The sequence below is a fragment of the Heliomarina sp. genome (assembly GCF_052826185.1).
In genome coordinates this window covers 1-57,671 of the sequence record NZ_JBRBUI010000036.1, presented here as the reverse complement: position 1 = coordinate 57,671, position 57,671 = coordinate 1, and the positions used below count along the sequence as shown (strand labels likewise).

Sequence of the window (57,671 nt, the reverse complement as noted above, 5' to 3'; positions counted from 1 at the left end):
AGTCTTTCGTGCTCTTCCACGACTGTTTTTCCACGGAAAGGAAGCGCGAGCATGTGGTAGCGCGCAAGCCTGTCGTAGATCGAGGAATACGTGCGCATCAGAACTTTCTGACCGCAGGCAGACATCATCGCATAGTGAAAGCCCCAGTCGAATGAGACCCAATTCAGGTCACCAGGGGTCTTTCCCTCTATCAAATCGCGCTCGACGGAGGAAAGCTTGTACTGGGCTGCGACGATACCGGCTTCCCACTCGACGTCTCCGCTCACAATCGACTCTCTCAATGCGTGAGTTTCGAGCAACGTGCGCATCCGCGCGAGGTCGTGAAGCTCGGCCTCGTTGATCGGTGCCACACGAAAGCCGCGCTGCCCTTCCGCAGAGACTAGTTCTTCCACAGCCAGACGGTTCAATATCTCGCGCAAGGTGGTCACACTCGCGCGGTAGACCTCTTTCATGCGCTCCAGTTTAAGTTTTTCATCCGGAGCCAACCGGCCATGAATGATATCAGAGCGTATCCGGCGATAGGCCGTATCACCGATCGTATCACCCTGACGTTCGTCAGTATCGAAGCGAATTATTTTCATATCTAACAAGTACCTTCACCGCCGCGCCAAGGAAACTGGAAACAGCTGGTGCGCGGTTTGCAGTTTGACAGATCATCCTGCTTGATGATGGGTAACCTATGCACGTTGCGGCATCGGCTATGTAGCCTTTTGGACCCCGTCCATTTGATTTCCCGGTGCGCGACGCACCTGAACCAGTTCCGCAAGAATTGCCAGCGCGATCTCTCGTGCCGTGACAGCTCCGATGTCCAGCCCGGCCGGAGCGCGGACCGCGTCGATTTTTGCACGTTCGATACCCTGCGCTTCGAGGCGCGTGGCGAGCGATGCGAACTTGCGGTGACTGCCTACAAAGGAAATATGCTCGGATTGCGTGCCTAACGCCTGTTCCAATGCATGCATATCGCCCTGTCCTTGCGTAGCGATGACAATGGCGCGACGTTTGTTCGACGCGGAGGCCAGCGGCGCGTCGGGCGTGACTGCACGGACCGTCCAGTCGAACCCTCCGGCCAGATCGGCAAGCGCCGTTGCGACGGGCGAGGTTCCAAAGATCACGAGTTCGGGTTGCGGCATGCAGGGTTCGACGAATATCTCGATGAAGCCTTCCGAGGGACAGCCATTTCGGGCGTAGCTGATACCATCGGCGCTTTCCCCCGCGACACGCCCCTCGCTTTTCAAAACGGCCTCGGGCGCGATGGAAACAAGATGCGGTCGTCCCTCGCTCAGGGCGCGCAGCGCGGCGTCGCGCACCGCACCGCGAATGCACCCGCCTCCGAGAAATCCGTGCAGGATCGAACCGTCCTGACGCAGCAGCGCCCGGGCCCCGGGCTTGGCGGCGGCGGGGCCCGACGTCCGGACGATTGTGGCGATCACAAACGGTACATTATCCGTACACAAACCGTACATCGCTCGTGTCATTTCTTCGTCCATCACCGGTGTTGGGATCATATCCGTGCAAGGTCCCTTTCAAGGTTGACCAGATCGGCCAGCGTGTTTGCCGCGCGAAAGAGATCAAGAAACGGCAGGGCAGCGCGCATGCTTTGCGCGGTCGGCGCATAGCTCTCCCAGCCTTTGAGCGGGTTCAGCCAGATCACGCTGCCGCCGCGCCTGCGCAGACGGGCGAGCGCTTCGCTCAGCATCTCGGGCGGTTCCGTGTCGTAGCCATCGGACAAAATCAGCACGACAGTTCGTCCGTCAACGATGCGCCTTGCTGGCCCCTTGGCAAACTCGCCAATACTCGCGCCTATGCGCGAGCCGCCCGCAAAGCCATCCGCCATCAGCGACATGCGCGCCAGCGCGCGCAGGGTATCCTTGTCTCGCAGGGCCTCGGTGATGCGAACCAGCCTTGTGTGGAACAGATAGGCGTCCGCTCGCGGGTCGGCGCGCATCAGACCGGCGAGAAAGGCGAGGTACACTTTCGAATAGACGCTCATCGAGCCGGAGACGTCACATAGCGCGATAATCCTGCGGCTGCGGTCAGGGCGGGCCTTGCGCGGCAGAACGACCGGCTCTCCGCCGGTGGCAAGGCTAAGGCGAATGAGCTTTCGGAAATGCAACCGGCTGCCACGGTTGGCTGCCTTGCGGCGACGCGACCGCCGGTCCCGCATCGCCGCGCCCAAGCGTTCGGCAACGCGGGTAGCTTCTTCGATCTCGGCCGGGGTCACAAGTTCACGCAGATCCTTGCGCATCCGATTGGTGACATCGCTGGCGATCAACTTGCCCGTTCCCTGCCCGGCGGTCTCATTTCCCTGATCCCCGGGCGCATCGGGTGTGCCTGTTCCGGCGCTTGATCCTGTTGAAGCCGGGCGAGAGGAATGCACATCCCTGTTCATGCGCCGCGACAAGGTTGGCGTGACCTTGCTCTTAACGCGGCCACCGTTCAGCCAATAGGCATCGAACAGATCGTCAAATCGCTCCGCCTCATCCTTACAACCAGTGCAGACCGCTTTCAGCGCCAGCCGGTTTTCATTCACATGCGCCGCGCGGACATGGGTCAAGGCCGTCAGGGCAAGTTCAGCCTCGGCAACACCAAGGCGCAATCCATTTTCGCGCAGATGCGCGATAAAGCCACCGACCCGCGCAACCGGGCCGGGGTCGCGGCCAGCAAAACGGGTGACCCGACTCATGCGGCGCGCCCAGCCAGACGCTGTGCGACCTCGGTCGTGATCGCTGCCTGATCGGATTGGGTTTTGAGCAAAGTTGTCAGAGTGTTCTGGAGAACCGCCGGATCATTGGTAAGATCCGCCACGCCGAGCCCCATCAGCGCAGCGGCGAAATCCAGCATCTCGGCAACGCCCGGTGTCTTTTCCAGCTCTTCCTCGCGCAGCTTGCGCACGAAACCGATGATCTGGTCTGCGAGATGGGCCTCGACCATGGGCAGACGACTGCGCAAGATTTCGAATTCTGCGACAGCGTCGGGATAGTCGACATAGGTGTAAAGACAGCGCCGACGCAGCGCGTCCGACAGGTCGCGCGTGCCATTCGACGTCAGGATCACAACGGGGCGCGTGATTGCAGTGATGGTGCCAAGTTCGGGAACGGTAATCTGGAAATCGGCCAGCACTTCAAGCAGGTATGCTTCGAATTCCTCGTCTGCCCGGTCAATTTCGTCGATCAGCAGAACCGGTGATTTTTCCTGCCGGATCGCCGCGAGCAGCGGGCGTTCCAGAAGGAATTCCTCGGTGAAAAGCCGGTCTTCGATCTGGGTGCCGCTTTCGCCCGACCCGGCGGCAGCACGTATCGACAGAAGCTGGCGTTGATAGTTCCACTCATAGATCGCCTGCGCGGCGTCCAAGCCTTCGTAGCATTGAAGACGGATCAGCCGGGTATCGAGCACCTCGGCCAGCACTTTGGCCACTTCGGTCTTTCCAACGCCCGCCGACCCTTCGAGCAGGATCGGGCGTTGCAGCGACAACGCCAGATGCAGGGCCACGGACAGATCATCAGCCGCGACATAGCCCTGCTGTGCCATCCTGTGCTGAAGCTCGCTCCAATCCATTCCTTTGCCTTTTGCAGCCGCGTTTCGTTTGATCGGGGGGCCGTGACCCTACCTGTATGCGCGACGGCCCCCCTGCGGTTTGCGCGATCCCCCATAACCGCGCGTCCCAACTTTACTTGTGCAGTCCCAGACCCTGCGCTGTCTGCCAGATGCGCCAGTGATCGTGCGGCATGTTGCTATGCCGCAGGCCAAAGGCGCGGAAGGCATCCATCACCGCATTCGAGAAGCACGGCACGCCGCCCACATGCGGGCTTTCGCCGACGCCCTTGGCCCCGATCGGGTGATGCGGGCTGGGGGTGACGGTGTGATCGGTTTCGTAGTTCGGCACTTCCCAGGCTGTGGGCAGGAAGAAATCCATCAGCGTGCCGGTTTTGACGTTGCCCATATCGTCATAGGCAATTTCCTGTCCCAGCGCGACGGCCAGCGCCTCGGTCAAGCCACCGTGGATCTGGCCTTCGATCACCATCGGGTTGATGCGAGTGCCGCAATCGTCCAGCGCATAGAAACGGCGGATCGTCGGCACGCCGGTATCGACGTCGATATCCATCACGCAGACATAAGCGCCGAAGGGATAGGTCATATTGGGCGGGTCGTAATAGCTGACCGCCTCGAGCCCCGGCTCGATGCCCGGAATGGCCTGATTATAGGCGGCATAGGCCACCTCGGCCATGGTTTTGAAGCGCTCGGGCGCGCCCTTGACCACGAAACGGTCAACATCGAATTCCACGTCATCGTCATGCACTTCGAGCAGGTAGGCCGCTATCATCTGCGCCTTGGCGCGGATCTTGCGCCCGGCCATCGCTGTGGCGGCCCCCGCGACCGGGGTCGAACGCGAGCCATAGGTGCCAAGGCCATAGGGCGCGGTGTCGGTGTCGCCTTCTTCAATCGTGATACTGTCGGCGGGGATGCCGATTTCCGAAGCGAGGATCTGGGCGAATGTCGTTGCGTGCCCCTGCCCCTGACTGATCGTGCCAAGCCGCGCAATGGCGCTGCCTGTGGGATGGATGCGGATTTCGCAACTGTCGAACATGCCCATGCCAAGAATGTCGCAGTTCTTGACGGGGCCGGCGCCGACGATCTCGGTAAAGAAGGCCAGACCGATTCCCATGAGCGAGCGGGTTTCGCCCTGTTTGAAGGCAGTGACCCGCTCCGCCTGTTCGCGGCGCAGGCCGTCGTAATCGACAGCTTTCAGCGCCTTGTCCCAAGCCGTGTGATAGTCGCCGCTGTCGTACTCCCAGCCCAGCGCAGATTGATAGGGGAACTGGTCCTTGCCGATAAAGTTGATGCGGCGGAGTTCGGCGGCGTCCATGTTCAGCTCGATTGCAAGCACTTCGATCATGCGTTCGATGAAATAGACCGCCTCGGTCACGCGGAAGGAACAGCGATAGGACACGCCGCCCGGAGCCTTGTTGGTATAGACGCCATCGACGCCAAGGTAGGCGACGGGAATGTCGTAGGAGCCGGTGCAGACGCTCATGAAACCGGCGGGGAATTTAGTCGGGTCAGCGCAGGCGTCGAAGGCACCGTGATCGGCGGTGACGTGGCAGTGTAAGCCGGTGATTTTGCCGTCCTTGGTTGCGCTGATCCGGCCCTTCATCCAGTAGTCGCGGGCGAAGGCGGTGGACATCAGGTTTTCCATGCGATCCTCGACCCATTTGACGGGCACGCCCGTCACGATGGAGGCGACGATAGAGCAGATATAGCCCGGATATACGCCGACCTTGTTGCCGAAACCACCGCCGATGTCGGGAGAGATCACGCGGATGTTGTGCTCTTCGATACCGGAAAGCAGCGAGGCGACGGTGCGCACGACATGTGGCGCCTGAAAGGTGCCGTAGACCGTGAGCTTGCCATTGACCTTGTCCATACTCGCGACCGAGCCGCAGGTTTCCAGCGGACAGGGATGGGTGCGGTGGTAGTACATGGTTTCCTCGGCCACGACCTCGGCCTCATCCATGACCTGATTGGTGGCCTCTTCGTCGCCGACCTCCCATGTGAAGATGTGGTTGTGATGCTTGCGGGGCCCATGCGCGCCCGAGGTTTGGCCCGCGAGATCCTCGCGCAGCACGACATCGGATTTCAGCGCCTCGAAGGGGTCGGTGATAACGGGGAGATCTTCGTATTCGACCTCGACCAGTTCCACGGCATCTGCCGCGATATAGCGATCAGTCGCGACGACAAAGGCGACCTCCTGTCCCTGGAACAGCACCTTGCCATCGGCCAGCACCATCTGCTTGTCGCCCGCAAGTGTCGGCATCCAGTGCAGGCTGAGCGGTTCCAGATCTTTTGCGGTCAGCACGGCGATCACACCGTCGAGCGCCATCGCGGCCTCGGTATTGATCGACACCACTTTGGCATGGGCATAAGGCGAACGGACGAAATCGCCGTGCAACATGCCGGGCAGGTTGATGTCGTCTATGTAATTGCCTTTGCCTTGGGTGAAACGCGCATCCTCGACACGTTTACGGGCGCACCCCATGCCCTTGAGATTGGCGACACGGTCTTCGCGGGTGAGTTCGACATCGTCTTTCATTCTGCGGCCTCCTTGGCTGCGTTCATCTCGGCCGCAGCGGCGAGAATGGATTTCACGATGTTCTGATACCCGGTGCAGCGACAGATATTGCCGGCCATGCCAAAACGGACTTCCTCCTCGCTCGGGCTAGGGTTTTCCTCGAGCAGCTTGGCGGCGCGGGTGATCATGCCCGGCGTGCAAAAGCCGCATTGCAGCCCGTGATGTTCTCGAAAGCTTTCCTGCAGCACATGCAGTGCGTCGGGTGTGCCCAGCCCCTCGATTGTTGTGATCTCGGCTCCGTTTGCCTGACCGACGAACATGGTGCAGGATTTCACCGACTTGCCGTTCAGCGTCACCGTGCAGGCACCGCAATGGGAACTGTCGCAGCCAATATGCGGGCCGGTGATGCGCAGCCGTTCGCGCAAGGTATGGATCAGCAATTCGCGCGGCTCGGCGAGGAATTCCTCGGCCTTTCCGTTCACGGTCAGCTTGATATGCAGTTTCTCTGGCATCCTGTTTCCTCCCCTATGCCCGCGACCAGGCGCGTTGGATTGCGCGGGTCAGGATCGCGCCGGCCACGTGACGCTTGAAGGCCACCGGGCCGCGGTTGTCTTCGGTCGGGTCGATTTCGTCCAGCATGTAGGCGATAGCGGCCTTGAGCGCGTCACTGCCGACCTCGGTGTCGACCAGCGCGGACCCGGCCGATTGAGACCAGACCGGAACGTCGCTGAGATTGGTCATCGCAATCGAGGCCGAAGCGCATCTGCCGCCGCTCTGCGTGATCTGGACGGCCGCCGCTGCGGTGGCATAATCGCCGATCTTACGTTTCTGCTTTTCATAGGCGTAGCCGCCGGTTGGCGCGGAGAGGGTGATTTCGGTGAGCACTTCGTGATCCGCGCGGGCAGTCATATAGGCGGCTTCGTAGAATTCACGTGCCGCCACGCTGCGTTCGCCGTCCGCCCCGACAAGGGTGAACTGCGCATCAAGGCACTGCATCAGGCCGGGCATGTCATTGCCCGGATCGCCATTGGCAAGGTTGCCGCCGATAGTGCCCATGTAGCGGACCTGCGGATCGGCGATCTGCATCGCGGCTTCGCGCAGGATCGGGGCCGATTGCGCCAGCCCTTGATGCGCGATGATGTCATGCTGAGTGACGAGTGCGCCGATACGGATCTTGCCATCGCCGATCGATATTTCCGACATGCCTGGCACATCCTGAAGGTCGATCAGGTGCGGCACCTCGGCCATGCGCAGTTTCATCATCGGAATGAGACTATGGCCGCCCGCCATCACCCGCGCATCGTCGCCATGTTCCTGTAACAGGGCCAGAACCCCTGCCATGTCCTTGGGACGATAGTAATCAAAAGCCGCTGGTATCATTGCCTTGCCTCCCCGCCTTGCAAATCATCTCGCATTCGGAAGGTGAGCGAAGCCGCAGCTCTTCGCTTGGGAAATTAAATGAAAAACAAGGTGTTTTTCACGAAATGCATCTGGCTGAGCGCGAAATGCGAATTCACCGGGTGGTCACAGACCCAGCGCTTCGCGAACGGCCTTGAGATTCGATCTGCTGACCGGCACCGGGGGCAGCCCCTTGCCCGCAAAGCGGCATTGACCGTTGTCCTTGAGGCGTTCGAAATTGAGAATATGGGACGGGTTGATGAGGTAGCTTCGGTGAACTTTCATGAACCCGAAGGGCTCAAGCCTGCGTGTCGCTTCGGTGATCGGCCATTGGCAGAAATGGTGCGCGCCGTCGGTGTAGACGTGAGTATAATGGCCTTCGGCGCGGACAAAGGCGATCTGTTTGGGGTCGATCAGCAGCGTGTTGCCGTCCTTCTTGCAGGGCACCCGGACGGGGACAGGTGCTTGTTCGGCAACGGGTTCCGCATCGTCGATAATGGCCTCGAGATCCTGCGGTTTCGACGCGGGTTGGGCGACAAGGAACGTGACGCTCATCCATAGGAAAGCGCCGAAGATCAGGAAGCTGGACAGGATCACGCCGAGCGCGAGCACCTCGTTGCTCATAATCGGGCCTAGTTCGCGAAATGTCGGGACCGGCGCAAAGCTTGTTCCGGCGATGGCGACGAAATGAACCGCAAAGACGGCCAGACCGAAACAGAGCGTGCCCAGAAGGATGTTGCGATTGGAGCGATGGCCATACGCGATCCAAAAGGCCGCGATGCAGAGGCCGAGCGCCGAGATGACGGCAAGGATGATACCGAGCGGTGTGTAGAGCGCCTGACATAATTGCAGCCCGGCCATGCCGAGGTAATGCATCGACAGTATTCCAATCGCGACGATGGCTCCGGCGAGCGTGACGGTGAGTGCGGACCGTTGCACGAAGTGCAGCAGGCAAAGGGCCGCGCCGACGATGAGAATAGCCAAAAGCGCAGAGGCGAGCGTGACGGCGGAATCGTAGAAAAACCGGATCGGCAGCTGCAGACCGAGCATTGCGACGAAATGCATGGACCAGATACCGCCGCCAAGCGCGACGGCCGCCATCGCGACAGAAACCTTGCGCTTTGAAAAAGACTGGCTGGACAGGTCCTTGGTCAGTGTAAGTCCGGTGAACCCCGAGACCAGTGCCACGAGGAAAGACGCAAAGACGAGGCCTGCGTTGTGATCAACCTCAAGCAACTCCATGCGCGGAGCCTACTGTAGGTTCATTCATTATTGCAACGCGCCTGCGAGGGCGCTTTGCCGATTTACCGTCAGGAGATCAACCGATTTCGCGACGCATGAAGGTCAGGAAACGGTCATCGTCCGTACGGGTGATGTTCAGCCGCAGACCCGCGGTTTTCTGGCCGGAATCCGCCGCGAAGAACGTCGATGGCGCGAGGAATATGCCGTCTCGTGCGGCCCGGTGAGCAAGATCCGTATCGCTGACCCCGTCGGGCAGGTCGAGCCAGGCGTAGTAACCGGGGCCGGGCGTCACCCGCAGTTTCAGGCCAAGCGCTCCCATGTCCGACTGAAGCTTGCCAGCGGCTTTTTGCAAGCGTTTGGAAAGTTTCTTGAGATGGCGGGCATAGCGTCGGCTCTGGATCATGTCGGCGACGATCATCTCGGCGAAACGCGAGGAATTGACCGTGGTGATCATCTTGAGTTCGGCCAGTTCCTCGGTGATCTCGCGCCGGGCAATGATATAGCCGATACGGAAACTGGCCGAGAGTGTCTTGGAGAAAGTGCCGACAAAGATGACCCGGTCGAACCCGCCGAGGGAGGCAAGCCGTACCCCGTCGGGGTCGGGCAGATCGACAAAGGGGTCGTCATCCACAACCATGAAATCCGACATTTCGGCCAGCGTCAGCACGCCATGCGCGGTGGGAAGGTCCATCGAGGAGCCGGTCGGGTTTTGAGAAAGCGACTGGGTGAAGTAGAGCTTGGGCCGGTGCAGCGCTGCCAGTTCGCGCAGATGATCGAGATCGGGGCCCTTCGGTCCGCGATTGACCCCGACATAGCGCACTTGTGAAAACCGCAGCTTTGCGAAGAGAGGGTAATACCCCGGATCATCAACCAGCACGGTGTCGCCGGGTTGCAGGTAGCGTCGGATGATCAGGTCGAGCCCGTGATTGCCGCCAAAAGTCGTCACGATCTGGTCCGCGCCGATAGCGATTCCGTCAAGCTGGTGCTGCGCGGCGATGAGGTCTCGCAGATGCTGATGACCCATGTGCGAGCCATAGCCGGACGCGTTCGAGCCGGCCTCGTTCAGCTTGTCGAGCGGGGTGCGGATGGCAAGGCCGACCATCCACGACGAGGGAGGACGTCCGTCGCCGATGCGCACCGCGTAATTCTGATCGAGCTGGGCGCGCAGCAGGGACACGCTGTCAACGGCCTCGACAAGGTGGCGAGGAGCTTCGTCGCTGCCGATGGGACGGGCGGGCATGGCCACGGTAAAGCCCGAGCCTTGCCGTGCTACGATCTGCCCGCGGGCAACAAGCCGGTCATAGGCGTCGATAACGGTGTTCTTGGAGACCTCGAACTCCTGTGCGGCGGCGCGGATCGACAGAAGCTTGTTACCGGGAGACAGCCTTCCGGTAGCGATGCTTCTGGCAATTCTATCTACCAGCTCGTCGGTTTTCGTCATCGCTAACACCCCTGATCTGTACCCTAAAGATGAGCAGTACAGTGAGCCACTGTTTTATTCAACTGTACCTGTGCTGTCCCGTCATCGGCGCGTTACAAGATCGCCGGGAGACTGAGGAAAGTTCATATCTATGTCTAAAGAAACACCGACGCGGGTAAACTCGCGGCTGGAAAGCCTGCGCAACCTTGAACCGGAGGCGCGGCTGGACGTGCTGGCGCAGGCGGTCGGTCTGGACGCCGACGACAAGACGGTTCTGGCAGGCCATGACGTGCTGCCGATGTCGCTTGCCAATGGCATGATCGAAAACGTTATCGGCAAGTTCGAACTGCCGCTTGCCGTGGCTTCGAACTTTACCATCAACGGCAAGGATTTTCTGATCCCGATGGCCGTGGAAGAGCCTTCGGTGGTCGCGGCGGCCTCTTACATGGCGAAGATTGCCCGCGATGTGGGTGGGTTCAAGACCTCGTCCGACCAGCCTGTCATGCGGGCGCAGATCCAGGTGGTGGGCCTCAGCGATCCGAACGGCGCGCGGCATCGATTGCTGGCAGCCGAAGCCGAGCTGAAAGAAATGTGCAACGCCCGCGACAAGGTGCTTGTTTCGCTGGGCGGCGGCTGCATCGGGATCGAGGTTCACGTGTTCGAGACCTCTCCGGCCGGTCCGATGGCCGTGCTGCATATCCTTGTCGATGTAAGGGACGCGATGGGCGCAAATACCGTCAACTCGATGGCCGAAACGATTGCGCCGCGCGTGGCCGAGATCACCGGCGGGCATACCCGCCTGCGGATCCTTTCGAACCTTGCGGATAAGCGGCTGGCGCGGGCGCATGTGACGCTGACGCCGGAATCGCTGACCACCAAGTCGATGGACGGGGCCGACGTGATCGACGGCATGGTCGAAGCCTGTGCGCTGGCGCTGATCGACCCCTATCGCGCCGCGACCCATAACAAGGGCGTAATGAACGGGATCGACCCGGTTGTTGTCGCCACGGGTAATGACTGGCGTGCGATTGAGGCGGGTGCACACGCCTGGGCTGCACGCTCGGGCCAGTATACCTCGTTGACGACGTGGGAAAAAAGCGCAGATGGCAGCCTGAACGGTACCATCGAAATGCCGATGGCGCTTGGGCTTGTCGGCGGTGCGACCAAGACGCACCCCGCGGCGCAGGCCGCGTTGCGTGTGCTGGGCGTGGAAACCGCGCAGGAACTGGCGGAAGTCACGGTTGCGGTCGGGCTTGCGCAGAACATGGCGGCGCTTCGCGCGCTGGCGACGGAAGGCATCCAGAAGGGCCACATGGCGCTTCATGCCCGCAACATCGCCATTCTGGCCGGAGCCACCGGCCCGCAGATCGAGATCGTTGCAAAGCAGATCGCGTCGAAAGGACACGTGAGTGTCGACGCGGCAAAGGAAATTCTGGCTGGTCTCTGACCGCCAGATGAATTTGAAGAAAGGGAGGAGTATCCATATGACCAAATCGACCAGAAGACATTTCATTCGCGCAGCAGGTGCAGCAGGGCTTGCCGCCCCGGCCGTGGTGGCCGCATCCAGCGTCCGCGCGCAGGGCACGATCCAATGGCGGATGCAGGCGCTCTGGGGCGGCGGCACAACGCCGATGCTCTACGAGGAAAAGTTTTGCGACCGTGTACGTGAGCTGACCGGCGGAAGCCTTGACATCACGCCCTTCGCGGGCGGTCAGATCGTGCCTTCGGCACAGGCATTCGACGCCGTGCGCGGCGGGGCGTTTCAACTGATGAAGACCTTTGACGGCTATACGGCGGGCAAGATCCCGGCTCATGGCTTTTCTTCCACTGTTCCCTTCGGCTTCCCCGAGGCGGACCAGTACGAGGCTTGGTTCTACGAACGCGGCGGTCTGGACATGGCGGCGCGGTCCTATGCACCGGCGGGTCTCACCTATGTCGCGCCGACGGTCTATGGCGAAGAGCCGATCCACTCCAAAGTGGAAATTCGCAAGATCGCCGATATGGACGGGCTCAAGGGTCGTTTCGTCGGACTGGCCTCGGCCGTGATGGCGGATTTCGGCGTTGCCGTTTCGCCGCTGCCAACCTCCGAAGTCTATTCGGCGCTCGACAAGGGGCTGATCGATTTCGCGGACCGCGGCGACATCAAGGCCAATTACGAAGAGGGCCTGCACGAAGTTGCCAAGTATCTGATCCTGCCGGGGGTTCACCAGCCGTCGACCGCGACTTGCTATGTGGCGAATACCGCCGCCTATGATCAGCTTGACGATCAGCAGCGCGCGGCGCTGGCCGTGGCAGCCCGTGAAGTTTCGGGTGCGCTGCGTCAGAATATCATCGTGGACAATGCCGAGTACCTCTCGAAATACGAGGAAGCCGGTGTCGAAGTCATCACGCTGGATGCGGACGATGTGATCGAGTCGCGCAAGAAGGCCGTCGAGTCCTGGGCCAAGGCGACCAAGGGCGATGAACTGGCCACCGAAATGATGGAAAGCCAGAAGCAGCTGATGCAGGAAATGCGTTTGCTGTAAGGCCATCGTCGATGCAATACGGCCGCGCGGCAGGAATGCTGCGCGGCCGGTTTATCTTGGGGAGGAAGGCACATGTTTCGTGTCGCGGAAGCGATTACCACTTGGAACCGCTGGACGTTCGAAGCCACCAAATGGCTGGTCTATATCATCGCCGGGCTGATGCTTTACGAGGTGATCTCGCGCTATTCCCTGCATAATCCGACAAGCTGGGGGCCGGAACTGGCGACGCTGCTGTTCGGGCCGTTTTTCCTGTTGGGCGGACCTTACCTTTTGCATCTTGGCGGGCATGTGGCCGTCGACATTGTTTCGTCCAAGGCAGAGGGCTGGCTGAAGACCGTTCTCGCCATTGTCGCGGCCCTGCTGGCATTGCTTTTCGGGGCGATCCTGCTGCGCTATAGCGCGCCACTGGCGATGCAGGCCTATCAATACGGCGAGACGAGCTATTCCGCGTGGAACCCGGTGGTCTGGCCCGCGAAAATGGTGCTGCCGCTGGCCGCCGTGCTGCTGATCCTTCAGGCACTGGCCGAGGTTGTCTTTGCGATGCGGGGGCGGACGGCCTGATGGAAAGTACATTCGTTCTGGTCGGGATGTTCGCCTCCCTGATGGTCTTGATGCTGAGCGGGTCCGGGCTGGCCTTTGTGCTCGGCGCCATCGCGTTTCTGGCGACGGCGACGCTCTGGGGGCCAAGCGCGCTGATCGTGGCGGTTCTCAACACCTTCGAGACGATGACCTCGGAATCCCTGATGGCGATCCCGCTTTACGTGTTGATGGCCGCGATCCTTCAGAAATCGCAGATCATCGACGATCTTTATAACGCGATGGAGAAATGGTTTGGCGGATTGTCCGGCGGGCTGGCCATTGGCACGGTGGTGATCTGCACCATCATGGCGGCGATGACCGGCGTTGTCGGCGCGGCCGTTGCGGCAATGGGCATCCTTGCCCTGCCCTCGATGCTGTCACGGGGGTATAACCCGCCGCTGGCGCTTGGGTCGATCTGCGCGGGCGGCACGCTGGGCATCCTGATCCCGCCGTCTGTCGTGACCATCGTCTATGCGATCACGGCGCAGATCTCGATCGGGCAGATGTTCATTGCCGGGATCGTTCCGGGCCTGATCCTTGCCGCCTCATACTGCATCTACATCTGGACGCGGGTAAAGCTGAACCCGGATCTTGCCCCGGCCCATCCGGACACCGCGACGTTCACCATGGGTGAAAAGCTCGCATCGCTGCGCAGCCTTGTCCTGCCCGCGCTGGTGATCCTGTCGGTTCTCGGGTCGATCTATGCAGGTATCGCAACCCCGACAGAAGCGGCCGCAGTTGGTGTCTTGGGCGCATTGTTGTCGGCGATTGTCGCCGGACGGCTGCGCTTTGCGAACCTTAATGCGGCGGCCACCGATACGCTGCGTGTGACGGCGATGATCCTTTGGATCACGTTGGGTGCCAAGGCGTTCATCTCGGTTTTCGTGGCGACAGGCGGCGCGGATAGCGTTCTGAACTTTGTCGAAGGGCTTGAAGCATCCCGTTATGTCGTGCTGTTCGCAATGCTGCTGGTACTGATCTTCCTGGGCCTGTTTCTGGACGAGATCGGGATCATCCTGCTTTGCGTGCCGGTCTTTGTGCCGATCATCCAGACGCTTGATTTCGACCCGCTCTGGTTTGGCGTGCTGTTCATGATCACGGCGCAGATGGCTTATATCACGCCGCCCTTCGGCTATACGCTGTTCTATCTCAAGGGGGTGCTGCCGGATCATATCGGCATCGGTCAGGTCTATCGCGGTGTCATCCCGTTCTTCCTGATCCAGGTGGTGATCCTGATCCTGTTCATCGCCTTCCCGGATCTGGTGACATGGCTGCCCGAGCAGACGGCGAACCGGGTGCAGTAAGCCCGGGCCGATAATATGAAAAAGGCCACGTCCTGAATTGGACGTGGCCTTTTTCGTTCTCGTGAGTGGTCATTCAGTCGGTGATCGAGCCTTCCTCGTCGCCGCGTTCATGCATGCGCGACTTGACCTTGCGGCCAAGGAAGACCGGCAGAAGGAATCCGATGATCGCGATGGCCCAGAGCGTGATAGAAAGCGGGCTGTCGATCAGGGTGAACCAGTTGCCATTGTCGATGGTGATGGCACGGCGCAGGTTGTTCTCCATCGAGTTGCCGAGCAACGTCCCGAGGATGATCGGCACCAGCGGCACGTCGAGCTTGCGCAGCACCCAGCCCATGACGCCGAAGCCGATCATGACCAACAGGTCAAAGGACGACCCGGAGATGCCGTAGATCCCGACAAAGCTGACCATGGCGACGATGGGCATCAGGATGCGCGGCGGCACCATCAGCAGACGCGTGAAGAGACCGACCATCGGGATGTTCATCGCCAGCAGCATGAGGTTCGCGATGAAGAGCGCGGCGATCAGCCCCCAGACCACATCCGGGTTCTGCGAGAACAGCAGCGGACCGGGCGTGATGTTGAGCGACAGCAGCACGGCAAGCAGGACGGCTGTTGTTCCCGAGCCCGGTACACCCAGCGCCAGCATCGGCACGAGCGCACCACCGGCGGCCGCGTTGTTCCCGGCCTCGGGGGCGGCAACGCCACGCGGATCGCCCTTGCCAAAAGTCTTGTCCTTGTCGACCAGACGTTTCTCGAAGGAGTAAGAGATGAAGGAGCCGAGCGAGGCCCCTGCCCCCGGCAGCACCCCGGCGATAAAGCCTAGCACGGTGGAACGCGCCATGGTCGGAGTCGTCTGCCTGAGCATCGAAAGCGGCGGTGTCAGGCGACCAATTTTCAGGTTTGGTTTTGTCCCGTCTGCTTCTCCATGGCGATTTTCGAGGAAGATGAAAACCTCGGAGAGCGCAAAAAGCCCGACGATGGCGACAAGGAAGTCGAGACCGTCATAGAGGTGAACTTCGCCAAAGGTAAAGCGTGGCACGCCGGTTTGCGTATCGACCCCGATCATCGCGAGGCCAAGGCCCAGCGCGGCGGCGAAGGCCGATTTCGCCTGATTGGTCGAGGAAACTCCGCCGAGCGTCATGAACGCGAGCGCGAAGAGCGCGAAATATTCGGCCGGACCAAAGAGCAGTGCGATTTTCACAAGCTGCGGCGCCAGAAAGATCAGACCCCATGTGGCGAAGAAAGCGCCGACGAACGAGGCGATGCCCGAAAGCGACAGCGCCTCGCCAGCCATGCCTTTTTTTGCCATCGGATAGCCGTCGAGACAGGTCATCATCGCCGGTTCGTCGCCGGGAATATTGAGCAGGATCGAGGAGATCCGCCCGCCATACATCGCGCCGTAATAGACCGAGGTCAGGAGGATGAGAGACGGCGTGGCCCCCAGACCGAGGGTAAAGGCAAGCGGTATCAGGATGGCGACACCGTTCGAGGGGCCGAGGCCCGGCAACGCGCCCATGATCGTGCCCAGAAAGCAGCCGAGCAGGGCAAGCAGGAGGTTCTGCCAGGTTAGCGCGATGGCGAAACCGTCCGCCAGAGAAGATAGGGTTTCCATGATGCGCCCTTAAAAGCCAAGCGGGCCACGGGCGAGAGACAGCCCGAGCACGAGGTGGAAGATGACGTAGATGCCGAGCGAGGTGCCGAGACCGGTGGCGAGCGAGGCCATCAGGCCCGAGCCCAACCGCCACGTCAGGTAGGCGGCGGCAAAGAAAGTCGCGATGACGAAACCGATCTCGGGGAGCAGTTCCGCGTAGAGGATCATCACAACCACCGCGGCGGCGATTTCTGCCAATCGGGCGAGCGTCGGCCATTCGGGTGCGGCGTCGGGGCGAAGTGCGATGACGATGGAACTCAGCCCGAGGACGGCAGCGATGATAAGCGGAAAGGCCTTGGGGCCGACAGCGTCCGAAAGGAAGCTTTCCTCGATGGCGAGGGCGGCAAAGGCAAAGCCGATGGCAAGCAGCAGCCCGAAGACGCCGAAGATGCGATCACTCATCGTAATCTCCTGTATTGGCGGGAAAGAAAGGGGAGACGCCCTGACGAACGAGGACGCCTCCCGGGGGTATCGGCCGAGGGAGGAGGCAGCCGATTACTTGATGATGCCGATCTCGCGCGAGATCTGCTGGATCTGGGCGACGGAATCCATCACAAAGGCTTGGAAGTCGGCGCCTTGAAGGTCGAGCGGGGCAAGGCCGTTGGCTTCCATCACCGCTTTCCATTCGTCGGAGGCGTAGAGATCGCCGATTTTCGAAACCCACGCGTCATAGGCCGCGTCGGACATGCCGCCCGGCGCATAGAAGCCGCGCCAGTTGGCGCCCAGCGCATCGACGCCCTGTTCGCGCGCGGTCGGGAAATCAGCGAATTCACCATCCAGACGTTCGGGCGCAAGGACCGCGATCACCTTGATGTCGCCGCTGTCGACAAAGCCCTTGGCTTCGGAAAGGTCACCGGTAAAGGCCTGCACCGAACCGGCGAGCAGCTGCGTGACCGCCTCTCCACCCCCGTCGAAAGCGATGTATTTGACTTTGCGCACGTCCTCGATGCCATAGGCGTTGGCGGCGATCAGAACCTTGAGGTGATCCCAGCCACCCACGGCGGAACCACCGGCCACGGAAACAGAAGTTGGGTCGGACTTGATCATGTCGAGAAGCGCGGGCAGCGTATCGACTTCGCTATCTGCGGCCACCGCGATGACACCGTAATCGGCGCCGATAGAGGCAAGCCAGCGGACCTGATCGGTGGTGTTGCCGGGATAGGCGCCCTGCGCCAGACGGGTGGCGGTAGCGGACGATGCCGCAACAATCAGGTCATTGTCATCGCCGCGCTTGTTCACGACCTCGGCAAAGGCCACACCGCCGCCGCCACCTGCGAGGTTGACGACCTGCATGGTCTTGTCGATCAGGCCCTGATCCTGAAGCGATTTGCCAACCTGCCGGCAAGTAAAGTCCCAGCCGCCACCCGGGTTGGCCGGAGCAATGCATTCGGGGTTTTCGGGGGTGAAATCCTGTGCCGGGGCAGCCATGGCGGACAGGCCAAGGATCGCCGCCGCGAGGGTTACGCGAGTTGCGTTGAATATCATGTGATAACTCCTCCAGAGTATTTTGAATCCGGGCTTTCTGGCCGCCCGGGGCCGGATGCCACCGCACTGCGCTTTGCAGTCTCCTCGCGAATGGCTATGACTGCTTGTTACAGGGCAAAGCTGTCACCAAGCTGTCATTCAGTGACGGTCAGGCGGTTTGGCCAAGCGGAAGGAAACCCAAAATGCGTGTCCTGATCGTTGAGGATGCCACCGACATGGTCGAAGCCATCGCCATCCGGCTGGGCAAGTCGGGGATGGCCTGCGATCTGGCCGATAGCTGCGACACGGCAGAAGATTTCCTTGCCGTACATAGCTATGATGCGATCGTGCTCGACATAAACCTGCCCGACCGCAACGGCACCGAGCTGCTGCAGGACCTACGCCAGAGGAACGACCGTACGCCGGTGCTGATGCTGACGGCGCTGTTCTCGGTCGATGACAGGGTGTCAGCGCTGGATCTTGGCGCGGACGACTACCTTGTGAAACCTTTCGATCAGCGCGAGCTGGAGGCGCGCTTGCGGGCGTTGATCCGACGGGAGGCAGATCAGAAATCTGAAGCGGTCACGCTTGGGCCGCTGGCTTTCCATCCGGCGACGCTCGCCGCCAGTTTGGCGGGCGATCAGCTTGTGCTGACCCGGCGCGAGGCGACGCTGCTGGGGCTTTTGCTGAGGAACCACACGCAGGTGCTGAGCAAGCAGCGTCTTTACGACGGCTTGTTCGCCTTTGACGATGCCGATGTGGGACTGAACGCAATCGAGCTTTATATCGCGCGCCTACGCAAGAAGCTGGCGGGATCGGGCGTGAGCATCGAAACCCAGCGCGGCCTTGGCTACAGGATCTGTCAGGATGGTTGATCGTAGCGGCGTGGCTCCGGTGACGACCTCACTCTTGTCGCGGGTGATGGTTGGGGTCCTGTCGCTCCTTGCCATCGGCGGCTGCGTGATCACGCTTGCGGCCTTTGCCTATGGAAGAAACGCGGCGCGACAGGCCTACGACCGTCTCTTACTGGGCGCGGCGCAGGACATTGCCGAGAGCGTGGATATCCGCAGCGGCGCGCCCGTGGTCGATATCCCGGTATCGGCATTCGGTTTGCTGGCGCTCGCGACAGATGACAGGATTGGCTATGCGGTGCACGGACCAAACGGCGCGCTGATCACCGGACATGATAGGGTGAGACAACCGGAACCGGCGGATGCCCGGAGTGCGGCGCCGGTCTATTTCGACGATAGGATGCAGGGGGAAAAGGCGCGGTTCGTCACCGTTCTGCGTCGGTTTACCGAACGCGATTTCTCGGGGACGGTGGCCGTAACCGTGGGTCAGACATTGAGGGCACGTCAGGCGATGGCCTATGAGCTAACACGTGGCGCAATGCTTGTGACCGGGCTTGGGGGTATTGCGCTGATCCTGAGCGCCTATCTGGTGATCCGCTCGGCCATGCGTCCACTGGAGCGGATGGCCGAAGAGCTTATCGCGCGCGATCCGTATGACCTGACCCCGATGACGGCCGATGGTCCGGCCGAAGTCGCTGTTGTCGCACATGCGATGAACCGGTTCATGCAGCGGCTCGACAGGCAGGTCGGCGCGATGAAAAACCTGATCTCGGACACGGCACACCAGTTGCGGACGCCGGTTGCAGCGATCCGCGCGCAAACGGAACTGGCGCTGGAGGACGACCCTGACCAGCAGCCTTTGCGGCTTGAACGGCTGGTGCGCAGAACACGGTCGCTGGGCGAGCTGCTCGACCAGATGCTGTCGCGGGCATTGGTGATCCACCGGGCTGACAATACGCCACCCGAGCCGATGGACCTGCGCGACATTGCCTTGCGGGTGATCGAGGAGCAGGACCATGAAGTGCTGGCTCCGGGTGTCGAGGTTGAACTGGTGATCGGCGACCGGGCCGTCATGGTCATGGGCGATGAAATCTCTTTGTGCGAGGCGGTCAAGAACATGCTGGCGAACGCGTTGCGCCATGGTCAGGCCCCGATACAAGTGGGCGTGGGTGTTGAGAATGGCGACGCAATGATCTGGGTGGAAGATGCCGGGGAAGGACCACCGGAAGAGGTGCTGTCACGGATCGGCCAGCGGTTCGAACGGTCCGCGGCCTCATCCGGGAACAGCGCCGGGCTTGGTCTGTCGATTGTCAAATCGGTGGCAGGTGCGCTGGATGGGTCGTTCCGGATGGAACGCGGCGCAAGCGGATTCCGGGCGACGCTGGCCCTGCCTTTGGACACCTCCGGGGAACAGGCGTGATGCGCCCGTGGCTTATCGCCGCTGTGCTTGTCATCCTGCGGGCAACCGGCCCGATGGCGCAGGAGGCCGTGGCGGAATTCAAAAGCGACACGGGGGCGCCGACGACGCAGTTACTCGTGCGTTCGACCACGGATATCGAGATCCTGGCCCCGCTGTTGCAGGCGTTTGTCACCGCGACCCCGACGATCCATCTGCAATACGAGCAATGGGGGTCGAACGCGCTTTACGACGATAGTCTGGCCGCTTGTGAGCGTGGTGCGGCACCGGCGGATGTCGTTTTTTCTTCAGGCGTTCACCAGATGGTCGATCTTGTGAACCGCGCCTGTGCCCATCCCTACCGCTCGGCCGCCACCGAGGCGTTACCCGTGTCACGCCGCTGGCGCGACGAGATATGGGGCATCACGCAGGAGCCGGCGGTGATCATCTACAACACGGCATTGGTCCCGGAAGACGAAGCGCCGGTGTCGCGTTTCGCCTTGCTCGACCTTATGCGCCAGCCCGAAAGCGCCTTTACCGGCAAGATCGCGACCTACGACGTCGAGGCCTCGGGGCTCGGGTTTCTGTTTGCCTTTATGGACAGCCTTGAGGCGACGACCTTTGGCAGTCTCCTCGAAGGCTTTTCGCGCCTGCAGGCCGTTGCTACCTGTTGTTCTGCCGAAATAATCGACGGGGTGGCCGAAGGCCGATACCTGATCGCGTATAATGTGCTGGGGTCCTACGTGGACGCACGGCCGCGCCGCGATGTCGGCGTGATCCTGCCCCGGGATTACACGCTGTTCCTGTCGCGGACTTACATGATCCCGAAGCAGGCGGTGCACAAACGTGAGGCTGCGCTGCTGCTTGAATTCCTGCTGTCACCGCAGGGGCAGACCATGCTTGCCGAGGTCAACCTGTTTCAACGAATCGACCGCGACGCCCGGCCCCTGTCCGACAGTGCAAGGCGGGCCATCCCCATCGACCCGAAACTGCTGGTCGCCATGGACCGGCACCGGCGGCAGTTGTTCGTCGAGCAATGGCGGACGACCTTTGCCACGGAGCGGTAGGACTAGAGCGTTTGGAATTGTCTTCGGCCCGACCTTGTCGGCGGCGTAACCGCCCGCCGGTAACGGCAGGCGGTTCCTGTAGCTAGCTCAACGCAGGATCAGGGGCGCAGCATCACCTTGCCCTGACGGCCCGGTGTGAGCGCGGCCTTGACCGCGCCGCCGATATCATCGAGCGGGAAGACACCGCCGTCTTCGAGAGTCAGCTGCCCCTTCATCGCAAGCGTGACCAGTTCGGTGATCAGACGTTCGCGTTCTCTCGGATCCATCTGCTGGCCAACACGCGACCCCCAGAAGCCACGGACTGAAATGTGTTTCATGATCAGCGTACCCGAAGACAGGGTCAGCGGCGCGCCGGTCGCGGTGCCGAAGACAACGAGTTCGCCATCCACACCGAGAAGATCGGTCAGGTCCATCGCAAGATCCCCGCCGACGGAGTCGATGGCCGAAACCGCCCCGGATGGCCCGACCAGCGCCTGCGCTTTCTTGCGCCAGCCCGTTTCGGAGGTGCTGATGACGTTTTCGATGCCCAGCGCTTCAAGCTCTGCGACGGCTTCGGGCCGGCGGACAAGGTTGAGCAGCTTGATGCCGCGCGACTTTGCGAGGATCGCCATGATCTTGCCGACGGCGCCATTCGCGGCAGTCTGGATCAGCCAATCACCGCTGGAAACTTTCAGCTGCTCGAGAAGCGAAATCGCGCTGAAGGGCATGGCGATCAGCTGAGCGCCGAGCGTGTCGGAAATGGCGTCTGGCAGGGGGAGGACACCTCCGGCGGGGGCAATGAAATATTCCGCCCACGACCCGTGTACACCGGCGACCGTTATACGCTGGCCGACAAGCGCCTCATCGACGCCCTCTCCGACAGCTTCAATCGTGCCCAGCGCTTCGGAGCCACCAATGGCGCCGGGAAGATCGGGTTTGTAGCCATAATTTCCGCGAACGGTCCATAGATCGTGGTTATGGATGGGTGAGAGGGTCGTTTTGACGAGAACCTCACCGGAGCCGGGGGTCGGTTTATCTGTCTCACGGCATTCGAGGACATCGGCGGGTTCGCCGAAACTGTCATGGATCGCTGCACGCATGGTGTTTTCCTTTTCAGATGGATGTTTCAGGGCACAGGCGGGATTTGGCATCGGCCAGAGCATCGCGCAGGGGCGCGTCATCCTGTGCAAGTTTCGATAGAATGGCCGCGCCCAGCAGTTGCGCGTAAAGCGTGCGGGCCGTTGAGGTTGGATTGGCGAGCGGTCGGACAGAGCCATCCGTGGCACCAGCCGTCAGCAGATCGGCAATCCGACCGGTCAGAAGCGCGACCCCATGGTCGAGAATGGCGCGCATATCCTCGGAGAGATCGGCGATTTCGGCTGCGAGTTTGACGACAAGGCAGCGGCTGGCGATGCCTTCGGAACGGCTTTGATCCAGCCAGGCGGCGAAGAAGGCCGAGAGCTTGTCGCCCGCTTTGTCCGGGCCATTTGCCAGCGCGTCGAAACGGGCGAGGTATTCGTCGACATAGTCTTGCAACAAGGCGCAGCCGAAGTCCTCTTTCGAGGTGAAGTAGTAATAAAACGAGCCTTTTGGCACCTCGCTATGCGCGAGGATACGGGAGAGTCCGACCCCGCCGAACCCGCCGGTAAGGACGAGTTCGCGACCCTTGGATAGGATCCTCTGGCGGGTCAGTTCTGATTTGGCCGGTGCGTTCATGAGAACCGGCTATCTAATAATAGACCGGTCGTCTAGTAGCGGATGGCGTGACGTCGCGTCGCTTTTCTGGAGAGGCAAGCAGCCAATAAAAAAGCCGGGCGCGATGATGCACCCGGCGTTGATGGCGTGAAATGCCTCAGGCGCGGCGGCGACGCAGGAAGGCGATGGCTGCAAAACCGGAAACCAGCAGCGGCAGCCCGGCGGGGAGCGGGACGTTGCTGACAGTGACCGGAGAGATGACCATCGTGGCCGTGCTATAGATGTCGGTCAGGCCGCCGAAGGGATCGGTGATGGTGTCGCCGAAGAGGAAGGAAAGGTTCAGGGAAGACCCGAATTGCGATGCTGCACTTCCCGTGATGTCGAAGACGAAACTGAGCGTCGCGTCGCCATCGAAGAGATAGCTGTCGGTCTCACCGTAGATGACCTCGCCGCTTGCATCTTCGAGCGACAGCACGAAAGCCGGATCGAAACCGAGGATGCCACCAGAGACGAGTGCATAGACCGGATCGAAACCGGCCGTATCGGAGACCGGCGCATAGGATTCAGCGATGATGTCACCGGCGTAGAGCATTACCTCGGACGAGGTATCTGTCACGGTGGTGGCCTGAGCGGGCATGAGACCCACCAGCAGAAGGGCGGCAGCCGCCAGAATGGTTGATTTAATCTTCATTTTACGTCTCTTGAGTTGGAGGGAGAAGGTGGCCAGCCGCACCCCGGCTGGCCATTGATCCGGCTCAGGCAAAGGTGAGCTGGTCGAAACTGTCGATACCGGAAATGATGATCTGGTCGTTGTCTTCGCCGATCCAGAGCATCACGCTACTGCCTGTTTCCTTAACGCGGTTGATGTCTGCCGCGCCGAGATCGAGCGCGTCGATACCTGCCTCGAAATCGGTGAGGCGCGTGGTTTCGCGCATCCCGTTCATGGTCTCGGCCCCGAAAACAAAGGTGTCCGCCCCTGCCCCGCCTTCGGCCCGGTCGAGCCGACCGGCGCCAAGGAAGATCAGGTCATCCGCATCGGTCCCGACCAGACGGTCGTTGCGGTCGGTGCCGTGAATTTCGCTTTGGAAGTCGGAGGACAAATCGACGATGGCGATATTGTCAAAGCTGGTCCCGGCAGCGCCCCAGGACCACACGCCCGCCGCGCCGCTTTCGATTTCGTGGTTTTCGAGATCGTAGGCGAAGATGTCATGGCCATCGACCTTGGCCGAGATCATGCCATCAACGATCTGCGCTTCGAGATTGAAGGTCTCGCCGGGCGTATAGGTCATTGCTCCGCGGGTCAGCATCGATTCATAGTTGTCAACGACCTCGACAAAGGTGAACAATCCCACCCGCTGGTCGATCTCGAGCTTGTAGTAATTGTTTTCGTCGACGTAGTTGAGCATCAGCCCGACGGAACCGGGCGTTGCCTCGACATCGGCGCTGATGACGTAATCGGTCAGTTCGGTGTTGCCTTCCCAGAGCGCATAGCTGCCCTTGTGCAGGGCGTAAGTGCCATCGCCGAGGGGTGACCAGCCTCGCTGCCAGACGTCCGAGGCGCTGGCCCCGGCCCAGGTCAGTTCGCGGCTGTAGGCGCCAGAGGTTTCCGTCAGTGCACCGTCGATCACCTCCCAGTTGGCCGGGCCGCCGATTTCCGTGGTATCGATGATCTTCCAGCCATCGTGGTTGCCGTCTTCGAACCGGTCCGCCGCGATCAGCCTGTCGCCGGTGGCGACATTCACGATCAGCTCGTCTGAGGACTGACCGTCGATATCGAGCGTGTAGGTGTTGCGACCGGCATTGGCCGTGGCCGTTGCAACCAGCCCTTTCTTGGTGACATCGGTGCCGGACCATTTGGCTTTTTCATCGCCTTCAGGGAGGACCGAGGAGGCCCCGTTCAGGCTCACCTGCTCGACCCCGTCGCGATCCCAGTCGATGACCAGCATCTCGGGCCCGGCTTCGGCGGTCAGTTCGGGCGCAGAGACGACAACATCGTCAAAGATCGAACTGTGCTGATAGGAGGAGTAGAGACCGATGGTGCCTCCCTTGAGCGGCACATCGTCCACGACCGCCCCGCCAAAGAGCGCGACACCATCAAGCGTGACGGTAATCCGGCCAGCGACATTGCTAAGCTTGAGATCCTGCTCGACGTTGAACGTATAGCCGCCAGCCTCCATTGCGATGACGGTTTCGGCACCGTCTTCGACCCGGATGATCTGACGCGTATTGGTCTGGTTATCCAGCGTCAGAAGGTAGTGGTTATCCTTGTCGGTAAAGTTGAAGGCCACGCCCATCGTGTCGTCATCCATCGAGCGCATGGTGACTTCCATGGTGATGTCGTCCCAGTCGCCTTCTTCCCAGAGCACGAGATTGTCGGCGTTGTTGGACATGTCAAAGAACGCGCCCTGGGGGTTATCGATGGTGCTGTCTTCGTCCCGCGCGCTGCCTTTGACAAAGAAGTCGCCGGTGCTGGAGTCGCCCGAGAGGTCGATTTCGCTGGCCTCGCCAGAGCCTGCGGTGATGTCGTCCAGCGCGCCGTCGAAGGACAACTGGATTGCGCCTGCAGTCTGTGTGCCGGTCAGGGCGCCTTGGGACGAAACACCGCCCAGCGCGGCGATGGTGGCGTCGTCCAGCACTTTGGGAGTGAAACCGAAGGAGGATACATAGAGATCGCTGGTTTCGTTGGTTTCGTCCGCGAAGATCAGAAAGCCGGTGTCCGCGTCGATGGTCCAGCGGGTGCCGGCGGAGGCGTCGGATTGCAGGGTCTGTTCGCCGACAAGAGTGCCGTTGACGAATTTGCGCATGATCTGCTGGTCGGCGTCGTTGATTTCGACCGTGACGATGACGCGGTTCCAGCTGTCATAGGTAATGCTGTCCGGGTAATTCCCCGAGATCCCGAGCCCGGCCGTATCGTTTGCGACGCGGTTGAAGAACAGTTCTCCATCCGAGCCATTGTTCACATCGGTTTGCAAAAGCGCCGCCCAGGACCCCTGCCCCGACGGCAGATACATGTCGTAGGCGAGCGTATAGTTGGCGACCTTGCCGGTCATGTCCGGCTTGATCAGGATGCCTTCGTCGGGGTTCAGCGCGTCAAGCTTCATGACCGGTGTGGCCCCCGAGCCGATCTGCGGAAGGCCGTAGCCGGCATCGGTGCCGAAATTCACCTTTTGCACTGGTTCTGCCACGTTCACGAGGCCCCAGCCAGCGGCATCGCCATCATTGAAGGTTTCCACGAGATAGGTCTTGTCCGTGGCGACGATGACGCGGAGATCATCCGAATGAACCACGCCTTCTGCCGTTTCGACCGTGAGCGTCAGATCGTTGATCCCGCCCGGCAGGTCTACCTCGACGTTTTCGCCGGTTGCGATGACTTTCCCGTCTTCATCTGTCCAAGTGTAGGAGACGACATCGTCCTGCGGGTTCGTCGTCTCATCGGCACTAAGGCTGACCTTGGCAGTGGAGTCGCCGGCGTCGGCGGTGACGACCTTGTCGGCACCTGCCTCAGCCTCGACCTGTGCTTTGCGTTCGCCCAGATCGACATTATAGAATTCTTCCTGATGGCCGACGTAATCGCCGGTCAGGCCATCGCGGCTTTGCTCGCTCGATCCGCGTGACGCGGTGAAGTATTCATCCAGCTCGGTGAAATAGGTCTCGGTATAGAAAGCGTCATTTTCCGGATCGACCGTGACCAGACGGACCGCGCCATTGCCGCCGTTGCCGCCATTTGTCGCCTCAAGCGCGACGCCGTTCTGATAGTTCAGCAGGAACTGGTACACCGGGTTGCCATAGTCGTTATAGGACACGACCGTCTCGGCGCCATCGCCAAAGATGTGACCGCCAAAGGCGAAGACAACATTGGCGTGCGAAGAAACCACATCGCGCCAGATCTCCTCGCCGTCCCATGTGCCCTGCGGATCGTCGCTGAGCCAGTAATCGTATCCGGCACCTTCACCTTCGAGCGGCCCGCCGAGCGGATCATGGCGGCCGTTGAAGTTGTTGTAGCTGTGCGTCATGATCATCGCCTTGCGATCACCATATTGCGTCAGCACGTCATCGGCCCAGCGCAGCACGTCGTCGCGCGGTCCGAATTCGAGGTTGATGGCGATCCATTCGGTGCCGTCATCCGCAGTCCAGAGATGGTAGTTATTGTCGTAGCGATCCGGTTCCTGATCGTAGACGCCGCCAAAGCTGGGGTCTTCGGACATGTAGGAGATCGAGAAGGCGTTATTGAAGTTCGACGTGTTGCGGATGTCACCGGCGCTATTGACGATGTCGTGGTTGCCCTGCACCACCGAAAAGCTGACCCCGGCCTGACGCAGCGTATCGTAAGCCGCGCTGGCGATGTCGAACTGGCTCGTCGAGGACCACTGGCTGACGTCACCCACGTTGGCGACAAAGTTGATGCCCTTGTTTGAGGCATTGTCCGCCAGCCATTGCGTCATCTCGCCAAAGATATGCTCGATCCCGGGGTTGGAGGTGTAATCCTGCGTATCCGGCAGGATGGCGATGGTATAGGCGCCTTCACCGGCAACGCGGACACGGATGTTGTCTTCGACTTCCTGACCAGCGGCGTTGAGCGCGGTGACGGTGAGGTCGGCCAGCCCCAGTTCCGTGAAGGCGAGCGTCAGGATACCGTCCTGGATCGTCGCGTTGACCGCCTCGCCGTTGGAGTTCGTGACAGTGAAATCGGTCGCGCCCGCGCCGAAGACCTCGGTCAGGTCGTATTCCTGCGCGGCATCGCTTGTTGCGACCAGCATGTCCTTGATTCCGTTGACGGTCATTTCGCCGGGATCGACGGGCGTTGTGTCGATCAGCTCGACATTGCCGAAACCGCTTTCAATGGACGGAACATAATCGTCGAAACCGAATTGTGCGGCGCCGGGAACACCGCTGAACGGTCCTTCGTGCGTGACACCGCCAAGGGCGGCGATTTCGCTGTCGCCCAATGCGCGATCGAGCAGTCCGAAATGGGCAAGGTAACCCTTGGCCGTTTCGCCATCATTGTCGGTCAGGATTTTGAAGCCAGTCGCCGATTCGACGGTGAAACGCTCCGTCGAGACTGACTGGGTACCGACCAGCGTGCCATCGATGTATTTCGACAGGGTCGATGTGCCATTGCCGTTATCGGTGACCGAGATCGCGATCCGCGCCCAGTCGTTCGCGGGCACGGTGCCCGTGTAGTCACCGCTGATGCCGATACCCCCGCTGCCGTTGATGAAGATATCGCCGTCCGAGGTGTTGTCCGCGCCAAGCTGAAGCAGGGCCTGATAGCCACCTGTATCCGAGGTATTGATGTCCCACACCATGGTAAAGCTGGTCAGGTCACCCGCGTTTTCGGCCAGATCGATATGGAGGCCCTCATCAGAAGCGAAGGCCGCGTAGTTCAGGATCACCGCGTCACCTCCCGGCAGCGGGACACCCAATTCGGCTGCGTTGCCGATGGTGCTGTCGCCATAGGCGACTGCCGTCCGATAACCGGATCCTTCGAGGATGACATCGGCGCTGCCGTATTTCGTATTGATCGTCTCGTTGGTAAAATTGATCTCGACCGACGAGCCAGTCGGGTCAGCCGGAAAGAACCCGTCTGCGGAAGGTGTCGGGATGGCAGCAAGCGCCTCGGCCACATCGCTTGCCTGCTGCGATCCTTGCATCAAAAAGATGGACGACAGAAAACCTGACGACGTTTCGCCATCGTTATCGGTGAAGAGGCGCAGCCCGAGCAGCGGGTCGATCGTCCAGCGATCGGTTTCGCCCATGTTGAGCGAACCGATCTGAACGCCGTTCGCAAAGGTGGTGATGATCGTATCCGCGCCTTCGATCTGCACGCTGAACGCCAGCCGGACCCACTGGTTGTAGGCGATTTCACCACTGTACTGCCCGCTGATGCCGATACCCGCCGTCGCGCCCGAGCCTTTCAGGAAAAGATCGGCATCGCCCGACCCGGTCTGGATCAGACCGAGGTAACCGCTGGACGGCGGCGTAAGGTAGACATCCATAATCATGGCGTATTCGCGGATCGGTTCATCGCTGTCCGGCAGGATCTGGACGGACTGGTTGGATGTCAGCTTGTCAAACGCCAGAACCGAGGCGTCGACTCCTGCAATCGCGTCGATGCCAAATTCGCTGGTTGTGCCCAAGGCGTGGAAGGTGAGTTCGGTAGTCATGTCTAGCCCCTGATGACTGGCCGTCACAAAGCGCGGCCGAAAGATCTGTCACTGGCTTGACGGTCACAAAAGCTTCGATCAAATCGTTTATTCCTCCCGAAAACTTAGGGGGAACCTATGAATTATCAGCAGATCCGGGCGTTCAGCCTTGTGGCCCAGGAAGGCAGCGTTCGGCGGGCCTCGGAAGTTCTGGGGGTCTCACAGCCCACTGTTTCACAGCATTTGAAGGCGCTTGAGCAGCGTCACGGGCTTAGGCTGCTGGAAAAGCGTGGCCGGGGCCTGGTGCTGACCGACGCGGGGAGGGAGCTGTACTCTGTAACCAAAACATTAATGTTCGCGGCCAAAGAGGTTGAAGAATTCCTGCAACGGCGGCCCAGCGCGGGCAACGGTCGCCTCAGGATTGTGAGCGACTCTCCGGCGCTCGCCGTTCATATCGTTTCCCTCATGCTCGAAGAAACGCCGGACCTGCAGATTTCGATTCGAAAGGACAGCGTGGCAGGCGTGGTCGAAGCCGTGCAGGACATGCGAGCCGACGTGGGCATTGCCGTCGATCCGATGATTGGCACCGCTCTGCATGTGCAACCGGTCAAACGGGAGGAATTGTGGGTCGCGCTGCCAAGCGAGGATTCACTGTCCAAGCAGAACAGGTTTCCGATCGAGATGGTGGCGCAGCGCTTTCTGGTCATGCGGGAAAAGAGTTCACGCACGCGGGCGCTGATCGAAAGGGCGCTGTCACTGGAGAATATTCAGCCTCGACGTGTCATCGAGATTGAGGGCGCCGAAGTGGTGCGTGAGGCCGTTGCCAAGGGGCTGGGGATCGCATTCTGCGCAGGTTCCGAATGCCCGCCGGATCACCGGATCGCCTACCGGCGCATCACGATGAGGCATGGCAAGATCGGTTTCGTTGAAAACGTGATCATCCGCCAGGACCGGCGCCGCGTGCCGGAAATTGCCCAGTTCTTGGGTGCTGCGGAAAAGGTGCGGAGTGCACCGGTCGAAAGTCTGAAGCAGAAAAAATGATCAAGGCGCGAAATGCTCGACGTGAACTCTTACCTGCCGCGCCGCATTGCGGAGACAAAAATGCAGCAGGGCATTAACGGCACCCTGAGATTACGCTGTGACCTTTCGGGCAACAGATCAAGACCGGGTCGATCTAGCGACACGTTCGGCGATCAAGACCGTCGAGGTGTTGAGATTGCCTGACGCCATCTCGGGAATTGCCGAGGCATCGGCGACGCAAAGCCTTTCGATACGGTGGAACTCAGCGTCCGTGGTCGACCAACGCCCCTGTTCGACAAGTCGATGACCGGTGATAGAGCGGCATGCAGTGGCTCCGAATGAAGAATTAAGCTCGTCATCGGTCTGGGCATCGGCAGCCGGGACATCTCTCGCTCCACAAGATCCTTGAGCGGGCCGCTCTGGGCCACGCGACGCTGAATACGGATTGCTTCGATCAGCGCAGCCAATTCTTTGCCCAACAGTGCGATAAAAGATACTTCGGATTGATATCCGGATACTGGATCGGATCTGCCGAGCGAAAATTGAACGCTCCGCGGTTTTTCGGACGCTTGAGGGTAGAGTGCATGGTCATGCCCGGTTTCTGGCTCAGGAAGAATCAGTTATCGCGATGCGGCGTGACCGATCCGTCGAGCTGAAGGTAAGGTTAGACACCGGGTCGTAACCGCTCATGAGCAAAGGTGTCGGGCTCAAAAGAACCGGCCCAGTTCAGAGAGTAGAGTTCGTGCGCAACCCAACCCGTTCGCCGTAGCGGTGCCGCGCCGTTAGAAACCATCGGCGTTGTTCATAGCTGCTGAGCTGTCGGAAAGTTGATTGCACCGACGTGAGTGACCGGGAATAGACAGAAGAGTAAACCGACGCAGATAATTGATTTTCATTATCTTTTCGGCAGTTCTTCTATTTTTCTGAAACCACTGCCGCAATCCGGTTGGCCCCATGCGGCAAAAACAACCGCCCGCGTGAAGTCCGATATCAGGAATCAGAAAGTTCCGATGCCCATGGCGGATTAGCGCCGGCCCTTGAAACGGTAACGGCAGCCACCTTGGCGCCGAATTCCAACGCCGCCCGCACCTTCTTCGGAGTCAAGGCTCGAACGCCCGACTTGGTTAGATCACCGCCATTAGTTAGCTGCGCCATCAGCCCGGCGTTGAACGTATCGCCTGCTCCAACGGTATCGACAGCGCGCACCGGTGCCGCAGGCACCGAAACCTCGAAACTCTCGACATGAAACGCGGTCGCCCCTTTGGCACCCTGTGTCACGATGACAAGAGAAACGCCCTGCGCAAGCATCTGATCCGCCTGATCACGAAGTCCGGCGCCCGTGTCTCCCGTCATCCATCCGAGATCATCATCCGAAAATTTGACGATGTCGCATTGCGCAATGATCTTTTCCATCCGGGCGCGATAGCGGGCTTCATCCTGAATAAAGGCGGGCCGGATGTTCGGATCCAGCACGATTGCGCAGTCGGGCGCCTTACGAAGGAGAAACTCCGCATAAGTGTCGGCGCAGGGTTCGCAGGCAAGGCTGATACCTCCGAAATACATGGCCGATACGTCAGCAGAGATTTCCGGAAGATCTTCGGACTGCAGCATGCGCCCAGCAGAGTTTTCGTCAAAGAAATCGTAGGTTGCCTGCCCATCGTACAGATGTACGAACGCCAGAGTTGTGTTCCGCTCTGACCCGACAATCATGGACGTATTAACATTGCTTGCCTGCAGTTCGGCCAACAGTTGCTGGCCGAACAGGTCCGTCGAGAGCCCCGTGAGCATCCCTGCGTTGACCCCCAGTCGTCCAAGCGCAATGGCGGTGTTGAAGATCGCGCCGCCAGCATGTGGTACAAACCCCGTGCGGCCGTACGCCAGTTGTTCCGGGATCATGTCGATGAGTGCTTCACCGCAACACAGGATCATCTTGCTTCCTTGGCTGAAAAACCCTTTTAAAGGGCAAAGATTTTTAACGTCAGGTGTCTTGCAACATAACCCGTTTCAGGAGCCAGCCACATATGCGTCGATTGCGGAAACAGTGCCTTTCGACCATATCAGATTGAGCCACTTGGTGAATTCCGCCGAGAACTGCGGATCGTCAGCCAGATCACCATAGATCTTTGCCTGACCGATCCAGCGTTCCGGGTTTTCCCGAGCCTCCAACGCCATCGCGGAAAGTGCCTCCCACTGCGGATCGTTCGGCGCAATCGACGTTCCGTCTTCTCGCGCGCCGGCACACATCCTTGCCCAGAGCGCCTCGACAAGGCTGAGTCCGCTGATCGGACCACCTGCAGCAAGCGCATCACGCAGGATCGGGAGGACAAACCCCATGTGCCGGGAAGACCCGTCGAAAGCGACGCGCCTTGTGGTGTCATGGATGGCCGGGTTGGCAAACCGGGTCTCAATCAGCTCGACATAAGCGGAAGGTGTCATACCCGGAACAGGTTTAACGTAAGGGGCAATCTCTTCGCTTTCGACCTTTGCAAAAAGTGACCTGATGGCCGGATGCGCCATGCACTCTGCAATGGTCGCAACAGAAAGCAATTCACCTGCGTTCGCGATAACCTGATGGCCGGCGTTCAGAATGCGGATCTTCATCGTCTCGTAATCATGCACCGCATCCGTAAAGGTTGCGCCGACCTTGTCCCAGTCAGGACGCCCCGCGCTGAAGTCATCTTCGATCACCCATTGACGAAAATTCTCATGGGTGACCGGCACGGCGTCTTCGATCCCTATTTTGCTCGCCAGCGCGATCTCATCAGGACCGGTCGCCGGCACGATGCAATCGACCATGGAATTTGGGAAGGCCCCTTGTTCGTCGATCCAGTCCGCAAGTCCGTCGTCGATTTCCCGGGCAAGCGTTACCACCGCGTTCCGGGTAATCGCCCCGTTTCCTTGCAGGTTGTCGCAACTTTGCACCGTGAACGGCGAAAGTCCTGCGTCACGGCGAAGCCCTAACGCGGCGACAATCGCACCAAAGACCGAGCGCGGCGCCTCGGGTCGGGAAATGTCATGCTGGATATCCGGATGGTTCAAATCCAGTTTTCCCGTCGCAGGGTCGGTGTAGTAGCCCCCCTCGGTCACCGTTAGCGCGACGATGCGGATCGACGGGTCGGCCATCGTCTTGACCAGCGGACCGTTGCCTTCTTCGATAGGCAGATAGTCGATCATCGATCCCGTCACTTCGGCCGAGGCACCTGATGGGTCGAGTTCGATCAGCGTAGTCAGGCAATCCTGCGCAAGCAGCTTTTCACGCATGTTGATATCGTAGGAACGGACCCCGGCGCCGATGATCGCCCAGTCCAGAGCCAGACCCTGCTGCATCAGCCGGTGCAGATACCAACCCTGATGTGCGCGGTGAAAGTTGCCGAGTCCGATATGCACGATACCGGGCTTCAGCGCCTTGCGGTTATAGGTCGGGCGCAGGACATCGTCCGGCAGTTCCCCGAGTGTTGCATCTGAGAGTTTCATATTCCTGTATCCTGCAACTGGCCTGTCAGCTCATCCACTGACCGCCGTCCACATTGTAGGTTTGGGCGACGACATAACGGGCTTCCTCGCTGGCGAGGAATACCGCCATACCTGTCAGATCTTCGGCCGTTCCCATACGACCGAAGGGAACTGCCCCGCCGACTTCCTTCTTTTTCTGTCCCGGTGTCTTGCCTTCGTATTTTGCGAAAAAGGCATCCACGCCGTCCCAGTGTTCTCCGTCGACAACACCCGGCGAGATCGCGTTGACGTTGATCCCGTGGCGGATCAGGTCCAGCCCTGCGGATTGTGTGAGGCTGATGACGGCAGCCTTGCTGGCGCAGTACACCGCGACCAAGGGTTCGCCCCGGCGACCCGCCTGGCTGGCCATATTGATGATCTTTCCGCCCTGCCCGCGCTCGATCATGTGCCGCGCAACCGCCTGCAACATGAAGAGCGTTCCGGCCACGTTGATCTGAAACACGCGGTCGAAATCGGTGCGGGTGATTTCGACAGTCGGCGCGGCGGAAAAGATCGCCGCATTGTTGATCAGAATGTCGATATGACTGAAACCGGCAATCGTGGCGTCCACGGCCTCTTCGATACTGGACTGGTTGCTGATGTCCAGTTCGACCGCCATCGCCGCTTTGCCCAGCGCGGAGGCAACTTCTCTCGCACGGTCGATATCGATATCGGCAATCGCGACCTTCGCGCCTTCGTCGACATAAGCCTGTGCGAAAGCGCGCCCGATGCCCCGCGCGGCGCCCGTGATCAGGGCCGTCTTTCCCGCCAGCCGCTTCACGCGATCCTCAGGCCTTGGGCATCGAAGCGGTGAAGCTGCGTCAGATCCGGTGTCAGGAAAACCTTGTCGCCATACTTGAGTGCAACCTCACCACCGGCCCGCACGGTCAGCGGGTCGTCGAAGCCGTCGCATTTGACGTGAAAGAATGTGTCGGATCCAAGATGCTCGGACACGCCGATCGTACCGGACCACGTTCCCTCGGTCTGCGAAATCGCGATGTGTTCGGGCCGGGTGCCGATGGTGTGAGCGTTATGTTTCGCGGCCTCGGGTCCGGTCAGCAGGTTCATCTTTGGTGAGCCGATGAAACCGGCGACGAACACATTCCTGGGCGCGCGGTAGAGTTCGAGCGGGCTGCCCACCTGTTCAATCACGCCAGCCTGCAGCACAACGATCTTGTCGGCCATTGTCATCGCTTCGACCTGATCGTGGGTGACGTAGATCATGGTCGTCTTGAGACGCTTGTGCAATTCGGAAATCTCAAGCCGCATACCCACGCGCAGCGCGGCGTCGAGGTTCGACAGCGGTTCGTCGAAAAGGAAAGCCCCGGGTTCACGGACGATGGCACGACCGATAGCCACACGCTGGCGCTGCCCGCCGGAAAGCTGGCCGGGGCGACGGTCAAGGTAATCCGTAAGGTTCAGCGCGGCGGCAGCAGCTTCGATGCGCCGGTTTTGTTCCTCGACCGGCACGCCTGCCATCTTCATCGGAAAGGCGATGTTCTTGCGCACCGACATATGCGGGTAAAGCGCATAGGACTGGAAAACCATGGCGAGGCCACGTTTCGCCGGGGGCACATGGGTCGCATCCTGCCCGTCGATGCTGATCTTGCCCGAGGTGATATCCTCAAGCCCGGCGATCAGGCGCAGGAGCGTGGATTTACCGCAGCCCGAGGGGCCGACGAAAACCGTGAATTCACCGTCTTCAATGGTCAGATCCAGTGGCGGAATGACTTCGACCGGACCAAAACTCTTGGTGACGGATTCAAGCTTTATTTGTCCCACAGTCCCGTTCCTTATTTCACAGCGCCAAACGTCAGGCCGCTTACAAGTTGCTTCTGGCTGAACCATCCGAGGATAAGAATAGGTGCGATTGCCATCGTCGAAGCCGCCGAAAGTTTCGCGTAGAACAGCCCTTCGGGACTGGAATAGCTGGCGATGAAGGCCGTCAGCGGAGCCGCCTTAGCCGCCGTCAGATTCAGCGTCCAGAAGGCTTCGTTCCAGGCTAGGATGATGTTCAGCAGCAGGGTCGAAGCAATGCCCGGCATTGCCATCGGCGTCAGCACGTAGAGGATTTCCTCCTTGAGCGAAGCGCCGTCCATCCGCGCGGCTTCAAGTATCTCGCCGGGGATTTCGCGGAAATACGTGTAGAGCATCCAGACGATGATCGGCAGGTTGATCAGCATCAGCACCACGACGAGACCCATCCGCGTATCCAGAATGCCCATCCGGATAAAGATTAGGTAGATCGGGTACAGAACCCCGACGGCGGGCAGCATCTTGGTCGACAGCATCCAGAGAAGGATGTCCTTGGTCCGCTTGGAGGGCACAAAGGCCATCGACCATGCCGCAGGGATCGCGATGATAATACCAAGGATGGTCGAGCCGCCCGCGATGATCACGGAATTCCAGAGGAAGCGCATGTAGTCCGAGCGTTCCTGCACGACCGAGTAGTTTTCCAGCGTCCAGTCGAAGAACAGGAAAACCGGCGGGTCGCTAATGGCCTGCGCCTCGGTCTTGAAGCTGGTCAGGATCGTCCAGAGGATTGGAAAGAATATCAGCAGGCCGATCCCCCATGCGATGACGGTGTTCAGGGCCTTGCGTTGTGGTGTTACTGCGCGTGCCATTCCAGCCTCCTCATGCGTCCAGGTTCTTGCCGACGATGCGCATCAGGAAGATCGCAACGATATTGGCGAGGATGATGGCATAGACGCCACCGGCGGAGCCAAGCCCGACGTTCTGGCTTTCGAGTACCCGCTGATAGATCAGGTACGTCAGGGTCTTGGTGCCAAACGCGCCCTGGGTGGTGACGAATATCTCGGCAAAGATAGACAAGAGGAAGATCGTCTGTATCAGCAGGACAACGGTGATCGCCCGCGACAGGTGTGGCAGGGTGATATGCCCAAAGCGCGAGAGCGGCGAGGCCCCGTCCATTTCGGCGGCTTCAAGCTGTTCGCTGTCGAGCGACTGTATCGCGGTCAGTAGGATGAGCGTTGCGAAAGGCAGCCATTGCCAGCTTACGATCAGGATGATGGATTGCAGCGAGGCTTCGGACAGCCAAGAAATCGGCTCGGCCCCAAAGAATTTCCATAGATGGGCAAAAAGCCCGTTCACGGGATCCATGAACATGTTCTTCCAGACAAGTGCCGATACGGTCGGCATCACGAAGAACGGGGCAATGACCAGAATGCGAACGATCCCCTGCCCCCACATTGGCTGGTTCAGAAGAATGGCCAGCAGCACACCAAAGATGATGGTGATCGCCAGAACGCCGCCAACGATGATCAGGGTCGCCTGAACGCTGGGCCAGAAAGAGCTTGAGGAGATGAAGCGGACGTAGTTGTCGAACCCGACCCATCCAAGATCGCCACCGCGTAGCGGCAGGTACTTCTTGAAAGAGAACCACAGCGTCATGAGGAGCGGTACAAGCATCCAGCCCAAGAGCAGGATTACCGCCGGAGCCATCATGATACGCGCAGCGGACCGCGAATGCTGGGTGGCCATATCATACCTCCATCGCTGAACGGCACTATGCCGTCACCTTGGCGTTTGGCAGCGTAGGTAAAAGGGCCAGAGGGTAGACTTCGATACCCTCTGGCCAGGAAGGAGGACTAGTATCCAGCGGCTTCCATCTCATCGACGGTCAGCGCCTGAGCTTTTTCGAGAGCTTCTTCTGCGCTTTGCTGGCCGGCCAATGCAGCCGAGAATTCCTGTCCTACCTGAGTGGCGATACCCGCAAATTCGGGAATGGCCGCGAACTGGACACCAACGTAGGGCACTGGATCAACCGCCGGGTTGTTCGGGTCCGCTGAGAGGATGCTGTCGAGCGTCATCTTGGCGAAAGGGATGTCCTTGTAATTCGCGTTTTCATAAAGCGAGGTCCGCGCTCCCGGAGGAACGTTGGCCCAGCCTTCTTTCGAAGCCACGAGCTCGATGTATTCCTTGGAGGTCGCCCAGTTGATGAACTCCTTGGCAGCGTCTTCCTTCTGGGTGCCAGCCGGGATTGCCAGCGCCCATGCCCAGAGCCAGTTGCTGCGCTTGCCAAGACCCGCATCCGGAGCCAGTGCAAAGCCAACCTTGTCGGCCACGGTGGAATCGTCCGGGTTCGTCACAAAGGAAGCAGCCACGGTGGCGTCAATCCACATGCCGCATTTGCCCTGCTGGAACAGCGACAGGTTTTCGTTGAAACCGTTGTTGGATGCGCCCGGAGGTCCGGCATCGTTCATCAGGTCGATGTAGAAGTTTAGCGTGTTCGACCATGCTTCGGTATCGAACTGGGGCGTCCAGTCCTCGTCGAACCAACGTGCCCCAAAGGAGTTCGCGGTCGCGGTCAGGAAGGCCATGTTCTCGCCCCAGCCCGCCTTGCCGCGCAGACAGATGCCGTAGATCTCGTTGTCCTTGTCGGTCATCTTGCGCGCCGCATCGGCCACGAATTCCCAGGTCGGAGCGTCAGGCATTTCCAGCCCCGCCTCTTCCATCAGGTCCGTGCGGTACATGATCATCGAGCTTTCGCCGTAGAACGGAGCGGCATATAGTGTGCCGTCCAGCGACAGGCCGCCGCGCATGGCCGGCAACAGATCGTCCACGTCATATTCATCGGGAAGATCATCGAGCGGCACGAGCCAATTGTTCTTTGCCCAGATCGGCGCTTCGTACATGCCGATGGTCATGATGTCGAACTGACCGCCCTTGGCGGAAATATCCGTGGTGACGCGCTGTCTCAGCACGTTTTCTTCCAGTGTAACCCACTCGACCTCGTGACCCGTCTTTTCGGTGAAGTCATCGGTCAGACCCTGCATGCGGATCATGTCACCGTTGTTGACTGTCGCGATGGTGATGGTCTCGGCATATGCCGCGCTGGTGGCCAGGACCGACAGCGCCGTTGCCACACGGAATGCGTTTCTCAAGGACATCCGGCTCCTCCCTATGGTTTGGATGTTGTCCGGATACGCTAATGGAAAACATATCGCCGCGTCAATTTTAAATTTACGCGCGTAAATTTATTTGCAGAAACCTGCGATTACATATGCTTAGGCCGACCCTCGCATGACGAGCTTTCCATCAAGCATCGTGACGGTCCGCTGCTCTGCCCGCTTTTCCGATTCGATGAGTTCAAACAGGGTTTTCGCACTTTTTTCGGCAATGACCTCGTAATCCTGCGACACGGTCGTCAGCGTCGGACAGGTGTAGCGGGAGAAAGGATGGTCATCGTGCCCAGCCACCCTGAGATCGCAGTCCCCCTCGATCCCGACCTTGAAGCCCAGCTGATAGGCGGCCGAAAGAACACCGATCGCAAGGCGATCGTTGCTGCAGAGAATGGTATCGGTAGGCAGCTTTCCTTCGGACAGCACCTTTGTGCCCTCGCGAAACCCGATTTCCTCGAGATTCCAACCTTCTCCATATACCTGGATCAGCCGAGGTTCGTGGCCCAGTTCCTCCATTGCCCGGACATAAGTATTGCGCCGCTTGAAGGCATTCGGGTTGGCTGGCGTTTTCATTTCGAAGAATGCCGGGGGCTGGCCCGTCCTGCAAAGGTAATCGACAATCAGGCAAACGCTCTGCACGTTGTTCGATCCGACAAAGGCTTCGCCAATATCGTCGATGTTGGAATCGAAGAGAACAGTCGGCACGTCCTCGCAGAAACTGGCGATCCGCGATGCCAAAGACATCCTTCCAAGCGGGGCCATCAAGACGCCGGCGGGCTTGATTAGGCGCAGGTTGTCGAGATTCTCGATCTCCTGTTCCGGATCGCCATGCGAGCCAAGCAGGACGGGTCGAAAACCGGCCTTGATGACCCAGTTCTCGATGTTGCGGGCCATTTCCGCGAAAAACGGGTCAGAGAGGTTGGGCACCACGATCCCGATATTTTTGGTCAACCGCCGGTTCTGATTCATCGCATAGATGTTGGGATGAAAATTGAACCGTTCCAGCGCCGTTTCGATACGCGCACGGGTTGAACTGCGTACGCTGGCTGGATCGTTGAAATATTTGGACAATGTAGGCCGCGAGATGCCGCTGACCGACGCAAAGTCTTCCATATTCCTGATCTTCGGTTGGCTCATCGATCTGTCCGCTTGAGAAGTCCGGCCCGGTCGCGAAACCGGTATTTGCCGATAATGGCAAAACCTTACAGATTTTTCCAAGGGTAGTTTACACGCGCAAAATTTGCCAGCCTTCGCGATAATTCTCCCTGCACGGGAAACGGGCCGAACCGGGACCCCATCACCTCAGGCGAAGACAACTGTGCACGGCTGTTGATTACAGCCGTGCATCTCAACGTTTTCGGACAGATCAACCATTTAATAGCGATGCAAGCACCGCGTCGAATAATCCTCAGTGCGCGATCATCACATGCCGCGCGACTGTATAGTCCTCGAGCGCATACATTGACATGTCCTTGCCATATCCCGACTGCTTTAGACCGCCGTGCGGCATTTCGTTGACCAGCATGAAATGCGTGTTCACCCAGGTGCAGCCGTATTGAAGACGCGCAGAGATATCGAGCGCGCGACCGATGTCGCTGGTCCAGACGGAGGAGGCGAGACCGTACTGGCTTTCATTCGCCCATGCGACGGCCTTGTCGGCGTCATCGAAACGCGTGACTGACACCACCGGCCCGAAGACCTCGCGCTGGACGATTTCGTCTTCCTGCAAAGCCCCTGCGACCACCGTGGGGCGGTAATAGAATCCCGAACCCTCGGCGACGTCTCCGCCCGTGGTGATCTCGATATGCTTCAGTTCCGAGGCACGCTGCACGAAACTGGCGACCCGGTCGCGCTGGCGCTGCGAGATCAGCGGCGGGATTTCATTCTGGGTGTCGTCGGCATTGTCGAAAACGATAGACGACGCCGCGCTTGTCAGATCGGCAACAAGATTGTCGTAAATCTTGGGTCCGGCGTAGATCCGGCAAGCGGCCGTACAATCCTGCCCCGCGTTGTAATAGCCAAACGCCCGCAGCCCTTCGACCGTGCGGCTCAGATCGGCGTCATCCATCACCAGAACCGGGGCTTTGCCGCCCAGTTCAAGATGCGTGCGTTTGACCGATTTCGATGCGGCCTGAAGCACTTTCTTGCCTGTCGCGACGTCGCCGGTAATCGAAACCATATCCACTTCGGGGTGATTGATCAGCGCGTTACCAACACTGCCGCCCTGCCCCACGATCACGTTCACGACGCCCTGCGGGAAAATGCCGGCGATGATCTCGGCCATCAGCAGCGCCGTCAACGGTGTCTGTTCGGATGGCTTCATGACCACCGTATTGCCGCCCGCCAATGCCGGAGCGAGTTTCCACGCCATCATCATCATCGGGTAGTTCCACGGTGCGATGGACGCGACGACGCCAATCGGATCACGGCGGATCATCGAGGTATGGCCTTCCATATATTCGCCAGCGAGAGGCCCGTGCATGTTGCGCACGGCCCCCGCGAAGAAACGGAAGCAGTCAGCCACGGCGGGGACTTCCTCGTTACGAACCTCGTTGATCGGCTTGCCGCAGTTCAACGCTTCGAGTTGAGCAAACTCCTCGATCCGGGCTTCGACGGCATCGGCAAGGGCAAGTAACAGCCCCGAGCGGTGGCCCGGCGTCGTGCGCGCCCAACCGGGAAAGGCAGCACGGGCGGCAGCGACGGCCCGGTTGACCTGATCCATATCCGCCTCTGCCATCTTCACGATGACTTCACCGGTCCGGGGGTTCAGGACTTGTTCCTCGGTTTCTGTGCCCGCTTCCTGAGCACCGCCAATCAGCATCTTGGTCTGCATGGGTTTCCTCCGTTACTTTCCTTGTCCCGCGACCTGATCGGTCCCACGGGTCAGATAATAGGCGCCCAGAATGGGCAGCATGGTGACAAGCACAACAACCATGGCCACCACGTTGGTCACGGGCCGTTCGCGCGGACGCACCAATTCTTCAAGCATCCAGATCGGCAGAGTCTGCTGCTGTCCGGCGGTAAAGGTGGTGACGATGACTTCGTCAAAGCTCAGCGCAAAGGCGAGCATGCCGCCCACCACAAGCGCAGTCGCGATATTGGGCAGGATCACATGACGTAGCGTCTGGAACATGTTCGCGCCAAGATCCATCGACGCCTCGATAAGGCTGCCGCTGGTCCGGCGAAACCGCGCCACGGCATTGTTATAGACGATGACGACGCAGAAGGTCGCGTGCCCGAGAATGATGGTCCAGGTGCTGAAGGGGATATCCGCGATAGAGAATGCCGAGCGCAGCGCGATACCGGTGACGACACCCGGCAGGGCAATCGGCAGGATCACCAACAGGGATACGGTTTCCCGGCCGAAGAACCGGGTCCGGCTGACAGCAGCGGCGCAAAGCGTGCCAAGAAACATCGCAATCACGGTCGAGATCGACGCGACCTTTACCGAGAGGCTCAGCGCTTCCCACACATCGGGCCGGTTCCACGTGACCGCGAACCACTTCAGCGTCAGCCCCGGCGGCGGCCATGCAAAGCTCTTTTCCTCGGTCGTGAACGCATAGGCAAAGATCAGCAGGATCGGCAGGTGCAGGAACATCAATCCGGCGGCCGCTGCGATCTTGAGGGACAGGGGCGCGCGGTCAGAGAGCATCGAAAGCCCCCATGCGTTTCGCGCCCCAGAGATAGAAGCCCATGATCACGATGGGCACCACAGCGAAAGCAGCGGCGAGAGGTATGTTACCGGCAATCCCCTGATGCTGGTAAACAGCCTGCCCGATGAAAAGACGCGATGTGCCAATGATTTGCGGGATGATGTAATCGCCAAGCGTGAGCGAAAAGGTGAAAATCGATCCGGCGACAACACCCGGCAAAGCCAGCGGGAAGAGGACATGGCGAAAAGTCTGACCGGGACGCGCGCCAAGATCGCCAGACGCCTCGAGCATCGACGTCGGCACCCGTTCAAGCGCCGCCTGAATCGGCAGGATCATGAAGGGCATCCAGACATAGACGAAGACGATAAAGGTGCCCGTCACGCTGACCGACAAAGAATTTCCACCGACGACGGGCAGCGACAGGTAAGCATCCAATAGCCAGTTAAGGTGCAGGCCTTCCAGCGCCCAAGTCAGGATGCCTTCCTTGGCAAGGATCAGCTTCCACGCGTAGATTTTCACGAGATAGCTGGACCAAAGCGGCATCATGATCCCGAGGTAGAAAACCGCCCTCCAGCGTCCCTTTGCGTAGCGCGCGGCGTAGAACGCAATTGGGAAGGCTATGATCGCCGAGGCGACCGTGGTGCAGGCCGCCATCATGACAGTCCGCAAGATGATGTCGAAGTTCGCCGGGGTAAAAAGTTCTGCATAGGTGCGAAGCGTGAATTCGTAATTGATCATCCCGGTGAAGTGATCAATCGAAAAAAAGCTCTGCAAGAGAAGGGCAAATAGCGAGCCGAGGTAAATGATGCCGAGCCACAGGACCGGGGGCAAAAGCAGCAGGAACAGCAGCAGGGATGGGCGCCGCCAGAGCGTGTCGGAAAGCCGCGCCCCCAGCCCTTCGTTCCGGGACTGCACCAAGCTGGCGTCGGTCTGCGCCATGCTCACGCTCCGGCCCGCATCAGGTGCAGGTCGTCTTCGGCCCATGTCAGCGCAACTGTATCGCCCTTGGCGGGTCGCGGCGCATCCTGTGGTAGCAATGCTGTCAGCCGCGTCCCTTCGGCCTCAAAACTGACACGCGTGGTCAGCCCCAGAAAGCTGAGCCCAGTGACCTGCGCGCTCAACGGCCCGGTCTCTGCCAGTTTCAGACGTTCAGGACGGATTGCGGCCGGTCGCGACTGGCCCGTCAGGCGCGCCACCAGATCTGCGGGCAACACGTTGGAAGAACCGACGAAATCCGCGACGAAAGGCACGTCGGGACGGAAATAGATGTCTTCCGGCGCGCCGACCTGAATGATGTTGCCGTCGTTGAAGACTGCTACCCTGTCCGCCATGGACAGGGCCTCGCCCTGATCGTGGGTGACGAAAACGAAAGTGATGCCAAGCTGGCGTTGAAGGCCCTTCAGTTCTTCCTGCATCTGCTCGCGCAGCTTCAGATCAAGCGCACCGAGCGGTTCATCCAGCAAAAGGACACGCGGTTTGTTCACCAAGGCCCGGGCCAGCGCGACGCGCTGACGCTGACCGCCGGAAAGTTCTGACGGTTTGCGCGCGCCGTATCCGCCAAGCCGCACCATCTCCAGCGCTTCATCGGCGGCCTTGTGGCGTTGCTTCTTGCCCTGCCCCGCGATCATCAGCCCGTAGGCCACATTGTCTCGCACATTCAAATGAGGGAAAAGGGCGTAGTCTTGGAAAACCGTATTCACATGCCGCTTGTAGGGCGGCAGATCGGCGACCTGTTCGCCAAAAATGCGGATGTCGCCGCCGGTCGGCCGTTCAAACCCTGCGATCAGGCGCAGGCAGGTGGTCTTGCCTGACCCCGAGGGGCCGAGCATCGCAAAAAACTCACCTTCTTCGATGGCAAGGCTGACGCCATCCACTGCCCGAACCGCGCCGAAATGGCGCGAGACGTGGTCGAAAACTACGGCTGACATGGGGAACTTCCGGTCTTGGCCCGTGCCGCCAGTAACTTGGCAACACGGACTGGGTTTCAGGGGATCAGCGGCCGCCGATCACGCCGATGTAATCCGATACCCAACGATAATAGGGCACGCATTCGTCCTGGCTTTCACATTGAGCAACAGGCGTTTTCCAAAACTTGATCTGGTCGAACTGGGCAAGACCGTTGGCATCGCAGCCTTCTTGAGTCTGCATGCCGCGCCCGTCCGAACAGGCGGCGGGTACCGACGGCACAGCGCCGAACCAGACGGAGAGGTCAGATTGGAGGTTCGAGCTGAGCTGATGTTCCATCCATTTGTAGGCACAGTTGGGATGTTCGGCATCCGCATGCAGCATGGTGGTGTCGGCCCAGCCGGTTGCGCCTTCTTCCGGGATAACAGAGGCGACTTTCACATCATCGGCCTGAAGCAGGTTCACCTGGAACGGCCAAGAGCCCGAAGCGACCATGCCCTCGTTCTTGAAGTCGTCGATCTGGATGAAGGCGTCATGCCAGTAGCGGCTGACCAGTTCGCGCTGCTGGCGCAGCAGGTCTAGTGCGGCATTGTACTGGTCCTGCGTCAATTCGTAGGGATCTTTGATGCCGAGGTCAGGGTGGTGATACATCAGGTAGTTGGCTGCATCCGCGATGTGGATCGGGCCGTCATAGGCCTGAACGCGTCCCGCGTTGGATTGACCGTCCGAAAGGGTGGTTTCCTCAAAGACCACGCTCCACGACGTCGGCGCTTCGGCGAAGGCTTCGGTGTTGTACATCAGCACATTGGGCCCCCACATGTAGGGCGTGCCGTAATGCACACCATCGACCGTGTGCCAAGGCGCGTCCTTCAGGCGATCATCCACCGCGTCCCATGACGGGATCAGGTCGATGTTGATCGGCTGGACCCGCTTGCCCGCGATCATCCGCAGCGACGCGTCGCCGGACGCGGTCACGAGGTCGAAGCCGCCTTCGTTCATCAGGGCGACCATTTCGTCCGAGGTATTGGCCGTCTTGACCGAGACCATACAGCCGGTTTCTTCCTCGAACTTAGTGACCCAGTCAAAAGCGGGATCGGTTTCGCCCCGCTCGATGTAACCGGCCCATGCGACGATAGAGAGCTCTCCCTCGCCTTCTCCGATTTCCGTCATCTGCGCCAGCGAACCGGTGGCAACCGAGACGGCGGTAATGGAACTCACCACGGCGGTGATGAATGTCTGCTTCATTGCGATCTCCCTGCGGGCAGGCCGCGCGACCTCATGGACCGCTCATCGAGAACCGGTCCGGCGCCGCCGGATACCCAAGATTTTGATTAGTATAGCCCGGTCCGTTCACCGGCTCGCAGTCCGAAATCCCACCCGGGAAGATCAGCCGCATTTCGACCATATGAAGCGGTTGCTGCGTTCGCAAATTCATAAATCAGATAATAGCATTCGGAAAATCCGATAGCTCGCCCACGTCAAAGTCGCAGGTGTCGGCCAGATTGCCCCATCCGCGCAAGAGAGATGAAATCGCGCACGGCCTGCGACAAGGGCAGGCCCCGCCGCCAAACAACACCGACCTGAACGATCGGCAGGGCGCCCGACACATCGCGACTTTCGATCCGGTCACCATCGAGCGACCACGGCCTGTAAACCAGATCAGGCAAAAGCGCGACACCCGCCCCCGTGGCGACAAGGCTCCGCACCGCCTCGACGCTACGCGTGCGAAATGCGATCTGCGGACGCCGCCCGAATGCCGATAAAAGCTTTACCGCTTCTTCTTCCATTTCATCGACATTCAGCATGATCAGCGGCTCGCGCGCCACGTCGTCCAGCCCGATGCTCTCGCGCCCGGCAAGACGATGGCCAAGCGGCAGCCAGAGCCGGAAAGACGATACATCGAGGATTTCGGCTTGAAGCGCCATCCGGTCACGCAGGTTCGAGATCACCATGACCGCCACGTCCAGTTCACCCCCGATAAGCAGATGCTCAAGGTACTCACCGGAATCCTCAAGCGCCGAGACATTCACAACTGGATTCATGCGCCGGTAGCGCGAAAGGAGATCGGACATGACATAGCCCGCCATTAGGGATGTCACGCCGATGTTGAGCCGTCCGGAGGTCGTCCCAGGTGGCCTTCGAAACGCGCCCTGCGCGCGCGAAACATCCGACAGGATCTTGGTCGCATGGCGCAGAAACTGGTGACCGCTGTGGGTAATATTGAGCCCGCGCGCATGACGCTCGAAGAGGTTCACGCCAAGATCGGCCTCAAGGTTTTTCAAAGCCTCGGTAACAGAGGACTGCGATATGGAAAGCGTTTGCGCGGCACCTATGACCGATCCACTCTCGGCAACCGCTACAAAATACCGCAACTGCTTGAGTGTAAACGACATCCCGGTCCGCCCCTGTTCGTTTCTAATATTGGTAAACCGCGCAATTGATACCGGCAAGACAAACGCAAGGTCAGACAGCCGGCGAGGCTCAGAAGCCAATATGCCGCGCTTATCGATGCATGAAGTTCGATACGGCCCAAGATTTAGCGCTTGCGCCAGATAAGCGCGGAGAGTTCAGGCTTTATCCGCCTGAAAAACAGTAGCGACAATTCTTCGAGAACCTCAAAGGATCAATCTAACAACAAGTCATTCCGCCCCGCGCAATCTCAACTCGCTCGAGACTTTACTGACCGTTCTGGGAGAGGAATCTGGCAAGGCGAGTCGAAGCTATTGGTTTACAGCGTGAGCATTCGATTGCTGCGCGGACACGCCAAAAGCCCCACGGTCGAAGATGTCGGCAGAAATGTACCCTCGCACAAGCGTGGCGGATCGCGTCCCACAACCGTCCTTTTGGCCGCGTTACAGGCCCCTTTGCAGCACGTTCAAGGGCAAGTGGCTGCATTCCAGCAGGCAAGACGAACTTGCGAGGTACGGCGTGATTTTTCGATAACCTTTCACGGCCTTGACGTTGTCTTTCCCGGCGTTGAGAACATGTAAGGATCAAAGGCCGCCTTAAGGACAGACCGATGAAGTTTTGCTTTCCCATAGTTATCATTGACGAGGATTTCCGCTCCGAGAATACATCGGGTTTCGGAATTCGAGCGCTCGCACATGCCATTGAAAAGGAAGGCTTCGAGGTGCTCGGCGCAACGAGCTACGGCGACCTGTCGCAATTTGCACAGCAGCAGAGCCGTGCATCTGCCTTTGTCCTCTCCATCGACGATGAAGAGTTCAGCCCCGGTCCCGATCTCGACCCGGCCGTTCTGAACCTACGCAATTTTATCGAGGAGGTCCGCGCCAAGAACGAAGATGTCCCGATCTATATCTATGGCGAGACCAAGACATCGCGGCATCTGCCGAACGATGTCCTTCGAGAGCTGCACGGCTTTATCCACGCTTTCGAGGACACGCCCGAATTTGTTGCCCGGCATATCATCCGTGAAGCGAAAAACTACCTGGAATACATCCAGCCGCCGTTCTTCAAGGCGCTGCTGGATTATGCCGAGGACGGCTCCTACTCTTGGCATTGTCCGGGGCATTCGGGTGGCGTGGCCTTCCTCAAATCGCCGATCGGGCAGATGTATCACCAGTTCTACGGTGAAAACATGCTCCGCGCCGATGTCTGCAACTCGGTCGAGGAACTGGGCCAGCTGCTGGATCACAACGGAGCCATCGGCGCATCCGAGCGCAATGCGGCCCGGATTTTCAACGCCGATCACTGCTTTTTCGTGACGAACGGCACCTCGACTTCAAACAAGATGGTCTGGCACCACAATGTCGCGCCTGGCGATGTGGTGCTCGTGGACCGCAATTGTCACAAATCGATCCTGCATTCGATCATCATGACGGGTGCGATCCCGATTTTCCTCAAGCCCACGCGCAACCATTGGGGCATCATCGGGCCGATCCAGAAGTCCGAATTCGAACCCGAGGCGATCAAGGCCAAAATTCGGGCCAATCCACTGCTGGACGGCATCGACCCCGACACGGTAAAGCCGCGCATCCTGACCCTGACGCAATCAACCTATGACGGCGTGCTTTACAACACCGAGGTGGTGAAAGAACTGCTCGACGGCTACGTCGACACGCTGCATTTCGACGAGGCCTGGCTGCCGCACGCGGCCTTCCACCCGTTCTACGGCACCTATCACGCCATGGGTCGCAAGCGGGAGCGCACGAAGCACTCGGTGACCTACGCCACGCAATCGGTCCACAAGCTTCTGGCCGGGATCAGCCAGGCCAGCCACGTGCTCGTGCAAGATGCGGAAGAAGCAAAGCTCGACCGGCATCTATTCAACGAATCCTATCTCATGCACACCTCGACGAGCCCGCAGTATTCGATCATCGCAAGCTGCGATGTCGCTGCGGCAATGATGGAACCGCCGGGAGGCACCGCACTGGTCGAAGAGAGCCTTGCAGAGGCGCTCGATTTCCGGCGCGCGATGCGAGAGGTCGATGCGGAATATGGCAATGACTGGTGGTTTCAGGTCTGGGGACCCGACACGCTGGCCGAAACCGGCATCGGGCGGGCCAAGGATTGGGAGCTGAAGAAAACCGATAGCGAGGCCGTCGAAAGCTCGGGCGAAGATGCTTGGCACGGTTTTGGCGACATGGCCCGCAACTTTAACATGCTGGACCCGATCAAGGCGACGATCATCACGCCTGGGTTGAACATTGACGGCAAGTTCGAGGAAACCGGCATTCCGGCCTCCATCGTGTCGAAGTACCTGACGGAACATGGCGTCGTCGTCGAAAAGACCGGTCTCTACAGTTTCTTCATCATGTTCACGATCGGGATCACGAAAGGCCGCTGGAATACGCTTCTCGCCGCGCTTCAGCAGTGCAAGGACGATTACGACCGGAACCAGCCGCTCTGGCGCGTCATGCCGGAATTCTGCGCCAAGCAGCCGCGGTACGAACACATGGGCCTCAACGACCTTTCCCAGCACGTCCATCGCCTTTACACGAAATACGACGTGGCAAGGCTATCGACCGAGATCTACGTCGGCGACCACCAACCAGCGATGTCGCCGCTGGATGCGTTTTCCCAGATCGCCCGGAGAAAGACCGAAAGGGTCGCGATCGACGATCTTGAAGGCCGTGTAACGACGAGCCTGATTACCCCCTACCCGCCCGGCATTCCTCTTCTTGTCCCGGGCGAGATCTTCAGCAAGGAAATCGTCAACTACCTTCGCTTCAACCGCGAATTCGCCCGCGAATGCCCCGGTTTTGAAACAGACATACACGGGCTGGTTCAGGAAACTGCGGAAAATGGCGAAGTCAGATATTTCGCAGATTGTGTCGCTGAGTGACGGCGAAACAGGTCGTTAGGTCAAGGCGGCCTCGGAAGTGGCTTCCGAGGCTTCCTGCCCTGCTCAGGAACTCCCATATTTTCGCGCGAAGGCACAGCTTTAGGCCGCGTAGAAGTGCCTTCGCGAACGCGGCTCTTGAACAATCCTAAAAGGCTTGGACGTCCCTTTCTATTTCCCAACATTGCACCGCTCCCCTTCCAAAAGGTCGGAAACCGGACCTTAGCTGAGAGAGCGCCTTGGTTCTGCCAAGTCTGACGAAGCGGAAATTCGTCGAACTTGGGGAGGGGGCTTTTCGCTGCACTGCAGTACGTGCGCGCCAACTTGTCACGGACCGCTTCGGGTACTCCTAGGAACTCACGGCTCGCAAGTCGCGTTTGGTAAACTAACGGCAGAGCCGGTCGAGCCTCTCTCGAAGCGCTCGGCAAAACCCAATCACTCACGCCAGCTGCCAAGCAGCCGCGAGCTTGTAAGGAGCCCTCAGATGCCAGACCATATCGACGACCTGATGCCGCCCGCGGAGTACATTACGGATGCCTACAAGGGCGCGGAGAAGCTCAAGGGCAAGCGCGCCCTGATCACCGGTGGCGATAGCGGCATCGGTCGTGCAGTCGCGTTTCATATGGCCCGCGAAGGCGGCAAGATCGCTATTCTATATCACACAGACAAGGACAGCGCCGAAGAGACGCGTGTGGGCATCGAAAACGAAGGCGCGGAGGCACTAGTTTTGCAAGGGGACACCGCTGACAGCGCCAGCTGCACCGCAGCGGTGGAGGCCGTCGCGAAGCAATGGGGCGGCATAGATGTGTTGGTAAATAACGCGGGCATGCAGAAGCCATATGACACGCAAGCGGAGATCAGCGACGCCGACTGGCAGAAGCACTTTGACGTCAACATGCACGGAATTTTCTATACCACCCGCGCTGCGCTCGACCATATGAACGAGGGTGGGAGCATCATCAACACCACCTCCGTCAATGCCTACGTTGGCAACGACGCGCTGGTGCCCTACACCGCCACCAAGGGCGCCATCGTCAGCTACACGCGTGCACTGGCGCTGGAATTGCTCGACCGTGGCATTCGGGTCAACCAAGTCGCCCCCGGGCCAGTGGTCACCGAGATCCAACTGGTCTTCAAGGATTTCGACAAGGAAATGCTCACGAGCATGTCGTCCCCCATGGGCCGGATGGGCCAGCCGCGCGAACTGGGCCCTGCCTACGTATTTCTCGCCTGCCAGGACAGCAGCTTTATCACCGGCCAGACGATCCACGTGAACGGTGGGATGATCACCAATGGCTGACCTCGGGTCCGCCTGGGCGGACCGGGAAGGCCACCGCTCCTGGTTGCACGCCGAGGGCCACCGCCTTCTCGACCACTACCGCCGCGCGCGGGTTCCGGCTGGGTTTGCAACGCTCGGCAACGACGGCACGATGGTAGACGAGACTGCGAAATCCATTATCACGGCGCGCATGGTGCATTGCTACGCGCTGGCGAGCCTTATGGGGGTGCCGGGCGCGGCCCCTTTGGCCGATCACGGGCTCGAAGCATTGCTCGACGGGCCCCTTCGCGATGCCGGTCGTGGCGGCTGGTTCGCCGATGCCAGCGGACCCTCGCGGAAGCAGGCGTATCTTCACGCTTTCGTCGCGCTGGCCGGTGCCTCCGCGACCATGGCCGGACGACCGCGCGGCGATGAGCTGATGTGCGCCGCAATTGACACGATCGATACTCACTTCTGGATCGCGGGCGAAGAGGTGTTGCGCCCGAGCTTCGCCGCCGACTGGTCGGACCCCGAAGCCTATCGCGGTGCCAATTGCTGCATGCATGGAACGGAAGCCTGCCTCGCCCTAGCCGATGCGACAGGCGAGGAGCGCTGGCTGGATAGGGCACTGTGGATGGCGCGGCGTTTCGGCCACGACATCCCGGCAGCGCATGACGGCCGCCTGCCCGAACATTTCGATGCGGACTGGACGCTGCTTCCTGATTACGGCGCCGATCACCCGGCGGACGACAGGCGGCCTTGGGGCCTGACGCCGGGCCATTTTGCGGAATGGGGCGGCCTGCTTCTCAAGGTTGAAGCGGCCTGCCTGGCGCGCGACCGCCATGCGCCGGAGTGGCTGCTGTCACAGGCCACAGCGCTGTTCGACAAGGCAATGGCGCAGGGTTGGGCGCCGGACGGCAAGCCCGGCATGGTCTATACCATCGGCTGGTGCGGCGAGATCTCGGTGCCGAACCGGGCGTATTGGGTTCAGGCTGAAACCGCGAACACGGCGTTGATGCTGCATCGACGAACAGGCGAAGACCGGTTCGAGGCGACCTACCGTATGATCTGGGATTATATCGCCGAAACGTTGATCGACCGCGAAATCGGAGGGTGGCGGCACGAAGTGGATGCCGATGGGCACCTGAGCGTCGCCGTCTATCCGACGCGCGAAGACCTCTACCACGATTTCCAGGCAACGGTGACGCCACTGATCCCGGTGTCTGCTTCCGTTGCGGGAGGACTTCTGGCGTGAGCGCCGCAAGGCCTGACGCGGGGGTAGCGGATGATCGCGTTCGGTCGGATTTTTGCACTGTGATTGTGCCGCGGTTTTCCATTGGCGGGCCGATCGTAGCGCAATCCAGTTCGTGCAATACTGCCTTCAGGCATCGCATTCCTAAGCTCAAGGATTCGTAAATAGAGACAAACTCTATTCCTCATTAAGCGAGGCTTTGTCAGGCGGGCGATAGTCAAAGCGTTTTAAAGAAAGTCCCTTCCGCCCGTTCTAACGCCATCCACTAATCGAAGTGTTGCACACTGCACTTATGGCGGATTTGGCGACCCTACGATGCAACTTCGGCTCAGAAGGCGAAAATCCTCTTCGGGTCCGTAAACTACTCATGGGCTACTATTGCCGCTCCGTCTCCGAGATTGGCAATGGAACGGGACGACATAACGCGGCTCGTTGCACGCAAGCCGGCCGTACATTTACCCGCTATCGAAGGATGCGCTCGGTCATGCGGGGTGCAAGACGGTGCAGCCAAGGGAGAAACTTGGCTTTGGCAACCCAGACCTCCTCCTTTCCCGCGCGAAGACCGGACAGGATTGCCGAGGCAGCGTTCTCGGACGATATCTTGCCCTTTCCCCGACCACGGGTCATATCAGTATCGACCAGGGGCATAACCACGTCGACGACGAGCAGAGAGTGCCACGAAGATTGTGACTGGTATCTCAGAGCCTTTGTGAAGCTCCGCAATCCCGCTTTCGTTGCGCAATAGACAGGCGCGGCCTCTTTCGGCGCGATTGCGAGGCCGGACGAGACATTGACCACAAAAGGCGTGGTGCTGCGGCGCATAGAGGGTACCAAGCCTGAGATGAGGTGGATCGGTGCCTCAAGGTTGATTGCGATCTCTTGTGTCCATCGCATCTCTCGATCTGAAGGGATTTCGGCGAGAAAAGACATCTCTGCTTGTATCCCGGCATTGTTGATCAGCCCGTCCAAACGGTCAAAACGCTGAATAACGTCATCAATCATCTGTCGGCGATCACCGGACCGGGACAGGTCACAAGGGAACGGAATCACACGTTCCCCCAGTTCGTCTTGAAGGGCCCTGAGGTGCGCCTCATCCCGGGCAATTGCAGCAACCGTCGCCCCCTCGACAATCAACCGATCGCATAAGGCTTTGCCAATGCCGCGCGTGGCCCCTGTGAGGACGACATTCGCGCCGTCGAAAGTAATAGATTTATTGTGCATTGCTGAAAGCCCGATATCCGTCTTCGTAAGCCGGTATGATATCCACGATCTGCCAATAGGAATTCGCAACCAGCGCTGTGTCGCGCAGGCGTTCCATCGCAAAGTAGTAGGCCGTCGCCGTTTCGGCGGTGATCACCATGATGTCGGAAACGCGCGCATTAAACGCTTCGGCGTCATAGAAGCGGAATGTGATCGTCTCGTCGCAAAATACTGCGTTCAGAGCCGCATCCGAAATGTCATCCCGTTCCGAGCGATCAAGCGCCAACCACTTCGGCGACGCCGCGAGCAACAGAAAGATGGTGAGTTTCATGTGTTTTCTCCATATTGCGGTTGCGATCAAGAATGTGAACTATTGCTCAGTTTCTCAACTCGCATCTGGAGGACTCCATGGTCGGCAATATCGAACCAAGAAAAAGAGGGCGCCAGTCGCGGGCCAAAGCAACGGAGGATGCAATTGTGGAATCCGTTGCTCGCTTTCTGGAAGAGGTTGGCCTTGAGCCTTTGACGACCAACAAGATTGCTGAACGCGCCGGGGTAAGCATCGGCTCGCTCTATCAGTACTTCCCGAATAAAGAGGCGATCCTTGTGGCGCTCATTCGACGGGAAAGATCACTGTTGCTCGCCGATGTGGCGGCGATCGCTGACAGTGGAGCCAGTCCGCAGAAGAAGATCGAAAGGTTGATTGGCGCAGGCATCAAACATCAGTTCGCGAGACCTCGTCTGGCACTTGCGCTTGAGTACGTAGAGCGGACGGTGAATCTTGGAGAAGAAGCGCAAGACCTTGAACGTCGCCTGTCTGAGGCCGTTTCCGGCATTGTGTCCCTGCAGTTTCCTGGCGCAGGCAGCCATGCACCGAGGGACGTGGTCGCGATGGCCCAAGCACTCATCAATAGCTCCGCAATGGCTGGCGAAACCGATCTGCAAGCTCTCCGTTCGCGCATCACCAAGGCCGTTTACGGGTATCTCGGCTGAACAAGGATGCATCGGCATGGCTGTATCTTCGCGCCACTGTGCGCAAGCGAGTCTTGGCGCAACAGTGGCGAGTTTGCACGGTGTCCCGCGAACGGCGGGCTCGATCGCCGCTGGATTTCGCAAGCGCGCCGAACGGCCGGTAAGCGAGTCGAAAGCGCAAAACCCAGATGGAAGCGTGAAAGTCCGGCGAGGGCCAGCCGCATCATGTTGCTTCGCAAGCTGGCGCAATCCGGCCCGCGGCGCTTAGGCAGGACCGCTCGGAGTGAATTTCTACGCATTGCGCATCGCCTGAGAAAGGCTGGTTTGGTGTCAAATAAGGAGGACTAGGATCCGCTCACTTCGTGCGGAGGATCCTGCAAAGTTCTGCGCTAGCGGCGCGGGAATGGTATTTTGCAAGAAGAGAGGCCTTCGCGATTCATGAAGAGCAGTGCCACTGAAACCGGGCGTCCGGCAAGCAGCAAAACAACAATCGCGCGGCAACTGAATTTTACGTTCCCCGCACGAAGCGCATAGGCGGTTCCTGTCCAGAACAAGACATCCGAGCCATTTAGACACGCAAACAGATTCCAACAATCTGGCAAGGGCGCATGACATCATCGGCACTTCGCTCGCCCCTTGGCATCGGGACACTAGTGGACGTTCAAAAATAATCCGAAGTAAATGTGGGGGTTCCGATCGAGATCATTCGCGCGGTATGTCTCGGCGTCCAATAGCGGCCATTTTTGCAATCTCAGAGAAAGTCTGCGGCGTCCGCACGGCAGACCATCACCCGTGTAAATTGCTGTACAATGTTTCCAACGGCGGCTTCGAGACATTTGCACCGCAGCGCCGGGCCAGAATGCGAAAGTCGGGTTTGAGTCTCCCGTGACAGTTTCAGAAGCCAAGCTGGCGGCGCAGTCCGCTGCAAAGCCGCATGACCGCCTCAAGCCCAAGATTGCCGAATGCCGTATTTTGCAGCAAAGTTAGCTTATTAAGAGACTTGCCTCAAACGCATTCATCCAAAATTCACCTCGGAGAACTCGTGCCCACCATCACCGCATTCAAATCATCTCCCGACAAAGGTGTCGGCCTTGCGCGTGATATGCGCGTCCGGTGGTCGCTTGAGGAAGTTGGCCAATCCTATGATGTGCGCCTGGTAACTTTTGAAGAAATGAAGCAGCCAGCGCACCTCGCACTCCAGCCCTTCGGTCAGATACCGACTTATGAAGATGGTGACGTAGCACTGTTCGAATCAGGGGCCATCGTGTTCCACATCGCGGAACGTCACACTGGCCTGTTGCCCAGCGATGAAGCAGGACGCGCCCGGGCGATAAGCTGGATGTTCGCCGCCCTGAACACTGTCGAGCCTCCGATTGTCGAGCGCGATTACGTCAAGTATTTTGAGGCCGACCAGAGTTGGCAGGCTGAACATTTGTCCATGGTCGATGACCGCATCCGAACGCGGCTGGATCAACTCGCGGCCGCCATGGGAGAGCTGATCTGGCTGGCCGGAGGTTTCAGCGCAGCCGATGTGCTTATGGTTCATGCGATTTGCAGGTTAGGGGGTTCGGGCATATTGGAAGAATATCCAATATTAATGGATTACATCGCGCGGGCAGCTGAACGACCCGCCTACAAGCGAGCGTTCGACGCGCAGTACGAGGTATTTCAGAAAGGCTCGTCTCATTGAGAAAGCGGACGTTGACCGCGACAATAACAGATGGCCGCAAAGTCCCGCACAGCGGACCATCGCGATGGATACGATGCTGCGCGACGGCGCGAACGCCCGCTTTCGGGCCAGAGCACCGCGGCATCGGAAAACCGGTGAATGGCGACAATGGCCCGTGAGTTTCATGTTTTTACGTGAAAATAAGCACGCAGCCCGACGCAGCGCGGCATGACCGCTTAGAGCCCAAAAGCGGCGGTTGTTAGAGGACAAGAGTTTGTCAGCGTAGCGGTGCACGGTTCTGTCGTAAGCACCTGCTTATGCCGATCCGGATCAGCGTTGCTCCAATCGAAAGTCATGCTCTCGCCTGCCATGTCAATCCGGCGGCCAGCCCGGTCGCATCACACATCCCGGAAAGGATACGACATGACCAAGCATCTTGTTCTCGCACTGAGCCTTGTATTCACACCGGCCATCGGCTTCGCTTTGCCCTCTGTCGGCGACGTGGTCGGCACAAACCCAGAGGACGCGACGGCGGCGCTCGCAACCGCAGGATGCACTGTCGACGAGTTCGAAGCCGAGGATGGACAGATCGAGGCCAAGTGCCATGACGACGCTTCCAAGCGCTACGAGGTCTACATCGATCCCGCGTCCGGGGCCGTTACCAAGATCAAGTCCGAGGACTGATCCCGTGTCGGATCATGTGGAACCGGGCGCCCGCGCGGCGCCCGAGATCGCTCAACCCTGGGACCCGGTGGTGCGACTGACCCATTGGAGCATTGCCGCCGCCGTCATTGCCAACGGTCTTCTGACCAAGCCAGGCGGCACGATCCATGTCTGGATCGGCTGGGCCGCGATGGCCGTGCTGGCACTTCGCCTCGTCTGGGGCCTGAGCGGCCCGGTCGAGGCGCGGTTCGCCTCGTTTCTTCCCGCTCCCCGCGCCGCGGTGAGTCATCTCGCCGACCTGCTGCGCGGACGCCCGCGTGAACACTCCTCGCACAATCCGGCTGGAGCGATCATGGCCTATGCGCTTTGGGCCTGTATGGCCGTAATGATCGGCACTGGCCTTGTCATGACCGGCGGCAAGAGCCCCATCACGATCGCCGAGGAGAAGGCCGCCGTCGCCGCGGGTGACTGGTCGGTGCTGGTCACCGAAAACGCCGGCGACCGGCACGGCGACGAAGAGGGACTTGGCGACGTCGCGGAAGAAGTACATGAAGTGACGGCGAACCTGATGCTGCTCCTCGCCATGTTACACGTTGCGGGAGTCGCGGTCGAGAGCCGCGCGCTTGGCCGCAATCTGGTCCGCGGGATGGTAACTGGACGGCGGAGGTGATGTGAACGGTGAGAGCCTGACCCAGGCGAAGCTGAAGCGGCGTCAACTCGGCCTCGCCGGGGTGATCGTCCTGCAATGCGTCGCGGCCGTGTTCTTCGTCGGTGATGTATTGGTGGATCTCATGCAAGCACCGCTCGCCCAGCATGCCCTTCTGGAACTGCTCGTGACGCTGGCCCTCATCGTCGGGATCGGCCTGAACGCATGTCAGCTGCGACGCATGCTGGAACGGATGCAGGTACAGGACAAGGCTCTGGGCACAGCCCGAGGCGATCTTGCGCGGATCGTGGAGTCTCAGTTCGAGATCTGGTGCCTGACGCCCGCTGAACGCGATGTCGGGTTTCTGGCGCTAAAGGGCCTCGACGCCGCCGAGATCGCTGCGATCCGGGGCGCCGCGAAGGGCACGGTCCGTGCGCAGCTTACTCGAATCTATGCCAAAGCCGGCGTCTCGGGCCGCGCCCAGTTCGCAGCGTGGTTCGTCGAAGACCTTCTCGATGGCGGGCTCGGTCCCGCTGGCTCTATTCCAAGAGGCCTAACAAAGGCACCCATCCAAACCGAGCGGCTCGACCCAAAATAAGACCTGTTTTCAGAGCCGTAATGAAACGCGCCTAACGAAGCTCGGCTGACCGTTCCTCCTTTCGTAAGACTCTGCAGCTTGAACAGAAATTGAGCAGGTGCGGCGAAAGGCAGCTAAGTCTCGCCACCCGTATCTTCAGACAGACTGCGAGTATGTTCCGGAAGGAGCCCATTTTTTCCCTACGCACGCCACGGTCAACGTGACCTGCCCCCCGCGAAATCCCTCATCATGATGTAGAGTCTGCCCAACCTTGAAGGAGCAGACGAATGCGAAAGAGCCGTTTTACCGAGGCGCAGATTATCGGGATGATCAAGGAGCAAGAGGCGGGCATGCCGACG

General features: G+C 59.8%; 48 protein-coding genes (1 of these 48 running past the window's edge). 16 read left to right on the top strand and 32 right to left on the bottom strand.

Annotated features, from left to right (window positions below; genetic code table 11):
- The 9 genes from ACU0FH_RS11385 to ACU0FH_RS11345 all read right to left on the bottom strand — a co-directional run.
- Positions 1-581: the 5' portion of a GntR family transcriptional regulator gene (locus tag ACU0FH_RS11385; protein WP_446194710.1), read on the bottom strand. It extends 112 nt beyond the left edge of the window; the window shows 581 of its 693 coding nt (coding positions 1-581); the start codon lies at positions 579-581; its stop codon lies beyond the left edge, outside the window.
- 117 nt (positions 582-698) lie between these two features.
- Positions 699-1,505 (bottom strand): XdhC family protein, encoded by an 807-nt coding sequence (locus ACU0FH_RS11380; protein ID WP_446194709.1) that lies wholly within the window; start codon positions 1,503-1,505, stop codon positions 699-701.
- Positions 1,502-2,683: a vWA domain-containing protein gene (locus tag ACU0FH_RS11375; RefSeq protein ID WP_446194707.1), complete on the bottom strand. Its 1,182-nt coding sequence runs from the start codon at positions 2,681-2,683 to the stop codon at positions 1,502-1,504. The genes ACU0FH_RS11380 and ACU0FH_RS11375 overlap by 4 nt, the downstream gene beginning before the upstream one ends.
- Positions 2,680-3,555, bottom strand: a complete 876-nt coding sequence (locus ACU0FH_RS11370; RefSeq protein ID WP_446194706.1) for an AAA family ATPase — start codon at positions 3,553-3,555, stop codon at positions 2,680-2,682. Before ACU0FH_RS11370 ends, ACU0FH_RS11375 begins: the two co-directional genes overlap by 4 nt.
- 112 nt (positions 3,556-3,667) lie before the next feature.
- Positions 3,668-6,088 (bottom strand): aerobic carbon-monoxide dehydrogenase large subunit, encoded by a 2,421-nt coding sequence (locus ACU0FH_RS11365; RefSeq protein ID WP_446194705.1) that lies wholly within the window; start codon positions 6,086-6,088, stop codon positions 3,668-3,670.
- Positions 6,085-6,579: a (2Fe-2S)-binding protein gene (locus ACU0FH_RS11360; protein WP_446194704.1), complete on the bottom strand. Its 495-nt coding sequence runs from the start codon at positions 6,577-6,579 to the stop codon at positions 6,085-6,087. Before ACU0FH_RS11360 ends, ACU0FH_RS11365 begins: the two co-directional genes overlap by 4 nt.
- Before the next feature lie 13 nt (positions 6,580-6,592).
- The gene (locus ACU0FH_RS11355; RefSeq protein WP_446194703.1) at positions 6,593-7,447 is read right to left on the bottom strand and encodes an FAD binding domain-containing protein; all 855 of its coding nucleotides are present in this window, start codon (positions 7,445-7,447) and stop codon (positions 6,593-6,595) included.
- Between the two features lie 144 nt (positions 7,448-7,591).
- On the bottom strand, positions 7,592-8,707 hold the full coding sequence (locus tag ACU0FH_RS11350; RefSeq protein ID WP_446194702.1) for an MHYT domain-containing protein: 1,116 nt from the start codon (positions 8,705-8,707) through the stop codon (positions 7,592-7,594).
- Between the two features lie 76 nt (positions 8,708-8,783).
- Complete coding sequence (locus ACU0FH_RS11345) at positions 8,784-10,148, bottom strand: aminotransferase-like domain-containing protein (protein WP_446194701.1); 1,365 nt, start codon at positions 10,146-10,148, stop codon at positions 8,784-8,786.
- Positions 10,149-10,278: 130 nt separating this feature from the next.
- Between ACU0FH_RS11345 and ACU0FH_RS11340 the strand changes: the two genes are divergently transcribed.
- The 4 genes from ACU0FH_RS11340 (at position 10,279) to ACU0FH_RS11325 (ending at position 14,535) form a co-directional block, all read left to right on the top strand.
- Positions 10,279-11,574, top strand: a complete 1,296-nt coding sequence (locus tag ACU0FH_RS11340; RefSeq protein ID WP_446194700.1) for a hydroxymethylglutaryl-CoA reductase, degradative — start codon at positions 10,279-10,281, stop codon at positions 11,572-11,574.
- A gap of 37 nt (positions 11,575-11,611) precedes the next feature.
- Positions 11,612-12,652, top strand: coding sequence for a TRAP transporter substrate-binding protein DctP (gene dctP / locus ACU0FH_RS11335; RefSeq protein WP_446194698.1), 1,041 nt, complete (start codon positions 11,612-11,614; stop codon positions 12,650-12,652).
- 72 nt (positions 12,653-12,724) lie between these two features.
- Positions 12,725-13,213: a TRAP transporter small permease subunit gene (locus ACU0FH_RS11330; RefSeq protein ID WP_446194697.1), complete on the top strand. Its 489-nt coding sequence runs from the start codon at positions 12,725-12,727 to the stop codon at positions 13,211-13,213.
- Complete coding sequence (locus tag ACU0FH_RS11325) at positions 13,213-14,535, top strand: TRAP transporter large permease (protein ID WP_446194696.1); 1,323 nt, start codon at positions 13,213-13,215, stop codon at positions 14,533-14,535. Before ACU0FH_RS11330 ends, ACU0FH_RS11325 begins: the two co-directional genes overlap by 1 nt.
- Positions 14,536-14,608: 73 nt before the next feature.
- On the opposite strand, the gene ACU0FH_RS11320 is transcribed toward ACU0FH_RS11325, so the two are convergent.
- The 3 genes from ACU0FH_RS11320 to ACU0FH_RS11310 form a co-directional block, all read right to left on the bottom strand.
- Positions 14,609-16,147, bottom strand: a complete 1,539-nt coding sequence (locus ACU0FH_RS11320) for a tripartite tricarboxylate transporter permease (protein WP_446194695.1) — start codon at positions 16,145-16,147, stop codon at positions 14,609-14,611.
- 9 nt (positions 16,148-16,156) lie between these two features.
- Positions 16,157-16,588, bottom strand: a complete 432-nt coding sequence (locus ACU0FH_RS11315; protein ID WP_446194694.1) for a tripartite tricarboxylate transporter TctB family protein — start codon at positions 16,586-16,588, stop codon at positions 16,157-16,159.
- A gap of 93 nt (positions 16,589-16,681) precedes the next feature.
- Positions 16,682-17,671, bottom strand: a complete 990-nt coding sequence (locus ACU0FH_RS11310) for a Bug family tripartite tricarboxylate transporter substrate binding protein (protein WP_446194693.1) — start codon at positions 17,669-17,671, stop codon at positions 16,682-16,684.
- A gap of 182 nt (positions 17,672-17,853) precedes the next feature.
- On the opposite strand from ACU0FH_RS11310, the gene ACU0FH_RS11305 reads away from it, so the two are divergent.
- The 3 genes from ACU0FH_RS11305 to ACU0FH_RS11295 are packed head-to-tail and all read left to right on the top strand — an operon-like array spanning position 17,854 to position 20,964.
- A complete protein-coding gene (locus ACU0FH_RS11305) occupies positions 17,854-18,525 on the top strand; it encodes a response regulator transcription factor (RefSeq protein ID WP_446194692.1) in 672 nt (223 codons plus the stop codon).
- Positions 18,518-19,921 (top strand): sensor histidine kinase, encoded by a 1,404-nt coding sequence (locus ACU0FH_RS11300; protein ID WP_446194691.1) that lies wholly within the window; start codon positions 18,518-18,520, stop codon positions 19,919-19,921. Before ACU0FH_RS11305 ends, ACU0FH_RS11300 begins: the two co-directional genes overlap by 8 nt.
- Positions 19,921-20,964: an ABC transporter substrate-binding protein gene (locus ACU0FH_RS11295; protein WP_446194690.1), complete on the top strand. Its 1,044-nt coding sequence runs from the start codon at positions 19,921-19,923 to the stop codon at positions 20,962-20,964. Before ACU0FH_RS11300 ends, ACU0FH_RS11295 begins: the two co-directional genes overlap by 1 nt.
- A 98-nt stretch (positions 20,965-21,062) precedes the next feature.
- Here ACU0FH_RS11295 and ACU0FH_RS11290 read toward each other — a convergent pair whose 3' ends face one another.
- The 4 genes from ACU0FH_RS11290 to ACU0FH_RS11275 form a co-directional block, all read right to left on the bottom strand.
- A complete protein-coding gene (locus tag ACU0FH_RS11290) occupies positions 21,063-22,043 on the bottom strand; it encodes a zinc-binding dehydrogenase (RefSeq protein ID WP_446194689.1) in 981 nt (326 codons plus the stop codon).
- Between the two features lie 13 nt (positions 22,044-22,056).
- Positions 22,057-22,659, bottom strand: a complete 603-nt coding sequence (locus tag ACU0FH_RS11285; protein ID WP_446194688.1) for a TetR/AcrR family transcriptional regulator — start codon at positions 22,657-22,659, stop codon at positions 22,057-22,059.
- Between the two features lie 136 nt (positions 22,660-22,795).
- Positions 22,796-23,329 (bottom strand): VPLPA-CTERM sorting domain-containing protein, encoded by a 534-nt coding sequence (locus ACU0FH_RS11280; protein ID WP_446194687.1) that lies wholly within the window; start codon positions 23,327-23,329, stop codon positions 22,796-22,798.
- Between the two features lie 64 nt (positions 23,330-23,393).
- Positions 23,394-28,802, bottom strand: coding sequence for a LamG-like jellyroll fold domain-containing protein (locus ACU0FH_RS11275; protein ID WP_446194686.1), 5,409 nt, complete (start codon positions 28,800-28,802; stop codon positions 23,394-23,396).
- Positions 28,803-28,919: 117 nt separating this feature from the next.
- On the opposite strand from ACU0FH_RS11275, the gene ACU0FH_RS11270 reads away from it, so the two are divergent.
- The gene (locus ACU0FH_RS11270; protein WP_446194685.1) at positions 28,920-29,822 is read left to right on the top strand and encodes a LysR family transcriptional regulator; all 903 of its coding nucleotides are present in this window, start codon (positions 28,920-28,922) and stop codon (positions 29,820-29,822) included.
- Positions 29,823-30,791: 969 nt separating this feature from the next.
- Here ACU0FH_RS11270 and ACU0FH_RS11265 read toward each other — a convergent pair.
- From ACU0FH_RS11265 to ACU0FH_RS11200, 14 genes are all read right to left on the bottom strand, one after another.
- Positions 30,792-31,730 carry a carbohydrate kinase family protein gene (locus tag ACU0FH_RS11265; RefSeq protein WP_446194683.1) on the bottom strand — a complete coding sequence of 313 codons (939 nt, stop codon included), beginning with the start codon at positions 31,728-31,730 and terminating at the stop codon, positions 30,792-30,794.
- 75 nt (positions 31,731-31,805) lie between these two features.
- Entirely contained in the window at positions 31,806-33,275 is a 1,470-nt protein-coding gene (locus tag ACU0FH_RS11260; RefSeq protein WP_446194682.1) for a mannitol dehydrogenase family protein, read from the bottom strand.
- A 25-nt stretch (positions 33,276-33,300) separates the two neighbouring features.
- Positions 33,301-34,074 (bottom strand): L-iditol 2-dehydrogenase, encoded by a 774-nt coding sequence (locus ACU0FH_RS11255; RefSeq protein WP_446194681.1) that lies wholly within the window; start codon positions 34,072-34,074, stop codon positions 33,301-33,303.
- Complete coding sequence (locus ACU0FH_RS11250; RefSeq protein ID WP_337926781.1) at positions 34,071-35,075, bottom strand: ABC transporter ATP-binding protein; 1,005 nt, start codon at positions 35,073-35,075, stop codon at positions 34,071-34,073. Before ACU0FH_RS11250 ends, ACU0FH_RS11255 begins: the two co-directional genes overlap by 4 nt.
- Before the next feature lie 11 nt (positions 35,076-35,086).
- Positions 35,087-35,917 carry a carbohydrate ABC transporter permease gene (locus ACU0FH_RS11245; RefSeq protein WP_446194680.1) on the bottom strand — a complete coding sequence of 277 codons (831 nt, stop codon included), beginning with the start codon at positions 35,915-35,917 and terminating at the stop codon, positions 35,087-35,089.
- A gap of 10 nt (positions 35,918-35,927) precedes the next feature.
- Positions 35,928-36,794: a carbohydrate ABC transporter permease gene (locus tag ACU0FH_RS11240; RefSeq protein ID WP_446194679.1), complete on the bottom strand. Its 867-nt coding sequence runs from the start codon at positions 36,792-36,794 to the stop codon at positions 35,928-35,930.
- 107 nt (positions 36,795-36,901) lie between these two features.
- Positions 36,902-38,203: an ABC transporter substrate-binding protein gene (locus tag ACU0FH_RS11235; protein ID WP_446194677.1), complete on the bottom strand. Its 1,302-nt coding sequence runs from the start codon at positions 38,201-38,203 to the stop codon at positions 36,902-36,904.
- A 117-nt stretch (positions 38,204-38,320) separates the two neighbouring features.
- Positions 38,321-39,352: a LacI family DNA-binding transcriptional regulator gene (locus ACU0FH_RS11230; RefSeq protein ID WP_446194675.1), complete on the bottom strand. Its 1,032-nt coding sequence runs from the start codon at positions 39,350-39,352 to the stop codon at positions 38,321-38,323.
- 271 nt (positions 39,353-39,623) lie between these two features.
- Positions 39,624-41,048: a gamma-aminobutyraldehyde dehydrogenase gene (locus tag ACU0FH_RS11225; protein ID WP_446194673.1), complete on the bottom strand. Its 1,425-nt coding sequence runs from the start codon at positions 41,046-41,048 to the stop codon at positions 39,624-39,626.
- Between the two features lie 12 nt (positions 41,049-41,060).
- Complete coding sequence (locus ACU0FH_RS11220; RefSeq protein ID WP_446194672.1) at positions 41,061-41,867, bottom strand: ABC transporter permease; 807 nt, start codon at positions 41,865-41,867, stop codon at positions 41,061-41,063.
- Positions 41,857-42,807, bottom strand: a complete 951-nt coding sequence (locus tag ACU0FH_RS11215; protein ID WP_446194671.1) for an ABC transporter permease — start codon at positions 42,805-42,807, stop codon at positions 41,857-41,859. The genes ACU0FH_RS11220 and ACU0FH_RS11215 overlap by 11 nt, the downstream gene beginning before the upstream one ends.
- Before the next feature lie 2 nt (positions 42,808-42,809).
- Positions 42,810-43,796 (bottom strand): ABC transporter ATP-binding protein, encoded by a 987-nt coding sequence (locus tag ACU0FH_RS11210; protein WP_446194670.1) that lies wholly within the window; start codon positions 43,794-43,796, stop codon positions 42,810-42,812.
- 64 nt (positions 43,797-43,860) lie between these two features.
- Positions 43,861-45,018 (bottom strand): ABC transporter substrate-binding protein, encoded by a 1,158-nt coding sequence (locus ACU0FH_RS11205; RefSeq protein ID WP_446194669.1) that lies wholly within the window; start codon positions 45,016-45,018, stop codon positions 43,861-43,863.
- Between the two features lie 233 nt (positions 45,019-45,251).
- Positions 45,252-46,166 (bottom strand): LysR family transcriptional regulator, encoded by a 915-nt coding sequence (locus ACU0FH_RS11200; protein ID WP_446194668.1) that lies wholly within the window; start codon positions 46,164-46,166, stop codon positions 45,252-45,254.
- 626 nt (positions 46,167-46,792) lie between these two features.
- Here ACU0FH_RS11200 and ACU0FH_RS11195 point away from each other — a divergent pair.
- From ACU0FH_RS11195 to ACU0FH_RS11185, 3 genes are all read left to right on the top strand, one after another.
- The gene (locus tag ACU0FH_RS11195; RefSeq protein WP_446194666.1) at positions 46,793-49,078 is read left to right on the top strand and encodes an Orn/Lys/Arg family decarboxylase; all 2,286 of its coding nucleotides are present in this window, start codon (positions 46,793-46,795) and stop codon (positions 49,076-49,078) included.
- A gap of 481 nt (positions 49,079-49,559) precedes the next feature.
- A complete protein-coding gene (locus ACU0FH_RS11190; RefSeq protein ID WP_446194665.1) occupies positions 49,560-50,375 on the top strand; it encodes an SDR family oxidoreductase in 816 nt (271 codons plus the stop codon).
- The gene (locus tag ACU0FH_RS11185; RefSeq protein WP_446194664.1) at positions 50,368-51,588 is read left to right on the top strand and encodes an AGE family epimerase/isomerase; all 1,221 of its coding nucleotides are present in this window, start codon (positions 50,368-50,370) and stop codon (positions 51,586-51,588) included. Before ACU0FH_RS11190 ends, ACU0FH_RS11185 begins: the two co-directional genes overlap by 8 nt.
- 459 nt (positions 51,589-52,047) lie before the next feature.
- Here ACU0FH_RS11185 and ACU0FH_RS11180 read toward each other — a convergent pair whose 3' ends face one another.
- Both ACU0FH_RS11180 and ACU0FH_RS11175 read right to left on the bottom strand, forming a co-directional pair.
- The gene (locus ACU0FH_RS11180) at positions 52,048-52,806 is read right to left on the bottom strand and encodes an SDR family NAD(P)-dependent oxidoreductase (RefSeq protein ID WP_446194663.1); all 759 of its coding nucleotides are present in this window, start codon (positions 52,804-52,806) and stop codon (positions 52,048-52,050) included.
- Positions 52,796-53,116 (bottom strand): darcynin family protein, encoded by a 321-nt coding sequence (locus tag ACU0FH_RS11175; protein ID WP_446194662.1) that lies wholly within the window; start codon positions 53,114-53,116, stop codon positions 52,796-52,798. Before ACU0FH_RS11175 ends, ACU0FH_RS11180 begins: the two co-directional genes overlap by 11 nt.
- A 77-nt stretch (positions 53,117-53,193) precedes the next feature.
- Between ACU0FH_RS11175 and ACU0FH_RS11170 the strand changes: the two genes are divergently transcribed.
- The 5 genes from ACU0FH_RS11170 to ACU0FH_RS11150 all read left to right on the top strand — a co-directional run bounded on the left by ACU0FH_RS11170 (position 53,194) and on the right by ACU0FH_RS11150 (position 57,333).
- Complete coding sequence (locus ACU0FH_RS11170; protein WP_446194661.1) at positions 53,194-53,778, top strand: TetR/AcrR family transcriptional regulator; 585 nt, start codon at positions 53,194-53,196, stop codon at positions 53,776-53,778.
- Positions 53,779-54,799: 1,021 nt separating this feature from the next.
- The gene (locus tag ACU0FH_RS11165) at positions 54,800-55,447 is read left to right on the top strand and encodes a glutathione S-transferase family protein (RefSeq protein WP_446194660.1); all 648 of its coding nucleotides are present in this window, start codon (positions 54,800-54,802) and stop codon (positions 55,445-55,447) included.
- 402 nt (positions 55,448-55,849) lie between these two features.
- Positions 55,850-56,110 carry a PepSY domain-containing protein gene (locus tag ACU0FH_RS11160; RefSeq protein WP_446194659.1) on the top strand — a complete coding sequence of 87 codons (261 nt, stop codon included), beginning with the start codon at positions 55,850-55,852 and terminating at the stop codon, positions 56,108-56,110.
- 4 nt (positions 56,111-56,114) lie between these two features.
- On the top strand, positions 56,115-56,759 hold the full coding sequence (locus ACU0FH_RS11155; RefSeq protein WP_446194658.1) for a cytochrome b/b6 domain-containing protein: 645 nt from the start codon (positions 56,115-56,117) through the stop codon (positions 56,757-56,759).
- A 1-nt stretch (position 56,760) separates the two neighbouring features.
- The gene (locus tag ACU0FH_RS11150; RefSeq protein ID WP_446194657.1) at positions 56,761-57,333 is read left to right on the top strand and encodes a helix-turn-helix transcriptional regulator; all 573 of its coding nucleotides are present in this window, start codon (positions 56,761-56,763) and stop codon (positions 57,331-57,333) included.
- Positions 57,334-57,671: the final 338 nt, after the last annotated feature.

Coding starts and splice junctions, on each gene's coding strand:
- ACU0FH_RS11355 (WP_446194703.1), bottom strand. CDS start 7,447: ATGATACCAGCGGCTTTTGATTACTATCGTCCCAAGGACATGGCAGGG.
- ACU0FH_RS11295 (WP_446194690.1), top strand. CDS start 19,921: ATGCGCCCGTGGCTTATCGCCGCTGTGCTTGTCATCCTGCGGGCAACC.
- ACU0FH_RS11195 (WP_446194666.1), top strand. CDS start 46,793: ATGAAGTTTTGCTTTCCCATAGTTATCATTGACGAGGATTTCCGCTCC.
- ACU0FH_RS11185 (WP_446194664.1), top strand. CDS start 50,368: ATGGCTGACCTCGGGTCCGCCTGGGCGGACCGGGAAGGCCACCGCTCC.
- ACU0FH_RS11260 (WP_446194682.1), bottom strand. CDS start 33,275: ATGAAACTCTCAGATGCAACACTCGGGGAACTGCCGGACGATGTCCTG.
- ACU0FH_RS11270 (WP_446194685.1), top strand. CDS start 28,920: ATGAATTATCAGCAGATCCGGGCGTTCAGCCTTGTGGCCCAGGAAGGC.
- ACU0FH_RS11190 (WP_446194665.1), top strand. CDS start 49,560: ATGCCAGACCATATCGACGACCTGATGCCGCCCGCGGAGTACATTACG.
- ACU0FH_RS11375 (WP_446194707.1), bottom strand. CDS start 2,683: ATGAGTCGGGTCACCCGTTTTGCTGGCCGCGACCCCGGCCCGGTTGCG.
- ACU0FH_RS11380 (WP_446194709.1), bottom strand. CDS start 1,505: ATGATCCCAACACCGGTGATGGACGAAGAAATGACACGAGCGATGTAC.
- ACU0FH_RS11215 (WP_446194671.1), bottom strand. CDS start 42,807: ATGGCGCAGACCGACGCCAGCTTGGTGCAGTCCCGGAACGAAGGGCTG.
- ACU0FH_RS11325 (WP_446194696.1), top strand. CDS start 13,213: ATGGAAAGTACATTCGTTCTGGTCGGGATGTTCGCCTCCCTGATGGTC.
- ACU0FH_RS11340 (WP_446194700.1), top strand. CDS start 10,279: ATGTCTAAAGAAACACCGACGCGGGTAAACTCGCGGCTGGAAAGCCTG.
- ACU0FH_RS11315 (WP_446194694.1), bottom strand. CDS start 16,588: ATGAGTGATCGCATCTTCGGCGTCTTCGGGCTGCTGCTTGCCATCGGC.
- ACU0FH_RS11290 (WP_446194689.1), bottom strand. CDS start 22,043: ATGCGTGCAGCGATCCATGACAGTTTCGGCGAACCCGCCGATGTCCTC.
- ACU0FH_RS11225 (WP_446194673.1), bottom strand. CDS start 41,048: ATGCAGACCAAGATGCTGATTGGCGGTGCTCAGGAAGCGGGCACAGAA.
- ACU0FH_RS11230 (WP_446194675.1), bottom strand. CDS start 39,352: ATGAGCCAACCGAAGATCAGGAATATGGAAGACTTTGCGTCGGTCAGC.
- ACU0FH_RS11320 (WP_446194695.1), bottom strand. CDS start 16,147: ATGGAAACCCTATCTTCTCTGGCGGACGGTTTCGCCATCGCGCTAACC.
- ACU0FH_RS11310 (WP_446194693.1), bottom strand. CDS start 17,671: ATGATATTCAACGCAACTCGCGTAACCCTCGCGGCGGCGATCCTTGGC.
- ACU0FH_RS11175 (WP_446194662.1), bottom strand. CDS start 53,116: ATGAAACTCACCATCTTTCTGTTGCTCGCGGCGTCGCCGAAGTGGTTG.
- ACU0FH_RS11280 (WP_446194687.1), bottom strand. CDS start 23,329: ATGAAGATTAAATCAACCATTCTGGCGGCTGCCGCCCTTCTGCTGGTG.
- ACU0FH_RS11235 (WP_446194677.1), bottom strand. CDS start 38,203: ATGTCCTTGAGAAACGCATTCCGTGTGGCAACGGCGCTGTCGGTCCTG.
- ACU0FH_RS11285 (WP_446194688.1), bottom strand. CDS start 22,659: ATGAACGCACCGGCCAAATCAGAACTGACCCGCCAGAGGATCCTATCC.
- dctP (WP_446194698.1), top strand. CDS start 11,612: ATGACCAAATCGACCAGAAGACATTTCATTCGCGCAGCAGGTGCAGCA.
- ACU0FH_RS11220 (WP_446194672.1), bottom strand. CDS start 41,867: ATGCTCTCTGACCGCGCGCCCCTGTCCCTCAAGATCGCAGCGGCCGCC.
- ACU0FH_RS11170 (WP_446194661.1), top strand. CDS start 53,194: ATGGTCGGCAATATCGAACCAAGAAAAAGAGGGCGCCAGTCGCGGGCC.
- ACU0FH_RS11200 (WP_446194668.1), bottom strand. CDS start 46,166: ATGTCGTTTACACTCAAGCAGTTGCGGTATTTTGTAGCGGTTGCCGAG.
- ACU0FH_RS11240 (WP_446194679.1), bottom strand. CDS start 36,794: ATGGCCACCCAGCATTCGCGGTCCGCTGCGCGTATCATGATGGCTCCG.
- ACU0FH_RS11305 (WP_446194692.1), top strand. CDS start 17,854: ATGCGTGTCCTGATCGTTGAGGATGCCACCGACATGGTCGAAGCCATC.
- ACU0FH_RS11205 (WP_446194669.1), bottom strand. CDS start 45,018: ATGAAGCAGACATTCATCACCGCCGTGGTGAGTTCCATTACCGCCGTC.
- ACU0FH_RS11370 (WP_446194706.1), bottom strand. CDS start 3,555: ATGGATTGGAGCGAGCTTCAGCACAGGATGGCACAGCAGGGCTATGTC.
- ACU0FH_RS11365 (WP_446194705.1), bottom strand. CDS start 6,088: ATGAAAGACGATGTCGAACTCACCCGCGAAGACCGTGTCGCCAATCTC.
- ACU0FH_RS11210 (WP_446194670.1), bottom strand. CDS start 43,796: ATGTCAGCCGTAGTTTTCGACCACGTCTCGCGCCATTTCGGCGCGGTT.
- ACU0FH_RS11360 (WP_446194704.1), bottom strand. CDS start 6,579: ATGCCAGAGAAACTGCATATCAAGCTGACCGTGAACGGAAAGGCCGAG.
- ACU0FH_RS11180 (WP_446194663.1), bottom strand. CDS start 52,806: ATGCACAATAAATCTATTACTTTCGACGGCGCGAATGTCGTCCTCACA.
- ACU0FH_RS11265 (WP_446194683.1), bottom strand. CDS start 31,730: ATGATCCTGTGTTGCGGTGAAGCACTCATCGACATGATCCCGGAACAA.
- ACU0FH_RS11160 (WP_446194659.1), top strand. CDS start 55,850: ATGACCAAGCATCTTGTTCTCGCACTGAGCCTTGTATTCACACCGGCC.
- ACU0FH_RS11245 (WP_446194680.1), bottom strand. CDS start 35,917: ATGGCACGCGCAGTAACACCACAACGCAAGGCCCTGAACACCGTCATC.
- ACU0FH_RS11300 (WP_446194691.1), top strand. CDS start 18,518: ATGGTTGATCGTAGCGGCGTGGCTCCGGTGACGACCTCACTCTTGTCG.
- ACU0FH_RS11350 (WP_446194702.1), bottom strand. CDS start 8,707: ATGGAGTTGCTTGAGGTTGATCACAACGCAGGCCTCGTCTTTGCGTCT.
- ACU0FH_RS11275 (WP_446194686.1), bottom strand. CDS start 28,802: ATGACTACCGAACTCACCTTCCACGCCTTGGGCACAACCAGCGAATTT.
- ACU0FH_RS11345 (WP_446194701.1), bottom strand. CDS start 10,148: ATGACGAAAACCGACGAGCTGGTAGATAGAATTGCCAGAAGCATCGCT.
- ACU0FH_RS11330 (WP_446194697.1), top strand. CDS start 12,725: ATGTTTCGTGTCGCGGAAGCGATTACCACTTGGAACCGCTGGACGTTC.